46 protein-coding genes (1 of these 46 running past the window's edge) are annotated in these 57,671 nt (G+C 60.5%); 21 read left to right on the plus strand and 25 right to left on the minus strand.

Going from position 1 to position 57,671, the window contains the following annotated elements; all coding sequences use genetic code 11:
- The coding region (gene bioF / locus PMI29_RS25740; protein WP_007994373.1) for an 8-amino-7-oxononanoate synthase at window positions 1-1,067 on the minus strand (1,067 nt) is incomplete at its 3' end.
- Between the two features lie 173 nt (window positions 1,068-1,240).
- Window positions 1,241-2,296: a biotin synthase BioB gene (gene bioB, locus PMI29_RS25735; RefSeq protein WP_007981424.1), complete on the minus strand. Its 1,056-nt coding sequence runs from the start codon at window positions 2,294-2,296 to the stop codon at window positions 1,241-1,243.
- Between the two features lie 93 nt (window positions 2,297-2,389).
- Between bioB and PMI29_RS25730 the strand changes: the two genes are divergently transcribed.
- From PMI29_RS25730 to rarD, 5 genes are all read left to right on the plus strand, one after another.
- Complete coding sequence (locus PMI29_RS25730) at window positions 2,390-3,130, plus strand: ComF family protein (protein WP_007994375.1); 741 nt, start codon at window positions 2,390-2,392, stop codon at window positions 3,128-3,130.
- 63 nt (window positions 3,131-3,193) lie between these two features.
- On the plus strand, window positions 3,194-3,958 hold the full coding sequence (locus PMI29_RS25725; RefSeq protein ID WP_007994377.1) for a TOBE domain-containing protein: 765 nt from the start codon (window positions 3,194-3,196) through the stop codon (window positions 3,956-3,958).
- Between the two features lie 66 nt (window positions 3,959-4,024).
- The gene (locus PMI29_RS25720) at window positions 4,025-5,926 is read left to right on the plus strand and encodes a PhoX family protein (protein ID WP_007994382.1); all 1,902 of its coding nucleotides are present in this window, start codon (window positions 4,025-4,027) and stop codon (window positions 5,924-5,926) included.
- A gap of 196 nt (window positions 5,927-6,122) precedes the next feature.
- Window positions 6,123-7,097: a serine/threonine protein kinase gene (locus PMI29_RS25715; protein ID WP_007994384.1), complete on the plus strand. Its 975-nt coding sequence runs from the start codon at window positions 6,123-6,125 to the stop codon at window positions 7,095-7,097.
- 205 nt (window positions 7,098-7,302) lie between these two features.
- Entirely contained in the window at window positions 7,303-8,190 is an 888-nt protein-coding gene (gene rarD / locus PMI29_RS25710) for an EamA family transporter RarD (protein ID WP_007994387.1), read from the plus strand.
- Between the two features lie 216 nt (window positions 8,191-8,406).
- On the opposite strand, the gene PMI29_RS25705 is transcribed toward rarD, so the two are convergent.
- Window positions 8,407-8,925: a glycine cleavage system protein R gene (locus PMI29_RS25705; RefSeq protein ID WP_007994389.1), complete on the minus strand. Its 519-nt coding sequence runs from the start codon at window positions 8,923-8,925 to the stop codon at window positions 8,407-8,409.
- A gap of 568 nt (window positions 8,926-9,493) precedes the next feature.
- Between PMI29_RS25705 and PMI29_RS25700 the strand changes: the two genes are divergently transcribed.
- Complete coding sequence (locus PMI29_RS25700; RefSeq protein ID WP_007994391.1) at window positions 9,494-11,671, plus strand: malate synthase G; 2,178 nt, start codon at window positions 9,494-9,496, stop codon at window positions 11,669-11,671.
- Between the two features lie 74 nt (window positions 11,672-11,745).
- On the opposite strand, the gene PMI29_RS25695 is transcribed toward PMI29_RS25700, so the two are convergent.
- Entirely contained in the window at window positions 11,746-12,657 is a 912-nt protein-coding gene (locus PMI29_RS25695; protein WP_007994393.1) for an EamA family transporter, read from the minus strand.
- Window positions 12,658-13,018: 361 nt separating this feature from the next.
- Window positions 13,019-13,477, minus strand: a complete 459-nt coding sequence (locus PMI29_RS25690; RefSeq protein ID WP_007994395.1) for a response regulator — start codon at window positions 13,475-13,477, stop codon at window positions 13,019-13,021.
- A gap of 254 nt (window positions 13,478-13,731) precedes the next feature.
- Between PMI29_RS25690 and PMI29_RS25685 the strand changes: the two genes are divergently transcribed.
- From PMI29_RS25685 to PMI29_RS25650, 8 genes are all read left to right on the plus strand, one after another.
- The gene (locus tag PMI29_RS25685) at window positions 13,732-15,672 is read left to right on the plus strand and encodes a putative nucleotidyltransferase substrate binding domain-containing protein (protein WP_007994397.1); all 1,941 of its coding nucleotides are present in this window, start codon (window positions 13,732-13,734) and stop codon (window positions 15,670-15,672) included.
- Window positions 15,669-16,376 (plus strand): 3'-5' exonuclease, encoded by a 708-nt coding sequence (locus tag PMI29_RS25680; protein ID WP_007994399.1) that lies wholly within the window; start codon window positions 15,669-15,671, stop codon window positions 16,374-16,376. Before PMI29_RS25685 ends, PMI29_RS25680 begins: the two co-directional genes overlap by 4 nt.
- Window positions 16,377-16,601: 225 nt before the next feature.
- On the plus strand, window positions 16,602-17,120 hold the full coding sequence (locus tag PMI29_RS25675; RefSeq protein ID WP_007994402.1) for an RNA polymerase sigma factor: 519 nt from the start codon (window positions 16,602-16,604) through the stop codon (window positions 17,118-17,120).
- Window positions 17,117-18,091, plus strand: coding sequence for a FecR domain-containing protein (locus PMI29_RS25670; protein WP_007994404.1), 975 nt, complete (start codon window positions 17,117-17,119; stop codon window positions 18,089-18,091). Before PMI29_RS25675 ends, PMI29_RS25670 begins: the two co-directional genes overlap by 4 nt.
- Window positions 18,092-18,334: 243 nt before the next feature.
- A complete protein-coding gene (locus PMI29_RS25665; RefSeq protein ID WP_007994405.1) occupies window positions 18,335-20,779 on the plus strand; it encodes a TonB-dependent siderophore receptor in 2,445 nt (814 codons plus the stop codon).
- Between the two features lie 72 nt (window positions 20,780-20,851).
- Window positions 20,852-21,982, plus strand: a complete 1,131-nt coding sequence (locus tag PMI29_RS25660; protein WP_033051998.1) for a PepSY-associated TM helix domain-containing protein — start codon at window positions 20,852-20,854, stop codon at window positions 21,980-21,982.
- On the plus strand, window positions 21,979-22,158 hold the full coding sequence (locus PMI29_RS25655) for a hypothetical protein (protein ID WP_007994407.1): 180 nt from the start codon (window positions 21,979-21,981) through the stop codon (window positions 22,156-22,158). The genes PMI29_RS25660 and PMI29_RS25655 overlap by 4 nt, the downstream gene beginning before the upstream one ends.
- A 186-nt stretch (window positions 22,159-22,344) precedes the next feature.
- Window positions 22,345-22,974, plus strand: a complete 630-nt coding sequence (locus tag PMI29_RS25650; RefSeq protein ID WP_007994408.1) for a glutathione S-transferase family protein — start codon at window positions 22,345-22,347, stop codon at window positions 22,972-22,974.
- Window positions 22,975-23,022: 48 nt separating this feature from the next.
- Here the strand turns inward: PMI29_RS25650 and rloA2 are convergent, their stop codons facing one another.
- Window positions 23,023-23,529: a retropepsin-like aspartic peptidase RloA2 gene (gene rloA2 / locus PMI29_RS25645; protein WP_033051999.1), complete on the minus strand. Its 507-nt coding sequence runs from the start codon at window positions 23,527-23,529 to the stop codon at window positions 23,023-23,025.
- A gap of 164 nt (window positions 23,530-23,693) precedes the next feature.
- On the opposite strand from rloA2, the gene PMI29_RS25640 reads away from it, so the two are divergent.
- Entirely contained in the window at window positions 23,694-24,581 is an 888-nt protein-coding gene (locus PMI29_RS25640) for an acyltransferase (protein ID WP_007994410.1), read from the plus strand.
- Window position 24,582: 1 nt separating this feature from the next.
- Here PMI29_RS25640 and PMI29_RS25635 read toward each other — a convergent pair whose 3' ends face one another.
- Window positions 24,583-25,149, minus strand: coding sequence for a DUF2780 domain-containing protein (locus tag PMI29_RS25635; RefSeq protein ID WP_007994413.1), 567 nt, complete (start codon window positions 25,147-25,149; stop codon window positions 24,583-24,585).
- 287 nt (window positions 25,150-25,436) lie between these two features.
- On the opposite strand from PMI29_RS25635, the gene PMI29_RS25630 reads away from it, so the two are divergent.
- From PMI29_RS25630 to PMI29_RS25620, 3 genes are read left to right on the plus strand one after another with little or no spacing between them, the layout of a single operon-like run.
- On the plus strand, window positions 25,437-26,030 hold the full coding sequence (locus PMI29_RS25630) for a fasciclin domain-containing protein (protein WP_007994415.1): 594 nt from the start codon (window positions 25,437-25,439) through the stop codon (window positions 26,028-26,030).
- A gap of 54 nt (window positions 26,031-26,084) precedes the next feature.
- Window positions 26,085-26,711, plus strand: a complete 627-nt coding sequence (locus PMI29_RS25625; protein WP_033052001.1) for a sigma-70 family RNA polymerase sigma factor — start codon at window positions 26,085-26,087, stop codon at window positions 26,709-26,711.
- Complete coding sequence (locus PMI29_RS25620; protein ID WP_007994418.1) at window positions 26,708-27,382, plus strand: anti-sigma factor; 675 nt, start codon at window positions 26,708-26,710, stop codon at window positions 27,380-27,382. Before PMI29_RS25625 ends, PMI29_RS25620 begins: the two co-directional genes overlap by 4 nt.
- A 101-nt stretch (window positions 27,383-27,483) precedes the next feature.
- Here the strand turns inward: PMI29_RS25620 and fdhA are convergent, their stop codons facing one another.
- From fdhA to PMI29_RS25580, 8 genes are all read right to left on the minus strand, one after another.
- Entirely contained in the window at window positions 27,484-28,683 is a 1,200-nt protein-coding gene (gene fdhA / locus PMI29_RS25615) for a formaldehyde dehydrogenase, glutathione-independent (RefSeq protein ID WP_007981376.1), read from the minus strand.
- Between the two features lie 250 nt (window positions 28,684-28,933).
- Window positions 28,934-29,791, minus strand: a complete 858-nt coding sequence (purU, locus tag PMI29_RS25610) for a formyltetrahydrofolate deformylase (RefSeq protein ID WP_007981374.1) — start codon at window positions 29,789-29,791, stop codon at window positions 28,934-28,936.
- A gap of 150 nt (window positions 29,792-29,941) precedes the next feature.
- Entirely contained in the window at window positions 29,942-30,574 is a 633-nt protein-coding gene (locus PMI29_RS25605; RefSeq protein WP_007994422.1) for a sarcosine oxidase subunit gamma, read from the minus strand.
- A gap of 193 nt (window positions 30,575-30,767) precedes the next feature.
- Window positions 30,768-33,785 (minus strand): sarcosine oxidase subunit alpha, encoded by a 3,018-nt coding sequence (locus tag PMI29_RS25600; protein ID WP_007994425.1) that lies wholly within the window; start codon window positions 33,783-33,785, stop codon window positions 30,768-30,770.
- Window positions 33,782-34,111, minus strand: coding sequence for a sarcosine oxidase subunit delta (locus tag PMI29_RS25595; RefSeq protein WP_007980417.1), 330 nt, complete (start codon window positions 34,109-34,111; stop codon window positions 33,782-33,784). Before PMI29_RS25595 ends, PMI29_RS25600 begins: the two co-directional genes overlap by 4 nt.
- Window positions 34,112-34,125: 14 nt before the next feature.
- Entirely contained in the window at window positions 34,126-35,376 is a 1,251-nt protein-coding gene (locus PMI29_RS25590; RefSeq protein ID WP_007947735.1) for a sarcosine oxidase subunit beta, read from the minus strand.
- Window positions 35,377-35,399: 23 nt separating this feature from the next.
- Window positions 35,400-36,653: a serine hydroxymethyltransferase gene (gene glyA, locus PMI29_RS25585; protein ID WP_007994427.1), complete on the minus strand. Its 1,254-nt coding sequence runs from the start codon at window positions 36,651-36,653 to the stop codon at window positions 35,400-35,402.
- A gap of 283 nt (window positions 36,654-36,936) precedes the next feature.
- Entirely contained in the window at window positions 36,937-37,689 is a 753-nt protein-coding gene (locus tag PMI29_RS25580) for a TraX family protein (RefSeq protein ID WP_007994428.1), read from the minus strand.
- 132 nt (window positions 37,690-37,821) lie between these two features.
- Between PMI29_RS25580 and PMI29_RS25575 the strand changes: the two genes are divergently transcribed.
- Window positions 37,822-38,859, plus strand: coding sequence for a threonine aldolase family protein (locus PMI29_RS25575; RefSeq protein ID WP_007994430.1), 1,038 nt, complete (start codon window positions 37,822-37,824; stop codon window positions 38,857-38,859).
- A gap of 243 nt (window positions 38,860-39,102) precedes the next feature.
- Window positions 39,103-39,927 carry an SDR family oxidoreductase gene (locus tag PMI29_RS25570; RefSeq protein ID WP_007994431.1) on the plus strand — a complete coding sequence of 275 codons (825 nt, stop codon included), beginning with the start codon at window positions 39,103-39,105 and terminating at the stop codon, window positions 39,925-39,927.
- Between the two features lie 127 nt (window positions 39,928-40,054).
- Here the strand turns inward: PMI29_RS25570 and gbcB are convergent, their stop codons facing one another.
- Complete coding sequence (gbcB, locus tag PMI29_RS25565; protein WP_007994433.1) at window positions 40,055-41,155, minus strand: glycine-betaine demethylase subunit GbcB; 1,101 nt, start codon at window positions 41,153-41,155, stop codon at window positions 40,055-40,057.
- Window positions 41,156-41,451: 296 nt separating this feature from the next.
- Here gbcB and gbcA point away from each other — a divergent pair, with 296 nt between their 5' ends.
- The gene (gene gbcA / locus PMI29_RS25560) at window positions 41,452-42,747 is read left to right on the plus strand and encodes a glycine-betaine demethylase subunit GbcA (RefSeq protein ID WP_007994434.1); all 1,296 of its coding nucleotides are present in this window, start codon (window positions 41,452-41,454) and stop codon (window positions 42,745-42,747) included.
- Between the two features lie 128 nt (window positions 42,748-42,875).
- On the opposite strand, the gene PMI29_RS25555 is transcribed toward gbcA, so the two are convergent.
- From PMI29_RS25555 to dgcA, 9 genes are all read right to left on the minus strand, one after another.
- Window positions 42,876-44,120, minus strand: a complete 1,245-nt coding sequence (locus tag PMI29_RS25555) for a metallophosphoesterase (RefSeq protein WP_007994436.1) — start codon at window positions 44,118-44,120, stop codon at window positions 42,876-42,878.
- A gap of 27 nt (window positions 44,121-44,147) precedes the next feature.
- Window positions 44,148-46,016, minus strand: a complete 1,869-nt coding sequence (locus PMI29_RS25550) for a hypothetical protein (RefSeq protein WP_007994439.1) — start codon at window positions 46,014-46,016, stop codon at window positions 44,148-44,150.
- A 137-nt stretch (window positions 46,017-46,153) separates the two neighbouring features.
- Complete coding sequence (locus PMI29_RS25545) at window positions 46,154-49,606, minus strand: alpha/beta fold hydrolase (RefSeq protein ID WP_007994440.1); 3,453 nt, start codon at window positions 49,604-49,606, stop codon at window positions 46,154-46,156.
- A gap of 994 nt (window positions 49,607-50,600) precedes the next feature.
- Window positions 50,601-51,836 carry a retropepsin-like aspartic protease gene (locus PMI29_RS25540; RefSeq protein ID WP_007994443.1) on the minus strand — a complete coding sequence of 412 codons (1,236 nt, stop codon included), beginning with the start codon at window positions 51,834-51,836 and terminating at the stop codon, window positions 50,601-50,603.
- 170 nt (window positions 51,837-52,006) lie between these two features.
- Window positions 52,007-52,573, minus strand: a complete 567-nt coding sequence (locus PMI29_RS25535) for a GNAT family N-acetyltransferase (RefSeq protein ID WP_007994444.1) — start codon at window positions 52,571-52,573, stop codon at window positions 52,007-52,009.
- A 112-nt stretch (window positions 52,574-52,685) separates the two neighbouring features.
- Complete coding sequence (etfB, locus tag PMI29_RS25530; RefSeq protein ID WP_007985972.1) at window positions 52,686-53,456, minus strand: electron transfer flavoprotein subunit beta; 771 nt, start codon at window positions 53,454-53,456, stop codon at window positions 52,686-52,688.
- Between the two features lie 15 nt (window positions 53,457-53,471).
- The gene (etfA, locus tag PMI29_RS25525) at window positions 53,472-54,692 is read right to left on the minus strand and encodes an electron transfer flavoprotein subunit alpha (RefSeq protein WP_007994445.1); all 1,221 of its coding nucleotides are present in this window, start codon (window positions 54,690-54,692) and stop codon (window positions 53,472-53,474) included.
- Complete coding sequence (gene dgcB / locus PMI29_RS25520) at window positions 54,692-56,635, minus strand: dimethylglycine demethylation protein DgcB (RefSeq protein ID WP_007994446.1); 1,944 nt, start codon at window positions 56,633-56,635, stop codon at window positions 54,692-54,694. Before dgcB ends, etfA begins: the two co-directional genes overlap by 1 nt.
- Window positions 56,636-56,808: 173 nt before the next feature.
- Window positions 56,809-57,671: the end of a dimethylglycine demethylation protein DgcA gene (gene dgcA / locus PMI29_RS25515; protein WP_007994448.1), read on the minus strand. The gene runs 1,198 nt beyond the window's last position; only the last 863 of its 2,061 coding nucleotides appear in the window; its start codon lies off the right edge, out of view; it ends in the stop codon at window positions 56,809-56,811.

Genomic DNA, 57,671 nt, shown 5'->3' on the forward strand with positions numbered 1-57,671 from the left:
CCCCTGCCGGCGGGCACGGTGGGCGGGCGAATCGCGGTCACCATCAACCCGCGCTCGCGCAGCATTTGCGAAAGGCGTACCGCACGCCCGGCATCGCCGATCATGATCGGCTGGATCGGCGTGAAGCTGTCCATGAGTTCCAGGCCAATCTGTTCGGCACCGTGGCGGAACTGGCGGATCAGCGTCTGCAAATGCTCGCGGCGCCAGTGTTCGCTGCGCAGCAGTTCCAGGCTTTTCAACGTGGCGCAGGCCAGCGCCGGTGGCTGGCTGGTGGTGTAGATGTAGGGACGGGCAAACTGAATCAGACTTTCGATCAGCTCTTCGCTGCCAGCCACAAAGGCACCCGCCGTACCAAAGGCTTTGCCAAGCGTGCCGACCAACACCGGAACATCATCCTGGCTCAATCCGAAATGCTCGACGATGCCGCCACCGTTGGCACCCAGCGGTCCAAAACCATGGGCATCGTCGACCATCAACCAGGCGCCTTTGGCCTTGGCTTCTCGGGCCAGCGCTGGCAAGTCGGCAATATCACCGTCCATGCTGAACACGCCATCGGTGACCACCAGCGTATTGCCGGTGGCTTTTTCCAGGCGTTTGGCCAGGCTCACCGGGTCGTTGTGCAGATAACGATTGAACCGCGCGCCGGACAATAGCCCCGCGTCGAGCAGAGACGCATGATTGAGCCGGTCTTCGAGCACCGTATCACCCTGCCCCACCAGCGCCGTGACCGCACCGAGGTTGGCCATATAACCGGTGGTGAACAGCAGCGCGCGCGGGCGACCGGTCAGGTCGGCCAACGCTTCTTCCAGGGCATGGTGCGGGGCGCTATGGCCGATGACCAGATGTGATGCCCCTCCACCCACACCCCACTTCGACGCGCCAGCACGCCAGGCTTCGATCACTTGCGGATGATTGGCCAGGCCCAGGTAATCGTTGTTACAGAACGCCAGCAACGGCTGGCCATCGACCACCACTTGCGGCCCCTGCGGGCTTTCAAGCAGCGGGCGCTGGCGATAGAGATTTTCGGCACGACGGGCAGCAAGGCGTGCGGCGAGATCGAAAGACATGCAGGCCTCGAAGTTCAGATCACAGAAATCAAAATGAATGCGATCCCTGTGGGAGCGAGCTTGCTCGCGATGGCGGCTTCACATTCAACATTGATGTCGACGGACCTGACGCTATCGCGAGCAAGCTCGCTCCCACAGGGGTTTTGCATTCATTCAGTGGACGCAGTGGTTGCTCAAACCGCCGCGTTATAGAACTGCTCGCTGCTCTTCTGCTCCACCAGCGCCTGCTCGATCGCTGCCTGATGCACCTCGTCGGCGTGCTCTTCGCGGGCTTCCGGCAGGATGCCCAGACGCGAGAACAGTTGCATGTCCTTGTCGGCCTGCGGGTTGGCGGTGGTCAGCAGTTTTTCGCCGTAGAAAATCGAGTTGGCACCGGCAAAGAACGCCAGGGCCTGCATCTGTTCGTTCATGGCTTCGCGGCCGGCGGACAGGCGCACGTGGGATTGCGGCATCAGGATGCGCGCGACCGCGAGCATGCGGATGAAATCGAACGGGTCGACGTCGTCGGCATTTTCCAGCGGCGTACCGGCGACTTTCACCAGCATGTTGATCGGCACCGACTCCGGGTGCTCCGGCAGGTTGGCCAGCTGGATCAGCAGATTGGCGCGGTCGTCCAGCGACTCGCCCATGCCGAGAATGCCACCGGAGCAGATCTTCATCCCCGAGTCACGCACATAGGCCAGGGTTTGCAGGCGCTCGCTGTAGGTGCGGGTGGTGATGATACTGCCGTAGAACTCAGGCGAGGTATCGAGGTTGTGGTTGTAGTAGTCGAGGCCGGCCTTGGCCAGCGCTTCAGTCTGCTCCTGATCCAGGCGACCGAGGGTCATGCAGGTTTCCAGGCCCAGGGCTTTCACGCCTTCGACCATCTTCAGTACGTAGGGCATGTCCTTGGCCGACGGGTGTTTCCACGCCGCGCCCATGCAGAAGCGGGTCGAACCGATGGCCTTGGCGCGAGCGGCCTCTTCGAGAACCTTCTGCACTTCCATCAGTTTTTCTTTTTCCAGGCCGGTGTTGTAGTGACCGGACTGCGGACAATATTTGCAATCTTCCGGGCAGGCGCCGGTTTTGATCGACAGCAGGGTCGACACCTGGACGCGGTTGGCGTCGAAATGCGCACGGTGCACCGTCTGCGCCTGGAACAGCAGGTCATTGAATGGTTGAACGAAGAGTGCTTTGACTTCGGCCAAAGTCCAGTCATGACGCAGGGTTGCAGTGGTGCTGGCACTCATGGGCGTTTCCTTTGAATTATGCTTTGGCAGGCGGCCGGGTAATGGAATTTCACAGCCGCTTCACAGATGTTTCGGCATATTTAAGGAAGAGCGATGCGCTGTCAACCACGATACAAAGGACCGGTTTACATCTGGTTAAAAAACAAACAATCATGCTTGCTGTGCGATGAAACGGCCGACGGCATCCCTCCTGTCTGCACAGTCTGCGAAATCGAGTTGCCCTGGCTCGGCGATCACTGCCAGACCTGCGCCCTGCCGCTCCCGGCCGCAGGCCTGACCTGCGGCCAATGTCTGAAGCAGCCACCGGCCTTCGAACAAGTGATTGCACCCTGGACCTACAGCTTTCCCGTAGACAGCCTGATCACCCGCTTCAAACACAACGCAAAGTGGCCATTTGGCCGCCTGCTCGCCGAACTTCTTGCTCAATACCTGCAACATCGCTTCGAAGACGATCTGCTGCGACCTCATGCGCTGATCCCGGTGCCGCTGGCCAACCGACGCCTGCGCCAGCGCGGATTCAACCAGGCGGCGATGCTGGCTCACTGGTTGAGTACCAGTCTTGATATCCCTTGCGACGAACGATTGCTACTACGAACCCAGGACACCGACGCCCAACAGGCCTTGAACGCCGAAGCCCGCCGAAACAACCTGCGCAATGCTTTCTCCCTGGCGCCTGGCGCGGTCGTCAATGGCCAGCACCTGGCCCTGATCGACGACGTCCTGACCACCGGCGCCACGGCCCAGGCCCTGGCTCGCCTGCTGATAGAGGCTGGTGCGGCGAGGGTCGACGTCTATTGCCTGGCCCGCACACCAAAACCCGGCGAGACACCCTGACTTGACTCGCGCGGTCCAAGCGGCCAACGTCCTCACCACCGTCACCACCCAAAGCGACTAGCCATGTCTTTGCCAACCTTGCTGTCCCAGCACATTGTCCGCCGTCCGCAGCGCATCGCCCTGCTGCAGCACATCGCCGAACAAGGCTCGATCACCCGCGCGGCAAAAAGCGCGGGCCTGAGCTACAAGGCTGCCTGGGATGCGATCGATGAGCTGAACAACCTGGCGCAGAAGCCGCTGGTGGAGCGGATTGTCGGCGGCAAGGGCGGCGGCGGTGCGCGCCTGTCCAACGAAGGTGAGCGGGTGTTGCGCCTGTACCAGAAGCTGCAAGCCTTGCAGGCCCAGGTGCTGGAAGCTGCTGAAGACGCGAGCGACCTCGACCTGCTCGGGCGTCTGATGCTGCGCACCAGCGCGCGCAACCAGTTGCACGGCAAGGTGGTGGCGATCGAACCTCAGGGGCGCAACGACCTGATTCGCCTCGAAGTCGCCGAAGGCGTGATCGTCGACGCGCAGATCACCCACGACAGCACCGAGCGCCTGGAGCTGCAAATCGGCACCGAAGTCGTGGCATTGATCAAGGCCGGCTGGCTCGATGTGCTGGAAATCGATTCAGCCGAAACGCCGGGAAACAATTGCTTCAGCGGCACCATCGAGAAGATTCTCGACGCAGACGATGGCCCCAGCGAAGTGCGCATCACCCTGCCCAACGGCCTGACGCTCTGCGCCCTGGACGAACCGAGTCATTTGCAAGCATTGGGGCTGACGGGCGGCAAGCCGGTGCGCGTGGAGTTTTCGCCGTCCAGGGTACTGCTGGGCACGCCGCTTTAAGCAAAACTGCAACAAAAGGTTCATTACTCACCATTAAGGTGTCTGCAAAACCGCAGGGAGCCTGAAATGAGTCTATTAGAAGAAAACCAGTCCACCGACCTCGAAAACATGGTCGGCCTCAGCCGTCGCGGCTTCATCAGCGCGGGCGCCCTGTGCGGCGCCGCGATGTTCCTCGGCGGCAACCTGCTGAGCCGCAGCGTGATGGCAGCCAGCGTCAGCGCCGGTAACAGCCAGTTGTTGGGTTTCGACAGTATTGCCGCCGCCACAAGCGACACCATCACCCTGCCACCGGGCTACAAGTCCTCGGTGCTGATCAGCTGGGGCCAGCCTCTGCACAAGAACGGCCCGGCGTTCGACCCAAGCGGCAACGGCAGCGCCGAACATCAGGAAGCCCAGTTCGGCGACAACAACGACGGCATGAGCCTGTTCGAATTTCCCGGCGAAAAAGACCGGGCGCTGATGGCGATCAACAATGAATACACCAACTATCGCTACCTCTACGCCCACGGCGGCATGCCGCAATCGGCAGAGGAAGTGCGCAAGGCTCTGGCCTGCGAAGGTGTGTCGGTAATTGAAGTGCAGCGCAAGAACGGCCACTGGCAGTTCGTCCAGGGCTCGCGCTACAACCGCCGCATTCACGGCAATGCACCGATCAGCCTGAGCGGCCCGGCCGCCGGACATGCCCTGCTGAAAACCGCCGCCGATCCCCACGGCAAGAACGTTCTCGGCACCTTCCAGAATTGCGCCAACGGCAAGACACCGTGGGGCACCTATTTGACCTGTGAAGAGAACTTCACCGACTGCTTCGGCAGCAGCAACGCCGAGCAGAAATTCGACCCGGCACAAAAACGCTACGGCGCGGTGGTGACCAGCAAAGAAATCAACTGGCATCAACACGACGAGCGCTTCGACCTGGCCAAGAACCCCAACGAGCTCAACCGTCACGGCTGGGTGGTGGAAATCGATCCATTCGATCCGCAGTCGACGCCGGTCAAACGCACGGCCCTGGGCCGCTTCAAACACGAAAACGCGGCCCTGGCCGAAACCGGCGATGGCCATGCCGTGGTGTACATGGGCGACGACGAGCGCGGTGAGTTCATCTACAAATTCGTCAGCCGCGACAAGATCGACCACAAGAACCCCAAGGCCAACCGCGACATTCTCGACCACGGTACGCTGTACGTGGCGCGTTTCGATGCGGGCGACGGCAACGCCGATCACCCGAAAGGCCAGGGTGAATGGATCGAACTGACCCACGGCAAAAATGGCATCGATGCCAGCAGCGGTTTTGCCGATCAGGCCGAAGTACTGATCCACGCCCGTCTCGCCGCCAGTGTAGTAAAAGCCACGCGCATGGATCGCCCGGAATGGATCGTGGTCAGCCCCAAGGATGGCCAGGTTTACTGCACGCTGACCAACAACGCCAAACGTGGCGAAGACGGGCAACCGGTGGGCGGGCCGAACCCGCGGGAGAAGAACGTCTACGGGCAGATCCTACGTTGGCGCACCGAGCGCGACGATCACGCCTCGCACACCTTTGCCTGGGACCTGTTTGTAGTGGCCGGCAACCCGGGCGCACATGCCGGTACGCCAAAAGCCGGGTCCTCGAACATCACGCCGCAGAACATGTTCAACAGCCCGGACGGCCTGGGCTTCGACAAGGCTGGACGCCTGTGGATTCTGACCGACGGTGATGTGAGCAACGCCGGAGACTTTGCCGGCATGGGCAACAACCAGATGCTCTGTGCTGATCCGGCGACCGGCGAAATTCGCCGCTTCATGGTCGGGCCGGTGGGCTGCGAGGTGACCGGGATCAGCTTCTCGCCGGACCAGAAAACCCTGTTTGTCGGGATCCAGCACCCGGGTGAAAACGGCGGCTCCACCTTCCCCGAGCATCTGCCAAACGGCAAGCCGCGGTCTTCGGTGATGGCGATTACTCGCGAGGATGGCGGAGTCGTCGGCGCCTGACAGCCCTCTTCGCGAGCAAGCCCGCTCCCACATTTGACCGAGTTAATTCAGAAGACTGCGGTCGAATGTGGGAGCGGGCTTGCTCGCGAAGGCGTCATCCCGGACAACACTCATATCAAGCCCAAACACTATAGAAGCCCCGTCTGCGCTACCATGCCTGGCCGGACGCAGCAGCCTGCTGCGCGCAGGAGTCAGCATGGCCCACCCGTTTGAAACCCTCACACCAGACCTCGTGCTCGATGCCGTCGAAAGCATCGGCTTTCTCAGCGACGCGCGCATCCTGGCGCTCAACAGCTACGAAAACCGCGTCTATCAAGTTGGTATCGAAGACGCCGAGCCGCTGATCGCCAAGTTCTACCGGCCGCAACGCTGGACCAACGAAGCGATTCTGGAGGAGCACCAGTTCACCGCCGAACTCGCCGACTGCGAGGTGCCGGTCGTGGCGCCGTTGATCCACAACGGTGAAACCCTGCATGAACACAACGGTTTCCGCTTCACCCTGTTCCCCCGCCGTGGTGGCCGCGCACCGGAGCCAGGCAACCTCGATCAGCTGTATCGCCTGGGCCAGTTGCTCGGACGCCTGCATGCGGTCGGCTCGACCCGGCCGTTCGAGCACCGTGAAGCGCTGGCGGTAAAAAACTTCGGCCATGACTCGCTGGCCACGTTGCTCGACGGCAACTTCATCCCCCGCAGCCTGCTGCCGGCCTACGAATCGGTGGCCCGCGACCTGCTCAAGCGTGTGGAAGATGCCTACAGCAACACCCCGCACCAGAACATCCGCATGCACGGTGACTGCCACCCCGGCAACATGATGTGCCGCGACGAGATGTTCCATATCGTCGATCTCGACGATTGCCGCATGGGCCCGGCGGTTCAGGACATCTGGATGATGCTCGCCGGCGATCGTCAGGATTGCCTGAGCCAGCTGTCGGAACTGATGGACGGCTACAACGAATTCCACGACTTCGACCCGCGCGAACTGGCCTTGATCGAACCGCTGCGCGCCTTGCGCCTGATGCATTACAGCGCCTGGCTCGCCCGCCGCTGGGACGATCCGGCATTCCCCCGCAGTTTTCCGTGGTTCGGCACCGAGCGTTATTGGGGTGATCAGGTGTTGGCGTTGCGTGAGCAGTTGGCCGCACTCAATGAAGAGCCGCTGAAACTCTTCTGACAAACACAGACCCCATGTGGGAGCGGGCTTGCTCGCGAAGGCGGTCTATCAGTTGAAACATGAAGTGACTGACACCACGCCTTCGCGAGCAAGCCCGCTCCCACAGGTACTGTGTTCACAAATACCCAACCTATTCAGTCAGGACATTCGCCGACAAATCTCCTTACAATCCCCTCTTTGTTAGCTGCCTAAGCAAGGATTCTGCATGCAAGCCGCCAACCCGCGTCGCGGGTACATTCTGGGCCTGAGTGCCTACATCATCTGGGGACTTTTCCCACTTTATTTCAAAGCCATCGCCAGCGTGCCCGCCGTGGAAATCATCATCCACCGGGTACTGTGGTCGGCGCTGTTCGGCGCCTTGTTGCTGATGGTCTGGAAGCATCCCGGCTGGTGGCGCGAGCTGCGGGAAAACCCGCGACGGCTGGCGATCCTGGCCCTGAGCGGCGCACTGATCGCGGCCAACTGGCTGACTTACGTCTGGTCGGTGAATAACGGACGCATGCTGGAGGCCAGCCTCGGTTACTACATCAACCCGTTGGTGAACGTGTTGCTGGGCATGCTGATCCTCGGCGAACGGCTGCGGCGCATGCAATGGATTGCCGTCGGTCTGGCGGCTGTGGGTGTGGCGCAGCAGGTCTGGCAAGTCGGCAACCTGCCGTGGGTGTCGCTGGTGCTGGCATTGACCTTCGGTTTCTATGGCTTGATTCGCAAACAGGCGCCGGTCAAGGCGCTGCCGGGGCTGGTGGTGGAAACCTGGATGCTGGTGCCGATTGCCCTCGGCTGGTTGTTGCTCAATCCGACGGCCAGCAGCGCCCAGGCCGAATTCTGGACCACCTCCGAAGCCTGGTGGCTGGTGGCAGCAGGTCCGATCACACTGGTGCCGCTGGTCTGTTTCAACGCTGCCGCACGGCATTTGCCCTACACGACACTGGGCTTTCTTCAGTACCTGGCGCCCACCCTGGTATTGCTGCAAGCGGTACTGCTGTTTGGCGAGCACCTGTCGTCCAGCACCTTGGTAGCGTTCATGTTTATCTGGGCCGGTCTGGCGATTTACAGCGTCGATGCGTGGATAAGTTTGCGCCGCCGCAGCTGATCAAAAAACGTACAAACCGCTGCAGACCACGTTTCCCGTGGCCTGCAGCATTCCTTCCCAAGGTTATCCACAGCGTGATCCCCGCCGATTGTGCGCAAGTGGCTGAAACTGCTGGTTTTTTGATCAGTTTCTGGCAAGCCCCGGCCGGCGTGGCCTGGCGGGGGTGTCTCTACAGGTTATCCACAGGCCGGTGCACGTTTAACCTGGATAACCTGATCAGGGTTCACTGCGCAGCACCAACTCAACCATCAGATCGTCAGCCAGGGTCTCCAGGCGCGATTGCAGCACGTCCAGCGACAGCGTCAGCGGGACGGCAAGAATCGCTTCGGCATGGAACAACGGCTCGCTGCTCATTGGTGCCGGGCGCACTTCGGTGACCAGTCGCTCCAGGCTCACTCCCTGCTCACTCAACAAGCGTGTGATGTCACGCACGATCCCCGGACGATCATTGCCCACCAGTTCCATGGCGATCGGCTTCCAGGTGCAGGATTGTTCGATGCTGCTTTCGGCGACCAACACGCGAATACCCTGGGCGGACAAGCCCTGCAAGGCGTCGACCAACTCATCGTAAGCCTCGGCCGGTACGCCCACCCGCAGAATGCCGGCGAATTGACCGGCCATGCGCGACATGCGGCTTTCCAGCCAGTTGCCGCCGTGTTCGGCAATGCATTGGGCAATGCGCTCGACTTGCCCGGGCTTGTCCGGAGCAAAAACGGTGAGTACGAGATGGTCCATGGCGCAGCCCTCTGGTCATGTTTTTTGTTATGGAAAAACAAGTATAGGCAAGGGATGGGAGGTGTCTGGGCAGATCCGGAATCAAAGGTGAATCGACTGCCCTCTTCGCGAGCAAGCCCGCTCCCACAGGGTCATGCGCAGTCCTTGTGGAAGCGGGCTTGCTCGCGAATGCGGGCACCGCCGATCCGGCAGGCCCAACAAATCGTGTACAAGTTTTGATATTTAACTGGAACAATCTAATGGTTTTTTGAGAACATCACGCTCCCCGACGTGACCGCAATGCGTCATGGGGTCGCAGAACGACGTAATTAGTCTAATTTTCACAACCGCAATTCATCATGTAGTATGCCGCAGCGCGCACTACATAATGTTGGATCGATGTCTGCCGCAGGCACGTTCGCAACCCTGAAAGCCCTGTCAGCAAGGCCCCAAGCCGTTGATTGGTCCCAACCCAGCCGCCTGTCATGGGCATGTACTGGTAGAGGGGTTTGTGGTTTAAATGGCCAAAGGCTTCATTGTTAAATTGAAGAGCTGAAAAGCGAAATAGCTGAGCAGAGTGAGGCAAGCAATGACTGAACACGTTCAAGTCGGTGGCCTGCAGGTCGCCAAAGTCCTGTTCGACTTCGTGAACAACGAAGCCATTCCCGGTACCGGCCTCACCGCCGATAAGTTCTGGGCCGGTGCCGACAAGGTCATTCATGACCTGGCGCCGAAGAACAAAGCCCTACTCGCCAAACGCGATGATTTCCAGGCTCGTATCGATGGCTGGCACCAGGCGCGTGCCGGTCAGGCGCATGACGCCGTGGCTTATAAAGCCTTCCTGCAAGACATCGGTTATCTGCTGCCAGAAGCGGCCGATTTCCAGGCAACGACGCAAAACGTCGATGACGAAATCGCCCGCATGGCCGGCCCACAGCTCGTGGTGCCGGTGATGAACGCCCGCTTCGCCCTCAATGCCTCGAACGCCCGCTGGGGCTCGCTGTACGATGCGCTCTACGGCACCGACGCCATCAGCGAAGCCGACGGCGCGGAAAAAGGCAAAGGCTACAACAAGGTTCGCGGCGACAAGGTCATTGCCTTCGCCCGCGCCTTCCTCGACGAATCGGCGCCTTTGGCGGCCGGCTCCCACGTCGATTCCACCGGCTACAAGATCGTCGACGGCAAACTGGTGGTCGCCCTTAAAGGCGGCAGTAACACCGGCCTGCGCAACGACGCGCAACTGATCGGTTTCCAGGGCGATGCCGCTGCACCGACCGCGATCCTGCTGAAAAACAACGGCCTGCATTTCGAAATCCAGGTCGACGCCAGCACCCCGGTCGGCCAGACCGACGCAGCCGGCGTCAAAGACATCCTGATGGAAGCCGCACTGACCACCATCATGGACTGCGAAGACTCCGTCGCCGCCGTCGATGCCGATGACAAAGTGGTGATCTACCGCAACTGGCTCGGCCTGATGAAGGGCGATCTGTCGGAAAGCGTCGCCAAGGGCGGCCAGACTTTTACCCGTACCATGAACGCCGACCGCACCTACACCGCAGTCGATGGCAGTCAACTGAGCCTGCACGGTCGTTCGTTGCTGTTCGTACGTAACGTCGGTCACCTGATGACCATCGATGCCATCCTCGACAGTCAAGGCAACGAAGTGCCGGAAGGCATTCTCGACGGCCTGGTGACCTGCCTGTCGGCGATCCACAACCTCAACGGCAACAGCTCGCGCAAGAACAGCCGCACTGGCTCGGTCTATATCGTGAAGCCGAAGATGCACGGCCCTGAAGAAGCGGCGTTCACCAACGAGCTGTTCGGTCGCATCGAAGACGTGCTGGGCCTGCCACGCAACACCCTCAAAGTCGGGATCATGGACGAGGAGCGTCGTACCACAATCAACCTCAAGGCCTGTATCAAGGCGGCGAGCGAGCGTGTGGTGTTCATCAACACCGGTTTCCTCGACCGCACGGGCGATGAAATCCACACCTCCATGGAAGCCGGCCCGATGGTGCGCAAGGCGGACATGAAGGCAGAGAAATGGATCGGCGCCTACGAAAACTCCAACGTCGATATCGGTCTGAGCACCGGCCTGCAAGGTCGCGCGCAGATTGGTAAAGGCATGTGGGCCATGCCGGACCTGATGGCTGCGATGCTCGAACAGAAAATCGCTCACCCGCTGGCCGGTGCCAACACCGCCTGGGTACCGTCGCCGACCGCTGCTGCCCTGCACGCGCTGCACTACCACAAGGTTGACGTGTTCGCCCGTCAGGCCGAACTGGCCAAGCGTGCCCACGCTTCGGTGGACGACATCCTGACCATCCCGCTGGCGGTGAACCCGCAGTGGACCGCCGAACAGATCCAGAACGAACTGGACAACAACAGCCAGGGCATTCTCGGTTATGTGGTGCGCTGGATCGACCAGGGCGTTGGTTGCTCGAAAGTGCCGGACATCAACGACGTCGGCCTGATGGAAGACCGTGCAACGCTGCGTATTTCCAGCCAGCACATCGCCAACTGGCTGCGTCACGGCATCGTCACCGAAGATCAGGTCATGGAAAGCCTCAAGCGCATGGCGCCGGTGGTTGACCGCCAGAACGCCGGTGATGCGCTGTATCGTCCGCTGGCCCCGAACTTCGACAGTAACATTGCCTTCCAGGCAGCCGTCGAACTGGTGGTCGAAGGCACCAGGCAGCCAAACGGCTACACCGAGCCGGTTCTGCACCGTCGGCGTCGCGAGTTCAAGGCGAAGAACGGGTTGTAAACCAGCTCCCTCCACAGCAATCCCCCGATTGAAAAACCGGGGGATTTTTGTTTCTGCTTCCTGCAAATGCGGAACTAGCTCCTGAAACGCAACGCGTTTGCAGCGATGTGGCGGCCTATTCTCGATGCATTCATAAACAAGGCAATTCCAAGGACCGTGATTATGAGAGCAAACAGTTTTCCGCCACCAATGGGTTCGTCGAGTACATACCACGAGGTCAAAATACCCGATATCGGAACAATCACTGACAACGGTGCAACCTGGCTCGCCGGATACTTCTCAATCATTCGGTTCCAAACCCAATACCCGAATACCGTCGCCACATAGGCCTGGAACAGGACAGATGCCAGCACCGGAGCAGTTATGTCCGTTAGCAACGACTGGAAAGGTGCTGCACCCTTGACCCAGTAAGTCATCAGATATAGAGGCGGTGTTGCATACAGACTCGACCAAACGACAAAGGAAAATATATCAACCACCTTGCTTTTCTTGACCAGTACATTGCACAAACTCCAGAACAATGCACCGAGGAGTATCAGAAAAAGGCCTATGCTTTCGGCATAACCGTCCGTTACATGAATAATGAACATCAGCCCCAGCAACGCCATGAGAATACCAGCCAAGTGTATTCCCGTCATTCTCTCCCCAAACAGCAATACTCCCCAGATGACCGTGAAAAATGCACTGAATTGCAAGAGTAAAGATGTCACGCCGGCACTGACACCAAGAAACATGCCATAGTTCATCAGCCAGCACATTCCGATACCAAACAACAAACCGTAGACTATAGTTACAAAAGTACTGACACCCTTCGGTTTCGGGATGAAGAACACCAATGGCAATGCACAGAAAGTAAAGCGCAACGCTGTCAATATGAACGGATCGATACCGTCAAGACTGATATCAATTACCGTATAATTACTGCCCCACATGACTGTCACACCGATAATAAGTACAAGATCGCGAAATTCAATTTTCTTTATCATATCGTCCTCATTGCGACACACAACCACACAACCCAGGAAGAGTAATGACCTTTGTCGGTATTTTATTTGCAGGAACTAGCCGCAGACTGAATACACGACGACCATCGGCATACTCAATCCACTAAAAAGCGGAGTGCCAAACTGGTAACCTGGATAGTGCTACGACAGACTTTATTAAACCAGGCACAGCATCAATTAAATGCCTGCATTGGTTTTCAAGAAGCGAACGATAACGGAATAATCGAAAGAAGAAACAAGCTATTTGTGAGTAGGTTTTTCGCAGACCAACCAGATAAACTTAATTACAAGTTAAACTCACCAAAACAATTATAAGCCGTAACTAACAATTACAGGAGCCCCGTTATTTAATGCCCAATTCGCGTTTTACCAGTGTCAACAAGTGCCCGGCATCAATCGGCTTGAGCAGAAAATCCACCACGCTCAAATGCATTGCGGCGATCGCATCCTTTACGTCGGCGTCACCCGAGACAATGATGATTGGCAATGCCGCCCTTTCCGATTTGCGTACCTGACGGATCAGGTCCAAACCATCAACGTGGCCCATCCGCAGGTCGGTGATCAGTAAACCGATCGAGGGCTTTTTGATCTCTGCCTCGGTCACCAGGATCTTGAGTGCCGCTTCGCCACTGGCCGCCGTCATGCAGCGAATACCCTCCAACGCGAGGATCTCTGACAGTAGCGCCCGGGCGTCTTCATCGTCGTCGACGATCAGCACCCGTTGCTGCGGCAGGTCAGGTTCCAGCATGACGGCACTCAGCGCTTCGCGCTCGGCGTCGCTCAAAATATCGTGGTCGGACATGGCTTTCCCTATATGTTCAATACAAATCCCTGGCACAGCGGTGAGACATCGCTAAGCAGACCATCAATGTGCACCTCGTCGGATAATAGTCCAATAGGGGAGTAGAGAGGTTTTTCGCACACTTGCGTAGGGTTCTTCCGACATTTCAGCGCGCTAACCGCCTACCTAGACTTACGTCCAATGGGCACCCCGGCCACAGGGGTCGACCATGTCAGGGTCATCCGACAACAACAATTCAAAAAAAGACTGCGGTAATGGTTATGAGTAAAGCGGACGCCTTCACACAGGCAGGGAAAACCGCGGTGTTGCAGAACATCCAGGGCACGTTGCAATTCCTTCAGCGCTTCCCGCCCTTCAACCAGATGGAACACGCTCACCTGGCGTATCTGGTCGAGCAATGTCAGCTGCGTTTTTACGCCCCCGGCGAGAGCATCATCAAACCCGCCGACGGCCCGGTCGAGCACTTCTATATCGTCAAGCAAGGCCGGGTCGTGGGCGAGCGTCCGCATACGGCAAAAGGTGGCACCGAAACGGTCTTCGAAATTACCACTGGCGAGTGTTTTCCCCTCGCGGCGTTGTTGGGTGAACGGGCGACCCGTACCGAGCACCTCGCCGGCGAAGACACCTTTTGCCTGCAACTGAACAAGCCGGCGTTCATCCGTCTGTTTTCGCTATCGGACACCTTCCGCAACTTCGCCCTGCGCTGCGTCAGCAGCCTGCTGGATCAGGTCAACCAGCAAGTGCAGCAAAAAGCCGTGGAAACCCTTGGCACCCAATATTCGCTCAATACCCGACTGGGTGAATTGGCCATGCGTCACCCGGTAACGTGCAACCCGCAGACGCCGTTGCGCGAAGCCGTGACGTTGATGCACGAACAACAGGTCGGCAGCATCGTGGTGGTCGATGAACTCAAGTCGCCGCTGGGGATTTTCACCCTGCGCGACCTGCGTCAGGCCGTGGCCGACGGCAGCAGTGATTTCAATGAAGCCATCGAAAGGCACATGACCCGGGCGCCGTTTTTCCTGTCGCCGGATCACAGTGCCTTCGACGCGGCGATTGCCATGACCGAGCGGCACATCGCCCATGTCTGCCTGGTCAAGGAGCAACGCTTGTGCGGCGTAGTCTCGGAGCGCGATCTGTTTTCCCTGCAACGGATCGACCTGGTGCACCTGGCGCGCACGATCCGCAATGCCCAGAAGGTGGAAAACCTGGTGGCGCTGCGGGGCGAAATCGGTCAACTGGTCGAGCGCATGCTGGCCCACGGCGCGTCTTCGACGCAGATCACCCACATCATCACCTTGCTCAACGACCACACCGTGTGCCGGGTGATCGAACTGACCCTGGCCGAAAAAGGCGACCCCGGCGTGCCGTTCAGCTGGCTGTGTTTCGGCAGCGAAGGCCGTCGCGAGCAGACCCTGCATACCGATCAGGACAACGGCATTCTGTTCGAAGCCAAGGATGCCGCCCATGCCGCCGAGATTCGCGGCAAGTTGTTGCCCATTGCCCAGCAGATCAACCAAAGCCTGGCGCTGTGCGGCTTCACCTTGTGCAAGGGCAATATCATGGCCGGCAACCCCGAGCTGTGCCTGTCCCGGGTCGAATGGGCGCGGCGCTTTGCGGCGTTTATCCGCGAGGCAACCCCGGAGAACCTGCTGGGCTCGAGCATCTATTTCGATTTGCGCGTGGTCTGGGGCAGCGAGCAAGGCTGTGAGCAGTTGCGTCGGGGCATTCTCGATCAGGTCGGCGACAACCGTTTGTTCCAGCGCATGATGGCCGAAAATGCGCTGCGCAATCGCCCGCCCGTAGGGCGTTTCCGCGAATTCGTGCTGGCGCGCAAAAATGGCGAGAAGGCCACCCTGGATTTGAAAGTTCAGGGGCTGACCCCGTTTGTCGATGGTGCCCGGTTACTGGCCCTGGCCCATGGCATCGAGGCCAACAACACACTGGAGCGTTTTCGCCAGTTGGTCGCCAAAGAGGTCATCGAACCCCTGGACGGCGCCGCGTACGAGGAGGCCTATCACTTCATCCAGCAAACCCGCATGCAGCAACATCAACTACAGACCCGGGAGAACTTTCCCTATTCCAATCGGGTCGATCCCGACAGCCTCAATCATCTGGACCGGCGCATCCTGCGTGAGTCTCTGCGTCAGGCCCAACGCCTGCAGAGCAGCCTGACCTTGCGGTATCAGTTATGAGCCTGTTTTCATGGCTGCGCCCACCGAGCCCCACCCTGCCCGCCGACCTGCAACATCGCCTGGAACGCTTGCCAGCCGCTGCCGCCTTGGGCGAATGCAGCCTGCGTGAGCAGCGCTGGGTGGTGCTCGATCTGGAAACCACCGGGCTGAACCTGAACAAGGATCATGTGTTGTCCATCGGCGCGGTAGTGATCGAGGACGGGGCCATCGACTTTCGCCAGCAGTTCGAACGCACCCTGCAATATCCACAAGTGAAACTCGGCCCCAGCGTGCTGATCCACGGCATTGGCCCCAGCGCCATTGCAGCGGGCAGCGACCCGGCGCAAGCGCTGCTCGACTTGATGGAATACGTCGGTGAAAGTCCGGTGCTGGCCTTCCACGCGCCGTTTGACCAACACATGCTCGGACGTGCGCTGAAAGATCATCTGGGTTTCAAGTTGCAGCACCCGTTTCTGGATGTGGCGGACATTGCACCGCTGCTATGCCCGCAAGCACACATTCGCGAGGCCGGGCTGGACGATTGGATCGACTGGTTCAAGCTCGAAGTCTTCGAACGCCATCACGCCAGCGCCGACGCCCTGGCCACCGCTGAACTGGCGCTGATCCTGTTCAGCCGCGCGCGGCAGCAGCAGATACATAGCCCGTTGAATCTGCAACAGCGGTTGAGTCAGTGGAAGCGTCGGCAACAAGCCCCGTCCTTCTGACCCATACGCCATCCCTGTAGGAGCGAGCTTGCTCGCGAAAAATCGTCAGGCACCTCGGTCTTGCCAGAAAAACGCGTCATCGTTGGCGATTTTCGCGAGCAAGCTCGCTCCTACAGGGGCCTCGCCAAATTCCCACCCGACCAACGCCAATTGCTTACCTCCCTCGCCTCTGCGACAATCGCGAACAATTCTCGTTAGTTAATATTTCCCAATCGGTGATGCGGCGTGTCGTCAGTTCCAAGCCCTCAAAGTGAGCTCGTCGGTGCGTTATATCGCGACCATCGCGGTTGGCTATTGGCCTGGCTTCGACGCAACGTCGCCTGCCCACAGCGGGCCGAAGACCTGAGCCAGGACACTTTCGTACGTTTGCTGGGCCGCGAGGAACTGAAGGTCCCGCGCGAGCCGCGGGCGTTTCTGGTGGCGATCGCCAAGGGCCTGCTGTTCGATTATTTCCGCCGCGCCGCACTGGAACAGGCCTACCTCACCGAATTGATGCTGATTCCCGAAGCCGAACAACCGTCGGTGGAAGAACAACAATTGATCCTCGAAGACCTGAAAAACATCGACCGCTTGCTCGGCAAGCTTTCCAGCAAGGCCCGGGCGGCATTCCTCTACAACCGTCTCGACGGCCTAGGCCATGCGGAAATCGCCGAGCGCCTGGGGGTGTCGGTGCCGCGGGTGCGCCAGTACCTGGCCCAAGGCATTCGCCAGTGCTACATCGCGCTGTACGGTGAGCCGACATGAACCCGGTCAGTTCCAAACCAGTATCGGCCAACGTGCTGGACGCGGCGATTGCCTGGCAGCTGTCCATGGACGGCGCCAACCCGGTAGAGCGCGAAGAATTCGCCAAGTGGCACGCGGCCCACGAAGAGCATGCCCGCGCATGGCGCCAGTTGAGCATGCTCGACCAACGTTTCAGCGTGGCCAGCGGCCCGGCCCGCACTGCCCTGCTGCAATCGCGCGAAGGCATTCGTCGGCGGGTGCGCAAGCTCGGCAATGGCGTGGCGAGCGTGGTGGCCGTGATCGGCCTGGCGCTATTTGCCGGGCCACGTTACCTGCCGATCGATTACTGGCTGGCCGACCAGCGCACCGCCGTTGGCGAGCAGCGCACCCTGCGCCTGGCGGATGGCACGCTGGTCAATCTCAACACCCACAGTGCCCTGGATGTGCGCTTCGATGAAAAGCAGCGGCGCATCGTGCTGCAGGAAGGCGAAATCCTCGTTGAAACCGGCCATGGCGATCCCCGGCCATTCATCGTCGAAACCCGTGACGGCAGCATGCGCGCGCTGGGTACGCGATTTCTGGTCAAGCGCGAGGAACAAGGCACGCGCCTGAGTGTGTTGCAGTCAGCGGTGGCGGTTCACCCTGAGTCCAGCCCTGACGAACAGGTTCTGCGCGAAGGCCAGCAGGTGCTGATCCGCAACAACGGCCTGGGTCCGGTTGGGGCCATCAACCTCGGCGCGGATGCCTGGACCCGCGGCATGCTGGTGGTGGACAACACGCGGCTGGAAGATCTGGTGCATGAAATCGGCCGCTATCGACCCGGTTACGTCGGGGTCGCACCGGAAGTGGCCGACCTGCGCATCACTGGCAGCTTCCCGCTGCGCGACACCGACCTGGCACTCAATGCCCTGCTACCAACCCTGCCGGTGCAGATTGAACAGCACACGCAATGGTGGGTGAAGGTGGTGGCCAAGGCCGACAACAAACCCTGAAAAGCATTGTGCCTGATCAGCCGCTATCGCGAGCAAGCTCGCTCCCACATTTTGAAATGCATTCCAATGTGGGAGCGAGCTTGCTCGCGATGACGGCCTACGACGCCCCACAAAAACCGGTTTGACCCAATACCAGCCGCAACCGACTTCTGAATCGAAATAATTTTCATCCCGCCCTATCACTTTTTGATTTTCGTTCGGCACACAGGCAATTGAGAAATATTTCCATTCAGGAGCCGCTGTATGCCCCGTTCGCTAGACTCCCTGATACGCCGCAGTTTGCTGGCGGTCGCCATTGCCCTTTTTACCCCTTTGGCCAGCAGCCAACTGGTCGCCGCTGAACAGGCGGCCAGCGTCCGCGCCTACAACCTGCCGGCCGCACCTCTGGCCAGCACCCTGAACCAGATTGCCAGCCAGGCCGGTTTGGCTCTGTCGTTGAATCCATCCCTGGCGGCAGGCAAGACCTCGGCCCCGGTCAAAGGCCAGTTCGACGCGGCCGGCGCCCTGCGCGAAGCCCTGCGTGGCACCGGCTTGCAACTGGAGCAGAGCAATGCGGGCACCTACAGCCTGGTGGCCGTGCCCGAGGGCGTGATGGACCTGCCGGCAACCAGCGTGATCGGCGTGGAAGATACTGAAAGTGCCTGGGGCCCGGTACAAGGCTACACGGCCAAGCGCACCGCCGCCGGCACCAAGACCGACACCGCGCTGGTCGAAGCACCGCGTTCGATTTCGGTCGTCACTCGCGAGCAAATGGACGACCGCAACGTACACACCCTCGATGATGCCGTGCGCTACCTGCCGGGCATCACCGCCAGCAGCTTCGGCAGCGACACCCGCACTGACTGGTTGCGCGTGCGGGGTTTCGAACCGACTCAATTCCTCGACGGCCTGCCACTACCAAAAGGTGTGTACGCCAACCCGAAACAGGAAACCTGGAACCTCGACCGCCTGGCGCTGTTGCGCGGCCCGGCCTCATCCGTGTATGGCCAGACCCCGCCCGGCGGCCTGCTGGACATGGTCAGCCGTCGCCCAAGCGCCGAAGCCAGCAGCGAGATCCAGTTGCAATACGGCAGCGACAATCATCGCCAGATCAACTTCGCCAGCACCGGCAAGATCGACGACGAAGGCCAGTTCCTCTACAGCCTCAGCGGCGTCCTGCGCGACGGCGGCACGCCGATCGACCACATCGATGACAAGCGCTACAACATTGCGCCGAGCCTGACCTGGAACATCGACGAAGACACCAGGTTCACCCTGCTCACGCAGTTCACCCGTGACGATACCGGTATCACCAGTCAGTTCTATCCGATCCAGGGCACCAAGATCGACATGCCGTTCGGCGAAATCTCCCACCACAAGAACCTGGGTGATCCGAACTACGACTTCTACGACCGTACCTACTACGCGCTGGGTTATACCTTCGAACATCGCCTGAACGATGTCTGGCAGTTCCGGCAGAACCTGCGCTACACCAAGTCGGAGCTGTCGTTCCAGGCCGTGACCGTCAACAGCTACGACCCTGACTTTGCCGACCTCGGGTTTGTCGTCGACGATCAAGGCAACACCGGCCGTGGCACCACCAATGTCGACGAAGACATCGCCCAATTCGCCGTGGACAACAACTTCCAGGGCGACTTCGTCACCGGCGACGTCACTCACACCTTGCTGATCGGCCTGGACCACCAACGCAACACCACCAACTTCCTGTCGATCTTCGGTACCGCGCCGGGCATCAACGTCAACAACCCGATCTATGGTTTGCCGATCGAGCGTCCGGCACGCTCCACGGCCTTCTACGACTACGAACAGAAGACCCAGCAGACCGGCCTGTACATCCAGGACCAGATGGCCTTCGACCAATGGCGCCTGACCCTGGGTGGTCGTGAAGACTGGGTCCACACTGGAACCACGTTCTTCAACAAGGGCGATGCCACCAACACCGAACGCGACAAGAACTTCAGCGGCAATGCGGCGATCAGCTACGTGTTCGACTCGGGCTTCGTGCCTTACCTGTCCTACGCCGAATCGTTCCAGCCGACCAGCAATGCCGTCGCCTCGCCGACCGAGTCGTTCAAGCCGACCGAAGGCAAGCAATGGGAACTGGGTATCAAGTACCAGCCACCGGGCAGCAACACGCTGCTGACGGCGGCCGTGTATGACCTGACCCAGAAAAACGTTTCCGTCACCAACAACGTGGGCAACGTGACAGTCACCAGCCAGACCGGCGAAGTGAAAGTCAAAGGCCTGGAGCTGGAAGCCGTTTCCGACGTGACCGAAAACCTCAAGGTCACCGCCGCGTACACCCTGGCCAAATCCGAAGTGCAAGATGGCATTTACAAGGGCAATCGCCTGCAGCTGATGCCTAACCAGCAAGCGTCGGTGTGGGGCGACTACACCTGGCACAACGGCGTGCTGGACGGCTTCGGCATCGGCGCCGGCGCGCGCTACACCGGCAACACCTACGGCGACCAGGCCAACACCTGGCTGGGCAAGGCCGGCGCCTACACAGTGTTCGACGCGGTGGTTCACTACGACCTCGGTCGCCTGGACAGCAGCCTCAAAGGCGCTTCGCTGGCCGTTAACGCGACCAACCTGTTCGACAAGGACTACATCTCGACTTGCGACAGCTTCTACTGCTACTACGGCGACCAGCGCAGTGTCGTCGCAAGTGCAACCTACAAGTGGTAACGCTCTGAGCTGACACGCCCAATGACCAGGCCGCCCTTTGTGGACGGCTTTGGTTTTTCTGAAGGCTATGAAATGAAAAGTAAAACAATTCGCCGCTGGTCCGCAGTTCATACCTGGACCAGCCTGATTTGCACGGTGTTCCTGTTGCTGCTGGCACTGACCGGCCTGCCGTTGATCTTTCACCACGAGATCGACCATTTGCTGGGCGATGCACCTGATGTGAAGGAAATGCCGGCGGACACTCCGCACCTGAATTTGCAGCAGTTGGTAGAAGCGGCCGGGAAATACCGTCCCGGTGAAGTCATGCAGTATTTCGGCTTCGAGGACGATGAGCCCAACGCCGTGCTGACCATCATGGCCGCGACCGCAGGCACCGAGCCGAACTCGTCCCACACCTTCATGCTCGATGCCCGTACCGGCGAAGCGCTGGAAACGCCATCGGCCAACGGCGGCTTCATGATGACCATGCTACGCCTGCACGTGGACATGTTCGCCGGCTTGCCGGGCAAATTGCTGCTGGCGTTCATGGGAATTCTGTTCGTGGTGGCGATCGTTTCCGGCGCGGTGCTGTACCTGCCGTTCATGCGCCGCTTGAAGTTCGCCACCGTGCGCCAGGACAAATCCACGCGCCTGCGCTGGCTCGATCTGCATAACCTGATCGGTGTGGTGACGTTGACCTGGGCCCTGGTGGTCGGCGTGACTGGCGTGATCAGTGCCTGCGCCGACCTGATCATTGCCGCCTGGCGCAACGACAGCCTGAGCGCCATGGTCGCGCCGTACCGCGATGCGCCGCCGCTGACGCAACTGGCGCCGGCCACTCGGTTGCTCGACATTGCCAAGGATGTCGCGCCGGGCATGCAGCCAGACTTCATCGCCTTCCCCGGCACGCGGTTTTCCAGTGAGCACCATTATGCGGTGTTCATGAAAGGCAGCACGCACCTGACCTCGCACCTGCTGACGCCGGTACTGATCGACGCCAGCACCCTGCAAGTCACTGCCGTAGCCGAACGACCGTGGTACATGGACGCCATGGGCATGTCGCAGCCGCTGCACTTCGGTGACTACGGCGGCATGCCGATGAAGATCCTCTGGGCGACCCTGGATGTGCTGACCATCATTGTGCTCGGCAGCGGTGTCTATTTGTGGGTGGTGCGGCGCAAGGCCGCCAGGCCTGTGCTGGAAAAAGTGGAGAGCGTGGCATGAAACCCCGGCAGTCGAACTTCTGGAGGGTCTTCTCGACGCCCACGGTAATCGCTCTGTTCAGCGCAGCCGGGCTGTTTTCCGCGCTGCTGGGGGATGGCGTTTGGGACGCCCTGAGCTGGGTTGGCCTGGGCATCCCGGCTGTCCTTGCCTTGCGCGGTCTGCTGCAACGCCGCTAAACCCTGTGGGAGCGAGCTTGCTCGCGATGGTCGTCAACGATGATGTTGGAAGACTGACACCCCGAGGTGTTCTCGGGTGCATCGCGAGCAAGCTCGCTCCTGCATGAGGTCTGCGTTTTTTGGGATATTGAGCTCCCGCTACAACACGCTATGCTGCCCGACACTGCCACTGACCGAGACGTTGCCATGTCCGCCCCGAGCATGACCCTGTACCACAACCCGCTTTCCCCATTCGTTCGCAAAGTCATGGTGCTGTTGCACGAAACCGGTCAGCAGAACCGCGTGGCGTTGCAAACCAGCGTACTCACCCCGGTCAACCCGGACCTGACCCTGATCGACGACAACCCCCTGAGCAAAATCCCGGCCCTGCGCCTGGCCGACGGCAACATCATCCACGACAGCCGGGTGATCCTCGACTACCTCGATCACCAGCACGTCGGCAACCCGCTGATCCCCCGCGAAGGCTCGGCGCGCTGGCGGCGCCTGACCCTCGCTTCGCTGGCCGACGGGATCATGGACGCGGCCGTGTTGGTGCGCTACGAAGTCGCCCTGCGCGCCCCGGAGAAACACTGGGACGAATGGCTCGACGGCCAGCGCGACAAAATTCGCCGCAGCTTGGCGCTGCTGGAGAAAGACGCCATTGCCGAGCTGACCTGCCACTTCGACATCGCTGCGATCAGCGTGGCCTGTGCACTGGGTTACCTGGACCTGCGCCATCCGGATCTGGATTGGCGCGAAGCCAATCCACAACTCGCGGCGTGGTATTTCGAGGTGAGTCAGCGGCCTTCGATGATTGCGACGATGCCCAAGCTCTAGGCACTCACACACTGAGATCGCCGCGCAAAGCTGTTTGCGTTTAAAAAATCAGCAATCCGGCTTGGCCGCCGTAAAGCGTCGGGCCGGGTTCACCGCCGCCCCGAACTCGCGCAACGCCTTGGCGCCGATCAGCAGCGGGTAGTTGAAGCTGCTGCGGTCGGTGAGGTTGACCTCCACGGTGCGCTTGACGCTGCCCAGGCACAGCTCCAGATCGACCACTGGACGCTTCGTCGGCGCGACGACTTCGCTGTCATCTTCCTCCTCTTCGGAGCGAGTCTTGATCTTGCTAATCCGCGCAACTTTGTGTTCGTAGACTTTGTTGCTCGCATCCTTGGTGCCGAGGCGGAAACGCACCCAGTCTTCGCCGTCACGCTTGAAGGTTTCGATGTCCTTGGCCGACAGCGACGCGGTCAGTGCACCGGTGTCCATTTTCGCCTTGAGGACCTGCCCGCCGATTTCCGGCAGGGCGATGTATTCGTAACGCCCATAGAGGGTCGGCTCGGCGGCCATGACCGGCAGGGCGATGAGGGAGAGCGCTGCAAGTAGGGATTTCACGTAATGGGCTTCCATGAGAGTGAACAGCGGGATTTTAGACCGTCGTTCGCTTGATCGTTCCCACAAGGTTACCGGCCCAGAGGTGAAACATTCGTCACCCCCGATTTGGCCTGTCGCCCCAAGCTGCTTATCATGGCGCGCCCAACCGCTTCCACGAGTAACTTATGCGCCGTCTGCTCACCGGCTGTTTCGTGACCCTGCTGCTTCTGCTCAACACCCTGGTCCTGATCGGGCCGTTGATGGTGTTTGCCCTGCTCAAACTGGTCCTGCCAGGCCGTTTTCGCGATTACGCCTCATGGTCTGTGATGTGGATTGCCGAGACCTGGTCCGAGATCGACAAGCTGATCTTCCGCCTGTGCATCCCCACCCAATGGGACATTCGTGGCGGTGACGATCTGCGCCGTGACACCTCGTATCTGGTGATCAGCAACCATCAATCCTGGGTCGACATCCCGGCGCTGATTCAGACACTGAACCGACGGACGCCATTCTTCAAATTCTTCCTCAAGAAAGAGCTGATCTGGGTGCCCTTCCTGGGCCTGGCGTGGTGGGCGCTGGATTACCCGTTCATGAAGCGCTACAGCAAGGCATTCCTGGCCAGGCACCCGGAACTCGCGGGCAAGGATCTTGAAATCACCAGACAAGCCTGCGAACTGTTCAAGCGCCAGCCGGTGACGGTGGTCAATTACCTCGAAGGCACCCGATTTACGGCGGCTAAACGTGCCCAGCAGCAGTCACCGTTCAATCACCTGCTCAAGCCCAAGGCCGGCGGAGTGGCGTTTGTGCTGGCGGCAATGGGTGAACAGCTGGACGCGATTCTCGATGTGACGGTGGTTTATCCGCAACAGAAGATTCCGGGGTTCTGGGACTTGATCAGCGGCAATGTGCCAAGCGTCATCATCGATATCCGGACCCGCGAACTCGACCCGGAGCTGTGGCAGGGCGATTACGAAAACGATCCGCTGTTTCGCGAGAAGGTCCAGAACTGGGTCAACCAGCTCTGGATCGAGAAGGATCAGCGCATCGCTGAACTGAAAAGCGAGCGCCGCTGAATCAGCTACCGGTGCCGGTGCCGGTGCCGGTGCCCCAGATGCTGCCCAGGCTGCTCAGCAGCGTACCGCCGACACCCTGCTGACCGAGGTATTGCAGGAGCACCGGGGTAAACAGGCCGATCATGCCGCTGTCCATGCCCAGGGCGCTGAAGGCGTTGTTCAGGTCGTTGGTGTTCTTGACGTTGCCCAGGGCATTATCCAGCCCTGCAGCTTTGCCGCTGGAGCCGAGCAGACCGGCCAGTGCACCCAACTCACCGCCGCCCGAGAGCATGTCGATGCCCGGCACGCTTTTGGCCAGTTCCGAATAGTCGGTCGAACTCAACTGGTTCTTCGCCAGACCCAGCATCGCCCCCGCACCACCGAGGGCTTGCTGTGGGGTGATGTTCAATTGACTGAGGGTGCTCAGCAGGTCGGCTGTCTCCGAGGTCGGCGCGGCATCGGTCGCCGCATTGCCGCCCTTCATGCCGGAAATGGCATTGGCCGCATCGCTCAGGTTGAACTGTGCAAAGGCCGGGCTGACCGCCAGGGTCAAGAGCGATGCCAGGGCGAAACCGCGTGAAATCTTCATTCAGACATCCTCTATGAACACCGCCCGGCAATGGGCGGCGAAAAACTGTGCATTGGACTGATATCCCCGAGGATTGTTCCCAGCCCCCTGTAGGAGCGAGCTCGCTCGCGATGAACGTTAACGATAACGCGTACTTCCTGGGTCAACGCGTTGGCCTGGAGTCCTTCGCGAGCGAGCTCGCTCCTACATGAAAAAATTTCCCGACGCTGCATCCAGTCGAGTCCTGGCCACGTATATCAAGCACGGACAGACACTCCTGGCCGATTCTCATCACAAGGATCATCACCATGAAACGCACTTCGATCAAAACGCCATTGATTGCCAGCCTGCTGACCCTGGCCCTTGGTGGCGGACTCGCCTTGAACACCGTGCAAGCGGCGGACATGGGCCACGACACCGTCACGGTCGGCGGTCAGACCATGCTGCCGAGCAAGGACATCATCGATAACGCAGTGAACTCCGCCGATCACACCACCCTGGTCGCCGCGGTAAAAGCCGCCGGCCTGGTCGACACCCTCAAGGGCAAAGGTCCGTTCACCGTGTTCGCCCCGGTCAATTCGGCCTTCACCGCGCTGCCCGCGGGCACCGTCGACACCCTGCTCAAACCGGCCAACAAAGCCACGCTGACCCACATCCTCACCTACCACGTGGTCGCCGGGAAACTCGACATGATGACCCTGGCCGAGAAGATCAGGGCCGGTGGCGGCAAGGCCGAACTGACCACGGTTGCCGGCGGCAAACTGTGGGCAATGATGAACGGCCCGCACAACATCACCATCAAGGATGAAAAGGGCGACGTCGCTGACATCACCACCTACGACGTGTACCAGTCCAATGGGGTGATTCAGGTCATCGACAAGGTGTTGATGCCGAAAAGCTGAGCCATGCCGCCGTCCCCGCGCATCGGGGGCGGCGGTCCGCCCGAGGTGTTCGCCGTGAATGGAACAACTGCGCGCCGTGAACTAACCTCTGCCTGCAACCGGCCCCCTGCTCCGCTTTCCGGGAGAACCGCCATTCCCATCGCCGACGCCGATCAGCTCAGGCAACTGCTGGCCCAGTGTTCACTGGGCGACCGCCGCGCCTTCGAGACGCTGTACCGCAGTGTCGGCCCGCGCCTGCACGGGGTAGCGTTGCGCTTCATGGGCCGGCCGGACCTGGCCGAAGAGGTACTGCAAGAGAGTTTCGTGCGCATCTGGAACAATGCATCGCGCTACGAAGCGCATTTGTCGGCGCCTTTGACCTGGATGATCAACATCACCCGTCATCAGGCCATCGACCAGTTGCGCAAACACCGCGATCGGCCATTGAGCGATCTCGAAGAACAGATGCTCGTGGATGAAAGCCCATCGGTCCACGAGCAACTGGCCAGCGCCCGCGAGGCCAACGCCCTGAACCGGTGCCTGGACAGCCTCGAAGGCATGCAGCGCCAGTCGATCACCGTCGCCTATTTCCAGGGACTGTCGTGCTCCGAACTGGCCGAACACCTGGCCGCGCCGCTGGGCTCGGTGAAGTCCTGGATCCGCCGCGGCATGGAGCGTCTGCGCAGGTGCCTTGAATCATGAACTATCGAACCCCGACCCTGCGCCGCGCCCTCGCCGCCGACTATGCCATTGGCCTGATGCCCGCCACCGCGCGCCGACGTTTCGAACAGCTATTGCTGGAAGACGCGGCCTTGCGCGCGGAACTGGCACAGTGGCAGGAAAGCCTGCTCAGCCTGACCGAAGCCCTGCCGGAGCAGCCGGTGCCGGATCGCGTCTGGCAAGGCATTACCGCGCGGATCGAACCGCAAGTGCTGCACGTGCCAGAGAAGCGTCCGTTCTGGAATTGGCTGCGAGTGACGGCGGCGGTTTTCTCGCTGCTGGTCGCAGTGACTCTCGGTGTGCTCTACCTCCCCGACGACGCCCGCTACAGCGCCACGTTGGTCAACGCCGATGCGCAACCCGCGATGCGCGTACAGGCCCACGAGAATTACCTGCAAGTCGAGCCGCTGACGCTCGCGGCTGTCGAACCCGGGCAAAGTCTGGAGTTGTGGGCGATTCCGGCGGACGGCAAGCCGATCTCCCTCGGCGTGATTCCGGCTGGAGGCAAAGGCAAGGTCGAATTGAGCGAGACGCAGAAAGCGCTGATCGGCAAGCCGATTGCGCTGGCGGTCAGTCTTGAACCGAAGGGCGGCTCGCCGACCGGGCAGCCGACGGGGCCGGTGCTGTACCAAGGGGCATTGGCGGCGTTGTGATTCCTTTGTGGCGATCCGACAAGCCCCCTCGCCACAAGGTATGGTTTACGCCCAAAACAAAACGGCGACCCGAAGGTCGCCGTTTTTTATTGCGTGAAGACTTACGCCGCACTGAACATCTTGTGCGGATCGATCACAAACTTCTTCGGCACGCCGGCATCGAACTCGCCATAACCCTGCGGAGCCTGATCCAGGCTGATCACCTGAACGCCTACCACTTCGGCGATGTTGATACGGTCCCACATGATCGCCTGCATCAGCTGGCGGTTGTACTTCATCACCGGGGTCTGGCCGGTGTGGAAGCTGTGGGATTTCGCCCAGCCCAGACCGAAGCGAATGCTCAGGCTACCCATTTTCGCGGCAGCGTCGACAGCGCCCGGGTCTTCGGTCACGTAGAGGCCGGGGATGCCGATCTTGCCTGCCACACGCACCACGCCCATCAGCGAGTTGAGCACGGTGGCCGGGGCTTCGTGTTTCACGCCATCATGACCATGGCCACGGGCTTCGAAGCCTACGGCGTCGATGGCGCAATCCACTTCCGGCTCGCCCAGCAGTGCAGCGATTTGCTCGTGCAGCGGCGTGTCCAGGGACAGGTCGGCGATTTCGAAACCCTGGGCCTTGGCGTGAGCCAGGCGGATGGTGTTGACGTCACCGACGATCACCACGGCAGCACCCAGCAGGCGAGCCGAAGCGGCAGCGGCCAGACCAACCGGGCCGGCGCCAGCGATATACACGGTGCTGCCCGGGCCAACGCCGGCAGTCACTGCGCCGTGGTAACCGGTTGGCAGGATGTCGGAGAGGCAGGTCAGGTCGCGGATTTTTTCCATCGCCCGATCGCGATCCGGCAGTTTCAACAGGTTGAAGTCGGCGTACGGCACCATGGCGTATTCCGCCTGGCCACCGGTCCAGTCGCCCATGTCGACGTAACCGTAGGCACCGCCCGGACGCGCCGGGTTGACGCTCAGGCACACGCCGGTGTGCATTTCCTTGCAGGAACGGCAGCGCCCGCAAGCTACGTTGAACGGTACCGAGACCAGGTCGCCGATTTGAAGGTTTTCGACGTCACTGCCCTTCTCGATCACTTCACCGGTGATCTCGTGGCCCAGCACCAGGCCGGTTTGCGCCGTGGTACGACCGCGCACCATGTGCTGGTCGGAACCACAGATGTTGGTGGACACCACACGCAGGATGACAGCGTGTTCAATCTTCCTGCCACGCGGGTCCTGCATTTTCGGATAGTCAATCTTCTGCACTTCGACCTTGCCAGCGCCGAGATACACCACACCACGATTGCCAGACATGCTTTCACCTCGCTGTTGTTTTTATGGAACCACGTTGCCCAGGCAGGCAGCGCGTTAAGTGCTCGGGTTATTGCCTGTGTGTCTTGTGTTGCTTGTCAGGGCCCCATCGTCGGAACGCCGCCCGGAGCAAGCTCGCTCCCACAGTGGATCGGGGGTGGACACAAGATCTGTGAACAACACAAAACCTGTGGGAGCGGCGGTGCGACGATTCGCCTTGCTCGCGAATGGGCTGTGAAGCGGCCCCAAAAATCTAGAGAACGACCGTTCTGTTGGCGTTCAAAAACACTCTTCTTTCGATGTGATACCCAACGGCCCGCGCCAGCGTCAGCCCTTCGATATCCCGCCCCTTGGCGATCAGGTCTTCCGGATAATGGCTGTGATCCACTGCCTCCACACCCTGGGCAATGATCGGACCTTCATCCAGGTCGTTGTTGATGTAATGCGCAGTGGCACCGACCAGTTTCACACCCTTGTTGTAGGCCTGGTGATAGGGCTTGGCGCCCTTGAACCCAGGCAGCAGGGAGTGGTGGATGTTGATCGCCTTGCCATCGAGCTTGCGACACAACTCCGGTGACAGCACTTGCATGTAGCGCGCAAGAATCACCAGCTCCGCACCGGACTCTTCAATGACCTGCCATACCTGACGTTCCTGGGACGGCTTGTCGTTCGGATCCAGCGGGAAGTGGTAGTAGGGAATCTGGTGCCAGTCGGCCAGTGGCTTGAGGTCCGGGTGGTTGGAGACCACGGCGGCGACGTCCATCGACAACTGGCCGATGCGTTGGCGATAAAGCAAGTCGTTGAGGCAGTGATCGGCCTTGGAGACCATGATCACCACTTTTGGTCGATAGTTCGGCGCAGTCAGTTCGAAGATCATGCCGAAGGCTTCGCCACGCTCGGCCAGACCCGCGCGGAACGACTGTTCGTCGAAACCATCAGGCTGGCGGAATTCCACACGAATGAAAAAACGACCCGAGAGCCGGTCATCGAATGAATGGTGTTCAGTGACGTAGCAGCCCTGCTCGAACAGAAAGCGGGTCACCGCGTCCACGGTGCCGAGCACACTGGGGCAGTCGGCGGTCAGAATCCATGTGTCTGGGGCGCGGCTCATGGTGCGGTGACTCCTGAGAAATCGGTGGATGCCTACTGTAGGAGCGAGCCCTGCTCGCGATGGAGGCCAACGATGACGCGTACTTTCTGATTCAACGCGTTGCCTTGACGTCCATCGCGAGCAGGCTCGCTCCTACAGCGACGGTGGTGATCAGGCCTGGACGCTGAGGCCGTATTCAGCGGACGCATCCTGCAACCACAGCCACCAGTAATCCGAGAAGCTGCGACGAATCAGCAGTTCCCAGGTGTCTTCGGCGGTGTGACGGATCATCAGTTGCGACTTGGCGAACACCGTGCCGACGGCTTTGCCCACCGGGAAGTTGTTCGGGTGCACGTCATAGCTGGTGGACTTCATCAGCACCTGGCGCACGTTCGGGCCGCTCAGTTCGAGGAGTTGCTGGCCGCCGCTGACGTTGACGATTGCAATGTGCAGATCGCCCAGTGCCGCGCGCAGTTTTTGCTCGGCGGCAAGCTCTTCACCGGTCGGCACGATCAGCAGCCACTCATCCGGTCCCATCCACTGCAGACTGGTCTCGCCTTTGACGATGACGCTCAGCGCGCCTGGCAATTCAATGCCCAGGGCCTTGTGCACGCCCGCGGCAAACGCGGCATCGTGGCCATCGCCACGGATGGTCAGGTGACCGAGGAGTTTTTTCTCACGCACGGTCACGCCGGCGTTCTTGCGACCCTTGCCCACCAGGCTGGCGAGGTCGGCATGATGCAACGACGACTCGGCCTTGGCCCCGGAGGTTGGGCGTTGTTGGTAAACATTGGCTGCGGTCATAAAGCACCTGTTCTGAATTCTGTTGGTTCCGGCCCTTGTGGTGGCTGCTCTATCGCCATCGCGAGCAAGCTCGCTCCCACAGTGGACTGATGCCTGGCACAAATTTTTCTGGCGACTTCAATCCTGTGGGAGCGAGCTTGCTCGCGATGCAGACGACGCGGTTTCACGGCGCGCCCACAGGACCCGAGGCCATTTAAACGTTCTGGCGTTCACCCTTCGGATCGAAGAACACCGAAGAAACGATTTCCGCCTCGATCACGCTGCCATCGGCCAGCGGTGCGAACACTCGCTCACCCATCCGCTGCAACCCGCCCTTGACCACGCCCATGGCGAACGAATAGCCCAGGGAGTTGTGCAGGTAACTGGAAGTCACGTGACCCACCATGGTCATCGGAATCGCTTGCTTGGTGTTGAACACCAGTTGCGCACCTTCCGGCAGCCATTTGGTCGGATCGATCGGCTTCAGGCCAACCAGCTGTTTGCGCTGATCACGCACGCAGTCTTCGCGGTTCATGCCACGCCAGCCGATCCACGAGAACGGTTTGGTGCGACCGACACACCAGCCCATATTCAGGTCATCCGGGGTCATCGAGCTGTCAGTGTCCTGACCGACGATGATGAAGCCCTTCTCGGCCCGCAGCACGTGCATGGTTTCGGTGCCATATGGCGTCAGGTTGTACTTCTTGCCGGCGTCGACGATTTTTTCCAGTACGCCCATGGCGTAGTCGGCTTGCACGTTGACTTCGTACGACAGTTCACCGGTAAACGAAATCCGGAACACCCGCGCCGGCACACCGCCGACCAGGCCTTCTTTCCAGGTCATGAACGGGAAGGCTTCGCTGCTCAAGTCGATGTCGGTGACTTCGCTGAGCAGCTTGCGGCTGTTCGGCCCGGACAGGGTCATGGTCGCCCAGTGGTCGGTGACGGAGGTGAAGTACACCTTCATGTCCGGCCATTCGGTCTGGTGGTACAGCTCCAGCCACTGCAGCACGCGTGCCGCGCCGCCGGTGGTGGTGGTCATGACGAAATGGTTGTCGGCCAGGCAAGCCGTCACGCCGTCGTCGAACACCATGCCGTCTTCTTTGCACATCAGGCCGTAGCGCGCCTTGCCCACGTCGAGCTTGGTCCAGGCGTTGGTGTAGACGCGGTTGAGGAACTCGCGCGCATCCGGGCCCTGGATGTCGATCTTGCCCAGGGTCGAAGCATCGAGCAGGCCGACGCTGTCGCGCACGGCTTTGCATTCGCGCTTCACCGCGGCATGCAGGTCTTCACCGGACTTCGGGAAGTACCAAGGACGTTTCCACTGGCCGACGTCTTCGAATTCGGCGCCGTTTTTCAGGTGCCATTGATGCAGCGCGGTGTAACGCACCGGCTCGAAAATGTGCCCACAGTGACGACCGGCCACGGCGCCGAAGGTCACCGGCGTGTAGTTCGGACGGAACATGGTGGTGCCCATCTGCGGGATGGTCACGTTCAGCGAGCGGGCAGCGATGGCCAGGCCGTTGACGTTGCCGAGCTTACCCTGATCGGTGCCGAAGCCCAGCGCGGTGTAGCGCTTGACGTGCTCGACCGACTCGAAGCCTTCACGGGTCGCCAGTTCGATGGCGGCGGCGGTGACGTCGTTCTGCAGGTCGACGAATTGCTTCGGCGCCCGTGCGGTGTTCTTTTCGTGCGGTACCTGGAACAGCGCCAAGGTCGGCTCTTCGAGACGGCTCAGGGCTTTCGGCAACAAGCCTTCGACAGTCTGGAACCCGGCTTCGGCAGCGGCGCGGGCGCCACCTTCAAAACCATCGGCCAGGGAATCGCCAAGACCATAGGCGCCGTTGATGCCACCGACGCACACGCGTTTCTGCGGTGCTTCGCCCGGTACGAAACCGAGGATGTCTTCGCGCCAGATCGGCTTGCCACCCAGGTGCGAAGCCAGGTGAACCACCGGGCTGTAGCCACCGGAGCTGGCCACCACGTCGCATTCAAGCCATTCGCCTGGGCTGGTCACGGTGTGAGCTTTGACATCAATGGCAGCCACACGGGCAGCGGTCACGCGCTTGCTGCCACGGGCCTCGATCACGGCGCTGCCGGTGAGGATACGGATGCCTTTGGCGCGAGCCTCTTCCACCAGCGCACCACGCGGGTTGCTGCGGGCGTCAGCGATGGCCACCACTTGCAGGCTGGCATCGAGCCAGTCCAGGGCAACGCGGTAGGCGTGGTCGTTGTTGGTGCTCAAGACCAGCTTCTTGCCCGGTGCCACGCCGTAACGACGCACGTAGGTCGAGATGGCGCCAGCGAGCATGTTGCCCGGTACGTCGTTGTTGCCGTAGACCAGTGGACGCTCGTGAGCGCCGGTCGCCAGCACCACACGCTTGGCACGAACCCGGTGGATGCGCTGACGCACCTGGCCAATCGGTGCGCGGTCGCCGAGGTGATCGGTCAGGCGCTCGTGAATGGTCAGGAAGTTATGGTCGTGGTAGCCGTTGACCGTGGCGCGCGGCAACAGCAGCACGTCCGGGGTGTTCTTCAGTTCGTCGATGACACTGGCCACCCACTCCATCGCCGGCTTGCCGTCGAGGCTTTCGCGGGAATCGAGCAAGCTGCCACCGAACTCTTCCTGTTCGTCAGCCAGAATTACACGGGCACCGCTGCGCGCAGCCGCCAGTGCAGCAGCCAGGCCAGCAGGGCCAGCGCCGACGATCAGCACGTCGCAGTGCTGGTTCATGTAGTCGTAGGTGTCCGGATCGTTCTCGGTCGGCGAGCGGCCAAGACCGGCGGCCTTGCGGATGTACTTCTCGTAAGTCATCCAGAACGATTGCGGGTACATGAAGGTTTTGTAGTAGAAGCCCGGCGGCATCAGCTTGCCGCCGACCTTGCCGAGAATCCCCATCATGTCATTGTTCACGCTCGGCCAGCCGTTGGTGCTGGTGGCGACCAGGCCTTGATACAGCGCCTGTTGCGTAGCACGCACGTTCGGGATCTGCGTGGCTTCGGTGGCGCCGATCTGCAGCACCGCGTTTGGCTCTTCAGCACCGGCGGCGAAGATGCCGCGCGGACGGGAATACTTGAAGCTGCGACCGATGATGTCGACGCCGTTGGCCAACAGTGCAGCGGCCAGGGAATCGCCTTCGAAGCCTTTGTAGTTCTGGCCGTTGAAGGTGAAGGTCAAGACTTTGTTGCGGTCGATCCGTCCGCCGTTGGACAGGCGATTGATCTGGCTCATACCTTCTCTCCCAGAGCCGTGCTGGCCGCTTTCGGGCTATCGGTCTTGTCGGTGAATTGTGGCTTGGTGCCGATCTTGTAGGTTTCGAGAATCTCGTAGGTCACGGTGTCGCGGGTGACGTTGAAGTACTGACGGCAACCGGCGACGTGATCCCACAGCTCGTGGTGCAGACCGCGCGGGTTATCGCGGAAGAACATGTAGTCGCCCCACTCCTCGTCGGTGCAGCTGTTCGGATCCAGTGGACGCGGGATGTGCGCCTGGCCGGATGCATGGAATTCCTCTTCGGAGCGCAGTTCGCCGCAGTGAGGACAGAAGATATGCAACATGGGGATTTCTCCTGTTAGTGGGCGACCGCAGCAGCGCCGTGTTCATCGATCAACGCACCGTTGTGGAAACGGTCGATGGAGAAAGGTGCGGCCAACGGGTGCATTTCACCCTTGGCCAGGCTTGCGGCAAACACGTTGCCCGAGCCAGGTGTAGCCTTGAAGCCGCCGGTGCCCCAACCGCAGTTGAAGAACATGTTCGGTACCGGGGTTTTCGAAATGATCGGGCAGGCATCCGGTGTGGTGTCGACGATGCCGCCCCACTGACGGTTCATGCGTACGCGCGACAGCACCGGGAACATCTCGACGATGGCCTGGATGGTGTGCTCGATCACCGGGTACGAGCCACGCTGGCCGTAGCCGTTGTAACCGTCGATACCGGCGCCGATCACCAGGTCGCCCTTGTCGGACTGGCTGATGTAGCCGTGCACGGCGTTGGACATGATCACGCTGTCGATAATCGGCTTGATCGGCTCGGACACCAGCGCTTGCAGCGGATGGGATTCGATCGGCAGGCGGAAACCGGCGAGCTTGGCCATGTGCCCGGAGTTACCGGCAGTCACTACACCGACGCGCTTGGCGCCGATGAAGCCCTTGTTGGTTTCAACGCCGATGCACACGCCGTTTTCCTTGCGGAAACCGATCACTTCGGTCTGCTGGATCAGGTCCACACCGAGGGCATCGGCGGCACGGGCAAAGCCCCAGGCCACGGCATCGTGACGGGCCACGCCGCCGCGACGCTGGACGGTTGCGCCCATCACCGGGTAGCGAGTGTTCTTGGAGCAGTCGAGGTACGGAATCTCGTCGGCAACCTGTTTGGCATCGAGCAGTTCACCATCCACGCCGTTGAGGCGGTTGGCGCTGACCCGACGCTCGGAATCACGGATGTCCTGCAGGGTGTGGCACAGGTTGTAGACGCCGCGCTGGGAGAACATCACGTTGTAGTTCAGGTCCTGGGACAGGCCTTCCCACAGTTTCATCGCGTGTTCGTACAGGTGCGCCGACTCGTCCCACAGGTAGTTGGAACGCACGATGGTGGTGTTGCGCGCGGTGTTACCGCCGCCCAGCCAGCCTTTCTCGACCACGGCCACGTTGGTGATGCCGTGTTCCTTGGCCAGGTAGTAAGCCGTGGCCAGACCATGCCCGCCACCGCCGACGATGACCACGTCGTAGACCTTTTTAGGGGTCGGCGTGCGCCACATTTTCTGCCAGTTTTCATGATGGCTGAGAGAGTGTTTGAAGAGGCCGAAGCCCGAGTAGCGTTGCATAGTCATTTACTCCAAAACCGCACTCAGCGATAAACCGGGAAGTCCGCGCACAGGGCCGATACCTGCTGGGCGACATTGGCCTCGACATCGGCATCGCCGAGGTTGTCGAGGATGTCGCAGATCCAGCCGGCCAGCGTGACGCACTGGGTCACCTTGAAGCCGCGCGTGGTCACCGCCGGGGTGCCGATACGCAGGCCGGAGGTGACGAATGGCGACTGTGGATCGTTCGGGACAGCGTTCTTGTTCACAGTGATGTGGGCGCGACCGAGGGCTGCATCCGCCTCTTTGCCGGTCAGACCCTGACGGATCAGGCTGACCAGGAACAGGTGGTTATCGGTACCGCCGGACACTACATCGTAGCCGCGTTTGATAAACACGCCGGCCATGGCCTGGGCGTTGTCGATCACTTGTTGCTGATAAGCCTTGAAGCCTGGCTCCAGCGCTTCCTTGAAGCACACCGCCTTACCGGCGATCACGTGCATCAACGGGCCGCCCTGGGCGCCGGGGAATACCGCAGCGTTGAGCTTCTTCTCGATTTCTTCGTTGGCCTTGGCCAGGATCAGGCCGCCACGCGGACCGCGCAGGGTCTTGTGGGTAGTGGTGGTGACCACGTCGGCGTAAGGTAGCGGGTTCGGGTACAGGCCGGCAGCGACCAGACCGGCAACGTGGGCCATGTCGACGAACAGCAGTGCACCGACCTTGTCGGCGATCTGGCGGAAGCGCGGAAAGTCGAGGGTCTTGGAGTAGGCCGAGAAGCCGGCAACGATCATCTTCGGCTTGCACTCGACAGCCAGGCGCTCGACTTCGTCGTAATCGATCAGACCGGTTTTGGTGTCGATGCCGTACTGCACGGCGTTGTACAGCTTGCCCGAGGACGACACTTTGGCGCCGTGGGTCAGGTGACCGCCATGGGCCAGGCTCATACCGAGGATAGTGTCGCCGGCTTGCAGCAGGGCCAGGTATACGGCGCTGTTGGCCGAGGAACCGGAGTGCGGCTGGACGTTGGCGTAATCGGCGCCGAACAGTTGCTTGGCGCGTTCGATGGCCAGGGCTTCAACCTTGTCCACGTGTTCGCAACCGCCGTAGTAGCGCTTGCCCGGATAGCCTTCGGCGTATTTGTTGGTCAGGCCGCTGCCTTGCGCTTCCATGACGCGCTTGCTGGTGTAGTTCTCCGACGCGATCAGCTCGATGTGATCTTCCTGACGTTGCTCCTCGGCGTTCATCGCCGCCAGCAGTGCATCGTCGTAACCCTGGATCTGGTCTTGCTTGCTGAACATCGCGTCTCTCCCAGCGGCGGCGGTGCGCCATTCGTCTCGGTGAGGCACTGGCTTTTCGGCAGTGCCCTTTGATAGCGATGGTATGACCGGCTTCGAGTGGTCAAATGCCTATGGACGCCACGCAAAGGTGCGTTTACGACATGGCGGGAAATGGCAGGCCAAACACGACCGTCGATCCAGCGCAGATCCCCTGTGGGAGCGAGCTTGCTCGCGATAGCGGCATCACATTCAACATTGATGTCGGCTGACCCGCCGCCATCGCGAGCAAGCTCGCTCCCACAGGTCAGGCGATGGCCTGTCGCACTGCGAGCAACACCAGGAAATGCAGGGGATAGAGCGCATACGCCCAACGCCGCATCGGCGGTGGTTTTACGCCCTTTGCATGTCGCAACAAGAACAGCCCGAGCCATGGCGCGATCAGACAAGTGGCGACTGCCGCCATCGCCACCGGATTGCCCAATCGAACGGAGTAATACAGCACCTGCCACTGATTGGCCGCCAGACAGACCAGCCCCGTCAATAGTGCGAAATACCAGGGCCGTTGCAGTACCAGCAGCATCGCCAAAGGCAACAGGACGCCAAAGAAACCGAACATCAATCGCTGGGAGAACAACGCCGCCAGCAGCAACGCAACCGCCGCCAGCAGTCGCGATGCAAGCACCGGCTGCTGCCAGCCACGAACCACCAACAAGCCCAGGGCAAGGGTGGGCAGCACGTTCAAGGTGTCGGGATTGGGAATGTACATTCGATAAGGAATTTCACTCACCGCGCTAAACAGCAACAACCAACCCAGATAGCGCCACTGGCCGCCGGTCGTCGGAGCCCGCACGCGCGCCAGGTTGGCCGCCATCGCCAGACAGAACCACGGAAACGCCAGGCGCCCCGGAACATACAACAGATCGGCGGAATAACCGACATATCGCAGGTGATCGAGCACCATGCTCAAAAGCGCCAGCCACTTGAGCAGATCCAGTGCCCCGTCGCGCTGCTTTAAGTGCATGGCCTTGTGCATGGTTTTGTGCATTGTCACGTGCATAATTGCCCTTCGACACTGTATTTTCCCGACAGCGACATTCTGTGCGCTCCACCTGACGATCTTGGGTACAGCGCGCACCCTCATTGACCACGGGACGCTTCACCATAGGCATCTCGACCACGGAAGCAGGCCATGACCGACAAGAGCCAACAATTCGCCAGCGACAACTATTCCGGCATCTGCCCTGAAGCCTGGGCCGCCATGGAACAGGCCAACCACGGCCACCAGCGCGCCTACGGCGACGACGAGTGGACCGCCCGCGCCTCCGACGATTTCCGCAAACTGTTTGAAACCGACTGTGAAGTGTTTTTCGCCTTCAACGGCACCGCCGCCAACTCGCTGGCGCTGTCGTCGCTGTGCCAGAGTTACCACAGCGTGATCTGCTCGGAAACCGCCCACGTCGAAACCGACGAATGCGGCGCCCCGGAATTCTTCTCCAACGGCTCCAAACTGCTGATCGCCCGCACTGAAAACGGCAAGTTGACCCCGGATTCGATCCGCGAGGTCGCGCTCAAGCGCCAGGACATCCATTACCCGAAACCCCGCGTCGTCACCCTGACCCAGGCCACCGAAGTCGGCAGCGTCTACACCCCAGACGAAATCCGCGCCATCAGTGCCACCTGCAAGGAACTGGGCCTGAACCTGCACATGGACGGCGCACGATTCTCCAACGCCTGCGCATTCCTCGGCTGCACCCCGGCCGACCTGACCTGGAAGGCCGGCGTCGACGTGTTGTGCTTCGGCGGCACCAAGAACGGCATGGCGGTGGGCGAGGCAATCCTGTTCTTCAACCACAAACTGGCCGAAGACTTCGATTACCGCTGCAAGCAGGCCGGGCAACTGGCTTCGAAGATGCGCTTTCTGTCGGCACCCTGGGTCGGAATCCTGGAAAACGACGCCTGGCTCAAATACGCCCGCCACGCCAACCACTGCGCACAATTGCTGGCCGAACTGGTCAGCGACATTCCTGGCGTGGAACTGATGTTCCCGGTACAGGCCAACGGCGTGTTCCTGCAACTGTCGGAACCGGCCATCGCCGCGCTGACCGCCAGGGGCTGGCGTTTCTACACCTTCATCGGCAATGGTGGCGCACGCTTCATGTGCTCGTGGGATACCGAGGAAGAGCGTGTGCGGGAATTGGCGCGGGATATCCGAAAAGTCATGGCATAACCGCGCCCCCTGTGGCGAGGGGGCTTGCCCCCGTTCGGCGGCGCAGCCGTCGTAAAACCGACTCATGCGATCTGCCTGTCAGGTCGCGTGCTCAGACTTTAGGCCTGCTGCGCAGGCCAGCGGGGGCAAGCCCCTCACCACAAGTTCGCGTTCGTCCGTTCCCCCGCCACTGCTCCTGAAAGACTTCGTCTACATTGTTTGTCGAGCCGACCCGCTCACATAACAACAATCAGGAGCGTCAGCATGTCATTGCAAGGCAAAACCCTGTTCATCACCGGCGCCAGCCGTGGGATCGGCCGTGAGATCGCACTGCGGGCCGCGCGCGATGGCGCCAACATTGTGATCGCCGCCAAAAGTGCCGCCCCCCACCCCAAGCTGCCGGGGACGATTTTCAGCGTGGCGCAGGAAGTGGAAGCGGCAGGCGGCAAGGCACTGGCCTTGCAGGTGGATGTACGTGAAGAGGAAGCCGTACGTCAGGCGCTGGCCCAGGCCAACGAACACTTCGGCAGTATCGATGCACTGATCAACAACGCCGGGGCGATCAAGCTGACCGGGGTTCAGCACATTGAACTCAAGCGCTTTGACCTGATGCACCAGATCAACACCCGCGCCGTATTGCTGTGCAGCCAGGCTGCCCTGCCATATTTGAAGAAGTCCGGCGGACATATCCTCAATCTGTCCCCGCCGCTGAACCTGGCCAGCAAATGGTTCGCCCAGTACAGTCCGTACACCGTCACCAAGTACGGCATGAGCATGCTGACCCTGGGCATGAGTGAGGAATTCAGGAATTACGGGATCAGCGTCAACTCGCTGTGGCCACAGACGATGATCGCCACCGCCGCCATCGAGTTTCAGCTGGGGTCGAGGGAATCGTTCAAGCATGCACGCACGCCTGCGATCATGGCCGATGCTGCGCATGTGATTCTGAGCTGCGCAAACCGCAGCCTGACCGGGCGCTTGTTGATTGATGAGGAAATACTGCGAGAAAGCGGTGTGACTGAGTTCGAACACTATCGGTTCGCGCCCGACAGCAGCGACAAGCTGATGCCGGATCTGTTTATCGACTGAAAAAAACTCTCTGTAGGAGCGAGCTTGCTCGCGAAAAACGTCTGGACAACGCGATCATTCAGACAGCACGCGTTATCGTTAGCGTCCATCGCGAGCAAGCTCGCTCCTACAGGTTGCGCGGTGTGGATCAGTACTCGATGCGCACGTCACCCTTCGGCACGCTGCAGCACGACAGGATGTACCCTTCGGCTTCGTCTTCCTCGGTGATCCCGCCGTTGTGCTCCATCTCCACTTCGCCGCCCAGCTTCAATACCTTGCAGGTGCCGCAGATGCCCATGCCGCAGGCTTTCGGAATCATCAGGCCGACCTTGGCCGCCGCCGCATGCACGGTCTCGCCCGGGGCCACGCGGATGCTCTTGCCTGAGGCGGTGAACTCCACTTCATGCAGGTCCGCGGCGTCCACTTCCGGTGCTTCAGCCGCTTGTTCGGCATGTTCCTCGGCGTCGGCGCGGGCCTCGGGCGGAGTCGCACCAAAGGATTCTTCATGGTAGCGCTTCATATTGAAGCCGGCGTTTTCCAGCAGGCGCTTGACCGCGTTCATATACGGCGTCGGGCCGCAGCAGAACACTTCGCGCTCAAGGAAGTCCGGAACCATCAGTTCGAGCATCTTGTGGTTCAGATAACCACGGTAACCGGCCCACGGCTCACCGAACCCGTGCTTCTCGCAAATCAGGTGCAGGCTGAAGTTTTCGATCCGCGCCGCCATATGTTCCAGCTCGCGGTGATAAATGATGTCCTTGGGCGAGCGGGCACTGTGGATGAATGCCATGTCGACGTTGCCGTTGGTATCGAAGAACCAACGTGCCATGGACATGCACGGTGTGATCCCCACGCCGCCGCTGAGATACAGTACTTTCGGGTTTGGGAAATCAATGGCGTTGAACAGCCCCACCGGGCCGTGCACCGCCAGCTCATAACCTTCGCGCAAGGTGTCGTGCAGCCAGTTCGAGACCTTGCCGCCCGGAACCCGCTTGATCGTCACCGAAAAGCTGTAAGGCACCGAAGGCGAGCTGGAGATGGTGTAAGAACGCATGATCGGCTGACCTTCAATCTCCAGCTCCAGGGTGACAAACTGCCCCGGCTTGAAGAAGAACATGATCGGTTGATCGGCCATGAAGCAAAAGGTGCGCACATCCCAGGTTTCCTGGATGACTTTGACGCAACGGACGATGTGTCGACCATTGGCCCAGGTCTGGGTGGTTACCGGGTTCAGGAAGTTATTGGACATGCTGATCTCCACGGCCGACTGTCGGCCTTCATGTTGGCGATTCTGCGTATAGCGCGAACCACCCATTTACCTATCTGCGACATTGACATGCTTATCGCGACCAGCCCCCAACTGCCGGGGCTTGCGCGTCGGGAACAGATTGCACCATGTCGCCCATGGATAAGGTTCTGGCCTGCGCCGGCCCCACACTCGCCCCATACCAAGACACATTCTTTACACCTTGCGTAGCAACCCTGAACAGCACACCTGATTAGCCACTTTCGCCGGCCACACAGAATGGCCTTGAGGATTAAACGATGGACGTCACTACTACCCTGAGCCTGGGCGATCCGCTGGAACCCGCACGCAAGGCCACCGCCCAGATGCTGCAAGAGCGCGAGCGCACGTTCTCGCTGCCGCAGCCGTTTTACTCTGACGAGCGCCTGTTTGATATCGACATGCAGGAAATCTTTCAGAAAGAGTGGCTGATCGCCGGCATGACCTGCGAGATCCCCACCAAGGGCAACTACCTGACCCTGCAGGTCGGCAAGAACCCGATCATCGTCATCCGTGGCGCCGACGGCGTGGTGCATGCGTTCCATAACGTCTGCCGCCACCGTGGCTCGCGCCTGTGCACCAGCGACAAGGGCAAGGTCGCCAAGCTGGTTTGCCACTATCACCAGTGGACCTACGAACTCGACGGTCGCCTGCTGTTCGCCGGCACCGAAATGGGCGCCGACTTCGACATGAATCAGTACGGCCTCAAACCGGTGAACGTGAAGACCGCCGGTGGCTACATCTTCATCAGCCTGGCGGAGAACCCGCCGGCCATCGATGACTTCCTGTCGACGCTCAACCATTACATGGAACCGTACGACATGGAGAACACCAAGGTGGCGGTGCAAACCACCTTGATGGAAAAGGCCAACTGGAAGCTTGTGCTGGAAAACAACCGCGAGTGCTACCACTGCAACGCGTCGCACCCGGAACTGCTGAAAACCCTGCTGGAATGGGACGACGTCACCGACCCGCGCGCCGACCAGGCGTTCAAGGACCACGTGGCAGCCTCCGCCGCTGCCTGGGAAGCGGAGAAGATCCCTTACGCCCACGCCAGCTTCGGCCTGCGTAACCGCATCGTGCGCATGCCGCTGCTCAAGGGCACGGTATCGATGACCATGGACGGCAAACAGGGCTGCGCCAAGCTGATGGGCCGCATCCAGAACCCGGACCTGGGCTCGATGCGCATCCTGCACCTGCCGCACTCGTGGAACCACTGCATGGGCGACCACATCATTGTGTTCACTGTGTGGCCGATCAGCGCCCAGGAAACCATGGTCACCACCAAGTGGATCGTGCACAAGGACGCGGTCGAAGGCGTGGACTACGACGTGGAGCGCATGCGCCAGGTCTGGGACGCCACCAACGACCAGGACCGTCGCCTGGCCGAAGAGAACCAGCGCGGCATCAACTCCACCGCCTACCAGCCTGGTCCGTACTCCAAGACCTATGAGTTCGGCGTGGTCAACTTTGTGGACTGGTACAGCGAGCGTCTGCTGAGCAATCTTGGGGCCGAGCCTGCGCCGTACCTCAAAGGGGTTCCGGTTCAGGGCTGATCAAGATCAAAAGCTTCGCGAGCAAGCCCGCTCCCACAGTGGATCGGTGGCGTACACAAGTTTTGTGAACGACACAGACCAAAGGTGGGAGCGGGCTTGCTCGCGAAAGCGGCCTCACATTCACCCCATCAGCTTGAAGACCACCGCACCGTCCCATTCTCGCCAATAAACGTCTCTTCGATGTTCTCCCCCACCAGCCGCACCTTCACATACCCGTTCAATACCCGATCCGGATAGGCCGGATCCCGCGCATTCTGCGTTTCTGACCACAACACCCGCGAATGCCCGTCCAGTTCACTGGCATTGCCGTAGGGAATCGCCCCATGCCCGGCGCAACGTGCGTGCAACCCGCCCTGGGCCGCGTAGCAGATGCCATTATGCAAATGCCCCCAATACCAGTAGTCCGGCTCGCGCCCCAGGGCGTCGCACACCGGTTGATACAGCGCGGTCTTGTTGTGCCCTGAGATGTCAAAGCCCTGATGATGACTGAGCACCATCAGTTTCTTGCGCTTCGGCAGGCTTTTCATCCAGTCGATCTGCGGTTGGTTCAGGGTGCCATCCATGTACAGGTTCATGGCGTCCGAGGCATACGCCGAGTCGAGGCCGATCACCAGCCAGTCGTCGTTGTACAGCGCGAAGTAACTGGTACCCTGCTGCACCGGAAAACGCTTGGCCAGCTCCTTGAAATAGCCGTGGGCGCCGCTGTACATCTCGTGGTTGGAATTGAGCGTGAACGAACCCTGCGTGCCCATCGGCCAACCGGCCATGTCCGCGTCCTCCTGCGAACGGGTGCCGGCGTAATACACATCCCCCAGGTGAATGGTGAAATTGGCCCGGGCCAGTTGCATCTGATTGGCCACTGCCACCGCCGGGGCATGGCTGTCGAATGGCCCGGTCCCCCAGTCGCCGGCGATCGCCAGGGTCACGTCGCGTTCCATTTTCACCAGTGCCGGGTCAGTGGCGAACGGTGCGTGATGGTGCAGGTTTTCGATCCACTTCAGCAGCGCCTCGCTCCATAAAAGATCGAGCAGTTCCCATTTGCGGCAACCGAGCAGACTGCCATCCTTCAGCACCCGGGTTTGCAGCTCATCCACCGATTGTGGCAACGGGCTGGCGTTACCGATGCGCAGGATCGACAAGCCGTGGGCCAACTCCCACGGCACGCTCGGCTGATCGTCCGGCAACTCACCGTGCTTGAGCACGTACTGCGCCTGATCGTGACCACGTTTGAGCAGCGCGATGATGGCTTTGAACTCCTCGGGTTCGAGCTCGCTGACGAGCTTCATCCAGGCCATTTCCACACGTGTGAGCAAACCGTGCAGGCGCACCTTGACCTTGTCGTATTCATGTTCCCAATGAGCAGCTAATGACATGTTGGCACTCCTCCATCCGTAGTGGATTCACAGGGTTTTCATGAACTCAATGAGCGCCCGCTTATCGAGTTCCGACAGTTGCGTGCCGTACAGATGGCCACCGTTGTGGTTGCCCTCCAGACGAGTGTCGTATTTGAAGTCCGCCGAGGCTTTCACTTGCTCGCCACTGGTGACGAAACCAACCTTGTCCTGGTCGTAAATGTCGGAGCCGGTGAAGAACACCTGCGGCCGTAGTTGCGGTGGTTGCAGCAAATCCCACAGTGTCGGCACCGAACCGTTGTGCAAGTACGGCGCGCGTAACCAGATGCCGTCGGTGGGCGTGTTGCTGTAGCTCTGGGTCTTGCGGTAGGCGCCAAAATCGAACGGCGATTTCTTGAAGCCATGGAAGGCCGTCACCAGACCAGTGGTGAACGAGTTCAGCCGATGGGGATCGGTACCCAGTTCATCAATGTTGGTGGTGACCTGACCGGTGTCGGTGCGGCCGAAATCATGGCAACCGGCGCAGTTGTTTTCCCAGACCGGCTTGCCCCGGGCGACCTTGGCCTGATCCAGCGCGAACGGCCAGGCCGGTGCCTTGTGGCCCAGCAGCCAGTTGGTCACCCGGTTGAAACTGGCCGGCAGCACCGACTCCGGCGTCGCGCCCACGGCCATGGCCGCCGCATAGTTGCGCTCGTGAATGTCGTTGTTATTGCCGTCCCAGTGCAGGTACAGCGACTCCCGGGGTTTCTGGTTCCAGACTTGTGGCAAGTCGACGGTGCCGATGGTCGAATCATCCGGGAAGCCGAATACCACCATTTTCGTCGGGTTGAAGGTGTCGGTGCGACCCGGCCCTTGCGGTGCGCGCAATTGTTGCCAGGCATAGGCCTGTTTCTGCTTGATCAGCGCGCTCGTGGCCATCGGGATGATCAAGTAGCGGTTGTACAACCGCTCGAAGAATCCGAGCTGGAACTTGCTGTTGATCGCCGCCATCACCGCATCGGTGGTGAATTTCGGGTCGCTGGCGCAATCGTAGGCGAACCACTGGAAGGCTTGCAGTTGCAGGGTGTTGGCCGGCGCACTGGCCACCGCAGTGGCGACGTCGCTGGCATTGGCGCGGTAGGAGCCGGTGTGGCACAGCGCGCAGTTGGGCTCCACGGTCGGGTAGCCGATTTGTCGTTTGGCCATGCCGATCGGCAGATCCTTGCCGTTTTCGTAGAGGAAACCGAACACTTCGTAGCCACCAGGCTTCGGCAATTTTTCCGGGCACATTTGCGGCAGCACGGCGAACAGGTAATACGGGATCCGCGCCTCAACACCGAGACCAATGGCGGCGTACTTGTAGTGGTCTTCGTCAGAGGCGTATTGCTCGGCCGGCACCACCCGCAGCATCTGATACCAGGTCTGGTAACCGATGAACCCCAGCGCCAGCACCACGATCAGCGTGGCGACCTTGAAGCTGTGCTGCTGCCAGCGTCGCGCCCAGGCTGCACACCACTCACGCCAGCCGTCGCGAAGCAACGCCCAAGGCCGATTGGCCGGAGCGCTGCCCAGGTACAGCAGAATCCCGAGGATCAGAAACATGCTCAGATCGCCCAACAGCATCGGCACGAATACCTGGGCCTGGTTGCTGGTGTTGATCAGATAGATCCAGAACGCCACGGCGACCAATCGCGACAACACGCACAGCCACGAATGCACGACATATCGCGGTGCGTTGAAGCCTGACGGCATGTAGAACAGGCTGATCCCCACCAGCAGCATGCCGGCATTTTCCAGCCACGGATCGGAGAGTTGCGGCGGCATACCGAGCATCGAGGTCAGCAATGCCGGCGCAAACAGCGCCGGGATTGCGAACACCATGTTCATTAAAATGCCTAGCCAGATGAAGCGTTGAAACCAGCGGATGCAGGTGTCCATATCATCCTTTTCCTTGTGCAAGACTCACATCGTGCGGTGCCTGGTACTCAGCTTTGGCGAGCAAGCCGCTCCCACACAGGAATGCAGTCACCTTGTGGGAGCGGGCTTGCCCGCGAAGCAGTCGACTCGGCCTCGAGTCAGCCGAGAGCTGTTTTCTCCAGGTGTCCAAGGATGATCGGGTACACATCCACCACCGCGTTCTTGCCGAACATGCAGTCGATGTGGCCGTAGCCCGGCACCACGTGCCGGCTGTAGCGCTCCGGTCCGTGGACCTTGCATACCCGCTCGTAGGTCTTGAGCGTGCTTTCCGGCAGGTAGCATTGGTTGTCGGCGCCGCTGATGAAGCAAATCGGCATGCTCAAGCGCTCGAAGTGCGGCATGTACACGTCATGACCCTTGAAGTCCACCAGATGCCCCTTGCGCACGATCAGCGCCAGATGCTCGAAGGTGTGCATGTTCGACTCACCAAACAGCTCGTGCAGGTTGTCGTGCAGGGTTTCATTGAGGGTGTCGTGGCGGTACAGCGAGGCGTACATGAAGGTGATGCGGTGGCACACCGGGTTGGTGCAGTAACCCTGGGCTTCGATCCGCGCATAGCCGTTGAGAGCTTTGTCGTAGAGTTTGTTGAACCAGTTCTCCTTGCTGTCGGCATAGGCAGTGAGTGATTTGATGCCGAGCGCGTCGAGCATCCCCGGCAGGTGCAGCCCGGCCTTCAAGCCTGTCGCCGTGGCGACCACGGTGTCGGCGGCAATCTGCGAGCAGACCACCGAACGCACGCCCTGCAACCCGGCCAGCAGCGACATGAAGAAAGTCGTCGCGCCGTAGCAATGCACCACGCACTGCACATCGTCAGCCTTGGTTTCCTGCTGGATCCGAGCGATGGCCGCCTTGAAATCGTATTGGGCAATCTGGTCGCCGTTCCATTCCCGCTTGCTCGCCGGTAGCAGAATGCTCACCCGCAAATCCAGCAACCAGACGTCGTAGTCATGCTTGCACAGGTATTCCAGCAGGTTGGTCTGGATGGTATCGGTGGAGAAAATGTTCGAACCCACCCCCAAGCCATGTACCAGCATCACCGGGCCTTTTGTGCCGCCCTGGTAACGGGTCAGCCTTAGTTCGACGCCATCCTCGGTGGAAAAGAAATGCACGCTCGGTGGCGGCGCATCCAGCGGTCGTTTTTGCCGTGGCGGTGCATCGGGGTTGAAGTAGATGTCACCGGCGAACACCCCGCCGTAGCTTTCCCAGAGGATGCCGGCGAAGAACTTGCCGAAGCGCGCCAGACCGTCGATGCGCTCGCGCTCGTTGCGGGCGTTGAGCACCTTCATGGTGGTCATCTGTTTGGCGAAATCGGTCGGGTGGATGTGCATCACCCCGCAGCCAATCACCTCGCCACTCTTGTCCGGCCCGCGATACAGCGTGATGTAGAGGGTGCTGGTGTCGTGCCAGATGTTCAGCACACCATTGTCTTCCGGCACGGTTTTGAAGGCGCTGAAGAAGTAATCGCTGCCGTTCTCGGCGGTCAGCTTCATTTCGTAGTTCATGTGGCGCACGCCGACCTGTTGCTGATACTGCTCGAACAGGTTGAACACACCATTGCTGGCGGTCAGCGGCTCAGGTGACAACGCCGGAGCGTTAACCGTGCCGACCAGGGTTGCGGCATGCTCCGGCTCCTTGATCATACGATTGAGGTCGGCGGCAGTGATGGTCAGGGTGAAGTCGATCGGTGAATTGTCCGCTTCGCCACGCTTGGCCGCGGCTTCATAGACTTTCAGGTCGGTGCTTTGCGCAGCGGTGAAGGCCCGGGAGAAATAGCCCTTCATGGTTTCGGTGAACTGCACACCGAGAGTCTGCGGCACCGACGGCTTACGCGGCGCCGACGGCAGTGTGTAGTCGATGTGCCAGCCGCGATCAGCCGCCAGCAGTCCCATATTGCGCTCGCTCACCGCCGAGATGGTCAGCAGTGGGTTGACCGCCAGCGACGTCGGGATAACCGCACCGTCGGTCACATACAACGAGGCGTACACATCGCTGCCGCTGGCACCACTGAACACCTGCCCCTTGTGGTTGACCACGCCTTGCGCCGCGTCCTCGCCCATCACGCAACCGCCCAACGGGTGTACCGAGACGATGCTGTGCTTGAGCAACTTGGTCCAGATCGGATTTTCCACCCAGATCCCGCCCAGCGCCTTGGTGCTCTGGTGCAGCCGTTCGTTGCCGAGTTTGACGTTTTCCTGCTCGCCGACACCCGGCCAGTCGATACGCAGTTGGTCCTTGCTGTCGAGCAGCATGCGTCCGTTGCCGCTGTCGTGACTCATGATCAGGTAGGTCTGCATGTTGTGCAGCGCGCCGTAGTACGGGCCACGCAGGAAGCTCTCGACTTCGCGTTCCTTGTACTTCACCTTGGCGCTGAATGTGTCGTCGCTCGGCACGCCAAGCAACTCGGCGAACCCGGCCATGCTCGGCACCATCGGCCGGCCGAGGGCGCCGGGGATCGAACCTTCTTCGATGACCATGCGGCTGCGCCAATCGCCTTCGGTACGCATGTCGATGATCGAGGTAATGCACGGACCGACCGGGTGCATTTCCTTGGCCGGATGCGCGCCGAAACCGATACCGTTGATGCTCTGTTCGCAGTTGTGGCCGAAGCCGAGGATGTCGCCGTTGCCGCTCATGTTCTCGCCGAGCTGGCCGGACATTGCCAGGCCTTTGTCGCGAGAGCGCAGGAGGATTTCGGTGGAGCCGAGAGTGCCGGCAGAGACCACGACGATGTCGGCCTTGACGAACAGGGTCGGCGCGGAAAACTTTTCGCGACCGCTGTCCAGGTACTGGAAGTGCACGATCCAGCCATCGCCGTCGCGCTCCAGATACCGCACCTCGGCCTGACAGAAAATCTCCGCGCCATGGTTCCAGGCGTCCGGCAGGTAATTCATCAGTGTGGTGTTCTTGGCCTTGTTGTTACAGCCCGAAACGCAGTCACCGCAGTGATTGCACGGCAGCTGCTCGACGCCGACGTGGTTGGTGTTGTTTGGCAGTTTGTCGAAGGTCACGTTGATCGGCGGCTTGTAGAAATGTGCGCCCTGCTTGAGGTAATCCGCGGACTTTTTGTTGGCGTCGAGTTTGGGCAGGTTCGGCGCAGTGTTCGGATAGGGATTGGGCTTGAGCATTTCCCGGGCGCGGGCGTAACCGTCCCTGAGCAGGGTGTCACGGTGTTCGCGCACTTGCGGCGGCCAGCGCGGGTCGTCAAACACCCCGGGCTCCGGTTCCAGGGAGACGTTGGCGTTGATCAACGACGTTCCACCGAGGCCGCAGCCCACCACCACGTTCTGTTGGGCATTGACGTGCAAGTCGAACAGCCCGGTGCGTGAACCGATGTGGCCGTCCGGATCATGCACCTGCAGCTCTTCAGTGGCGGCGAGCATGGTGTTGGGGTACTCGCCGGGGCGGATTTCCCGACCTCGCTCCAGCAGGCACACCCGTTTACCGGCCCGGGACAGGCGCGACGCGGCAATGCCGCCGCCGTAACCGGAACCGATGACGATCACGTCGTAGTGTTCCTTGATCTCGCTGATGGGCGTTGCAATCCGTGTCATGAGTAGGTTCCTCTCAGGCAAATTGGGCAACTCTGAGGTTGCCTGCAATCAATGGGCGAACGGGCACCTGGCCTCCGGGCGCACCCGGCGGCAGCACAACGGTTTGGGCAGGATTCAGGCGCTATAGGCGAGCGCGCTGGTTGGCGGTACGACGCAGCGTGCGTTTGCGCGGCAACGGCGTCGCCAGCAAAGCGCGGAACGTACAGGGATTAGGGGACGAGCGATGGGGCTGGCTATCCATCATGTGTTCTCCCTGAACCTGATGTGGATAAGTGACGGCTGTCCTTGTGCCATTGGAGTGAAGACAGGCGACAGATTGAAGTCAAGGTTTTGACCTAGAACTGTACGAAATCTGAGCTATCGCGTTGCGCACTATAGCCGGCGGGGTTTGTGGGGTTTGGCGAACAAGTTATCCACATAGCCACCCACAGCAAATGGGGACAACTATGCAAATGCTGGAAACTTTCTCCACAGAAACTGAAGAAAATCCGTGACTTATTCAAAACCAGAGTTCTCGGCGGGCATAGATCATTTTTTGATCAACACCATGAACACCACGTTCTACATGGCCTGTGGCGGATGACAAACACCTTATCCACAGAAGCGCCAACAGACTTTGGGGGCAACTTCGAGGGGGCTGTGGAAAACCGCTGATAACCTCGGACTTTCTGAGTTTTCGGACGGTATAACCGTAAAAACCGGTGAATTGATCGATTTTTAACCAAACACCTGAAGAGCACGTTTTATAAGGTCTGTAGCGGTAAGCGAACATCTTATCCACAGAAACGCCAACAGAGATTGGGGGCAAGTCCTTGCTCCCGCATGCACTCATTCAGTGGAAAAGTCGTTCAAAAACCGCAGGTTAAGCTGGGTGTTTTTTGATCTAAGGGCTGTAGCCCCCGATTTGCATGGGCTGTAGCGAGGGGTGAACATGTTATCCACAGAAGCGCTAACAGGGATTGTGGGTAAACACATTGGGGGCGAACTGAAATGGTCAGATCTTGTTAAAACACGACCGCCCCGACTCGATATCCAGATTCAATTCAAAGTCCTTGAATGCGCGCCACCCGAGCAGAATCGAGGGCACGTATCGCCCAAGCACCAACGACGGCGGGATGGTGAAGCCTGGATAGTATTTGTAGTGAATTGCCATGGTATTGCCCGGCAAGGTCAATACGCCTTTGAAGGTCTGGTAGCGCTCTTGAGAGGCGGCGCTGATGGGCGAGCTGCCAGGGGTCAGGGACGCGACGACGTTCATCGGACTGCCCGGCGAAGCCGACGTCAGGTAATCGATATTCCCGGTATCCACAATCGCCAACGTCACCCGGTTGTCCAGCCTCGCGGTGATGGCCAGTCGTTGGTTGATATCCATACGGGTGTAGATAATCGGCGAGTCACAGCGCTCGGAAGGCGCGGCATTGAGCTCCAGCGTTTTCCTGGTGATTTTCAGCCGCCCCAGCTTGCTGATCAAATCCAGCCCCAACAAGTTGTCCCTATCGCTGACAAAGACCAGGACGTTCCTGAATTCGCTTGCTCCTACTTTTATGGATTCAAGAATCCCGAGCCTGGCAGACACGTCACGTTCACCATAAAAAGTGCTGTAGGCATAGTGCGAGTCGGTTAGCAGCTTGACCCCCATCAGTTTCGCAGTTTCGTTGTTGACTCGGGTTTGCGGCGCGCCCGTATCGAGAATGAAACGTGAGGAATGACCATTTGCCGCGCTGACATCAATGAATGGCAGCACCTCTTTGGCGATGAGAAACTCACTGGAATAAGGATGAATCGCAAGCACTTCTCGCTGCCTGGTTCTTTTCACAGAGAAATCGTCGATGGCTCTCAGGGTCGAGAGAGATTCGTTGCCGAACATTGAAAACAATGCTTTCAGCTCCGGATCCCTTTCGATCGCCAGAGCGTGTTTACGCTTGATTGCCAGATAATATTCGGGGAGCTGATTTGCGGCTTTGACCTCGAATATTCTGGCTAGAACCGACACAGAGCAACTGAGGTTTTCAGCAGCATCCAGCACTTTCTCGCACTGCTGCCTCAGCTGCACCAGAGACGCTTTCTGCCCCTGCTCAGACTCCATCCACTGATAGAAATCCGCAACGCCATCGGCACGTGCCGCGGGAGCTTTTGTCTGGATGGCAGACATCAATCCCGAAGACAGACACATGGCCGATGCAAAGAGCATCAAGGCCCGACCGCAAGCGTTCATATACAACCCATTCATAAAAGCCAGGTTTTATGAGTAAGCGCTGAACGTCAGATAGCTCCCGAAATCGTGCTGCACCCTTAAACAGCGCATAGAAAACTGTAGTTCAACGGGCTGGGGTACGCAGGGTGACAAAGGTTATCCATGGAGTTGTGGATAACCGTCGTTTGCACTTTCACGCGGCAGGATCAGGGCCTGTGCATAAGATAGGCTTCACCGGTGACGCGGATCATTGGATGAGGGGTGACCTGGCAGGTTTTGATGATCCCGAAACCGTGCCGCTCGTAAAAGCGCCGGGCGCCAGTGTTGGCGGCATAGTCGATCAGGCTCAGGCCATTGAGCCCCAGTCGGTCGGCACGTTCTTGAGCATGGGCGAGAAACTGCACGCCCAGCCCCCGATTGCGCCAGCCTTCATGCAGGGCCAGGCTGGAGATGTACAGAGTATCGGGCACCTCCATGTCGGCGTAAGGCGCCAGTACCGGATCGGTCGTCGGCTCCGCCAGTGGATCGTGACGCATCACGTAGCTGTGCATCATGCCAATGACCTGGCCACCGGCCTCGGCAATCAGGCAGTTCTGGTAGGAAAAATCCACGTCGTCGCGGGCATACCGAATGGCACCGACATCCAGTAATGCCTGGCCGGGTTCGGCCAGTTGGCTCCAGATGTAATCCGAAGCGCCTTCCGACGAAATTTGAAACAGGCGAGCAATCTCACGCACATCGCCGCGCGTGGCCAAACGAAACAGCACTTCCATTTAATTGAACTCCACAGGGCTTTGAGCGCCCGATTTAACGCGAGCGCTTGAGACGCGACAACGCAGCGACGGCACGGTTGTTTGTCCGGTTGTTGCGGCTTGCAGCGCAGCCCTAGCGAACCACACCTTCCTCAATCAGCAACTTCAGAATCGCCTCGGCCCCGGCCTGGGCCGTCACGCCCTTGAGCACCTGCCCGCCTCCGCCACTGGCCTTGGCCGTCGCGGCTTTCATGCGGTCGGCACCGCTCTTGGCCTTGATCACCTTCAGGCGCTTGGGTCGTGGCTTGGCCGGTTGCAGACTGGCGACCGCGAGCAGTTCATCGTCGATGACTTCAACTTCCTGCGCTTGCAGCACGCCGCGTCGGGCCGGGCCATAGGCACTCTGCCGAGGCTTGGGTGCAGCATTATCCACCGTCGCCAGAAACGGCAGGCGCACCTTCAGCCGACGACGTTGACCGCGCGGCAAGGCTTGCAACACCAGCGCCGAACTGCCATCGATGGACTCGACCTGCGCCAGCCCCACCACCAACGGCCAGCCCAGGCTTTCCGCCAGCAGAAACGGCAACATGCCAGAGCCTTCACCGGTTTCCGCCTGGCTGCCAGTCAACACCACCTGAGCACCGGCATCGCGCAGATACTCGGTCAGTGCCGGTAGCGCGTCGGCGCCTTGCGGTTGCTCCAGCACATGCAGTTGCTCAAGTCCCATGCCCAGGTAAGCGCGCAATGCAGGCTCGGCAATGTCGCCGGCATGCAGCACTTGCAGGTTATCCCCAGCCAGTTGCAGGCCCAGTTCTACTGCCCGTGCATCCTGTTCCGCGCGACGCGGCCGACCGGACGTCGGGTGGGCGCCGATGGACACCAGGCTGATGATTTTCGTGCTCATAACCCTTTCCTTCCCTTAAGCCGCATCGCGCTTGGCGTCGTTGCGGTAAGCCTCTACCGCCTCGATCAAGGCTTGAAGAATCTCCGCACTCTCGCCGATCACCGAGAGGTCCGCGCGCTTGATCATGTCGCAGCCAGGGTCGAGGTTGATCGCCACCACCTTGTCGCAGGCACCAATGCCTTGCAGGTGCTGGATCGCTCCGGAAATCCCCACCGCCACATAGACCCGTGCGGTAACCCAGGTGCCGGATGCCCCGACCTGACGGTCGCGAGCCATGAAGCCATCGTCCACTGCCACCCGCGATGCGCCTTCGGTCGCGCCGAGGGCTTCTGCTGTCCTGTGGAAAAGTCCCCAATCCTTGACCCCGTTGCCGCCGGAGAAAATGAACTCGGCTTCGGCCATGGGAATTGCTGCCGGATCGACGGCCACCGCGCCCAGATCTTCGATCCGCGACAGGCTGCGCGCCACGGTTGTGGATAACTCCACAGGCAGCGCTTCGTGACGGGTTTCGCTGACAGGTTCAGCGCACTCGGCAGCCGCCAGAATCAATCGCGCCAGCGGACGGGCAAGGTCTTGCAGACCCGCGCCGGCGCGGCCGATGCACTCCTGATCCTTGACTTGCCAGACCCGCGTGGCCGGGCGTTCGCCCAGTGCCGCGGCAAAACGCCGGCCGAGTTCGCCACCGCCACTGCGGCTGTCCGGCAGCAACCAGTGACGCGGGCTGAACTGGTTATCCACAGCCCGCAGGCCCTGGACCCGTTGTTCCGGTGCATAACCGTTGAATTCTTCGCCATCCAGCACCAGCAGGCGGTCGACGCCCGCCGTGGCAAACGCGTTTTCCTTGTGCTCACCGAACACCACCGCCAGCACCGCGCCGTCCTTGCCGGCCAGTTGATGGGCAAGGCCCAGCAAGTCGCGATCGTGACTGCTCAAGCGACCACCGACCATGTCCGGCACCACGCTGATGTAAAACGCCGGCGCGGCCACCTGATGCAATGGCAATTGCACTTCGACAGCGGCTGAACGCTTAGTCGCCCCGCCCTGCTGTGCGCCGCTGCGGTCGATGCGCTTGATGCCGTTGGGGCCGATAAAGCCAATGCCATGGGGATTCTTGCGGATGACGCCGTTCGGCCCCATCCAGCTGTGTTGCGCCGGCTGCATGGCCGCGTGCAGCGGATGCAGACGGTTGCGGGCGATCCATTCGGCCCGGGGGTCGCGGCGGATAATGTCGCTCATCAGTGGGCCTCCGCAGGTTCGCGCTTGGCGGGTGTCTTGGCGGGCGCGGCGTCGTCGAGCAGCGCGTCTGCCACCAGTTCGGCAATGTCCTTGATCAGCGGCCGGGGTTCGACCACGCCTTCGAGCATCGCCGTGCATTGTGGACAACCCACGGCCACCAGTTCGGCACCGGTCTCGCGGATGTCTTCCATGCGCATGTCGGGAATGCGTTGCTTGCCGGGAATGTCGGTGATCGGTGCGCCGCCACCACCGCCGCAGCAGCGCGAGCGGAAGCCGGAACGTTGCATCTCTTTCACTTCGATCCCGAGGGCGCGCAGTACCTCACGCGGTGCCTCGTATTCGCCGTTGTAGCGACCGAGGTAGCACGGGTCGTGGTAGGTCACGCTGTCGCCTTTGTGCTGACCGAGGTTCAGCGCGCCGGCCTGGATGATTTCCGCCATGTAGGTGCTGTGGTGCTGCACCAGGTAGTTGCCATCAAACGCGCCGTACTCGTTTTTCAGCACGTGGAAGCTGTGCGGATCGCAGGTGACGATGCGGTTGAAGCTGTACTTGGCCAGGGTCTGGATGTTGCGCTTGGCCAACAGCTGGAAGGTTGCTTCGTCGCCCAGGCGCCGCGCCACGTCACCGCTGTCGCGTTCTTCGAGGCCGAGCACGGCGAAGTCGATTTTCGCCGCCTTGAGCACTTTGACGAAGGCGCGCAGGGTGCGCTGGTTGCGCATGTCGAAGGCGCCGTCGCCAACCCAGAACAGCACGTCAGTGGATTTCTTTTCGCTGAGCAGGTTGAGGTTCAAGTCTGCCGCCCAGTTCATCCGCCCGCCTGGCGCGAAGCCGCCCGGGTTGTCAGTGGCGATCAGGTTTTCCAGGACTTCCGCGCCTTTGTTCGGCGTGGCGCCCTTTTCCAGGGTCAGATGACGGCGCATGTCGACGATGGCATCGACGTGCTCGATCATCATCGGGCATTCCTCGACGCAGGCGCGGCAGGTGGTGCACGACCACAGGGTTTCAGCGTCCACCAGACCGTTGACGATCGGTTGATGCGGATTACCGGCGTGCTCACCGATGGCCTTGCCCGGATACGGACTGCCGGCGAACTTCGCATCGGTGCCACCGGCCAGGCCGACGACCATGTCCTGAATCAGTTTTTTCGGGTTCAGCGGCTGGCCGGCGGCAAACGCCGGGCACGCTGCTTCGCATTTACCGCACTGCACGCAGGCATCGAAACCGAGCAACTGGTTCCAGGTGAAATCCTTGGGTTTTTCCACACCCAGTGGCGCAGCCAGGTCGCTAAGATCCAGCGGCTTCAAGCCAGTGGAACGGCCGCCACCGAAGCGCTCGGCGCGACGGTGCCAGGCCAGGTGCAAGGCACCGGCAAAGGCGTGCTTCATCGGCCCACCCCAGGTCATGCCGAGGAACAGTTCCGACACGCCCCACAACACACCAACCCCGAGAATCGCCGCCAACAGCCAGCCACCGAAGTTTTCCGGGAGGATGCCCGCCACCGGCAGGGTCACCAGGAAGAACGAGGCCGAGAACGCCAGCAGGCTTTTCGGCAGGCGCATCCACGGGCCTTTCGACAGGCGCGCCGGCGGATTGCGCCGACGCAGGTAAACAAAGATCGCGCCGACGAACATGACCGCCGTCATCAGCAGCAGCGCATAGCCGAGGAAACGGTTATGCAGGCCGAAACCATGTACCAGAATCGCCAGCACGATGGACGCCACCGCACCGCCAGCCGTGGCGACGTGGGTATTGGCAATGTATTTGTCCCGCGCCACCACATGGTGCAAGTCGACCATGTAGCGCTTGGGCATGGCGAACAGGCCACCGATCAGGTCGACTTTCGAAGCCCGGCCTCGGCGCCACATGGCCACCCGCCGCAACGCGCCCAGGACACCAAGGCCCAGAGCAGCGAACAACAGGATTGGAAGAAGGGTGTTCAACATGGTGGAGCTCCCAAAGACCTCGGGCTTAACTACCTGGATGCCTTGCTCGATCCTCTGTAGGAGCGAGCTTGCTCGCGATGGGCGTTAACGATGACGCGTGCGGTCTGGAGAAACGCGGCGCCTTCAAATCCATCGCGAGCGAGCTCGCTCCTACAGGGGTTGTCCACAAGCTCTTAGAAATCCTTGCACAACCGCAGCGCGTCGTAGATCGCCGCGTGTACGTTACGCTGGGCCACGCAGTCGCCGATGCGGAAAAGCAGGTAGCCGTCGCCGCTCTGTTCCAGGCATGGCTGCGGCTTGATCGCGAACAAGGCTTCGACGTCGATCTGGCCTTTGTTACGCGAGCCTTCCTTCAGCGCGTAGTAGATTTCTTCGTCCGGGCGCACGCCGTTTTCAACGACCACCTGGTCCACCACCCGCTCCTCTTTGGCGCCGGTGTATTCGTTTTCCAGCACCGCCACCAGCTTGTCGCCTTCGCGGTAGACCTTCTCCAGCATCATGTCGCCGGTCATGATCACTTCTTTCGGATACATGCTGCGGTAGTAAGTCGGGAACGACGTACCGCCAATCGCCACGCCAGGCTTGATGTCGTCGGTGACGATCTCGACCTGACTGCCCTTGTCGGCAATGAAGTCGGCGGTCGACATGCCGGTGAATTCGCAAATGGTGTCGTAGACCAGTACGTTCTTGCCCGGCGCTACCTTGCCATCGAGAATGTCCCAGCTGCTGACCACCAGACCTTCAGCCGCGCCCCAATGCTCGTTCTGCTCGATGAACGGATGACCGCCGACCGCCAGCACCACCACATCCGGACGCAGGTCCATGATGGTCGGCGCATCCGCCGCGGTGCCCAGGCGCAGGTCGACTTTCAACCGTGCCAGTTCCAGCTGATACCAGCGGGTGATACCGGCGATCTGGTCACGCTGCGGCGCTTTCGACGCCGTGGTGATCTGCCCACCGATGAATTCCTTCTTCTCGAACAGGGTCACGTCGTGACCACGCTCGGCGGCCACACGAGCGGCTTCCATCCCCGCCG

The organism is Pseudomonas sp. GM49, assembly GCF_000282355.1.
GTDB lineage: Bacteria > Pseudomonadota > Gammaproteobacteria > Pseudomonadales > Pseudomonadaceae > Aquipseudomonas.

Bases quoted from the DNA above. Each gene is read 5' to 3' on its own strand.
- bioB (WP_007981424.1), bottom strand. From the start codon at position 2,296: ATGAGTGCCAGCACCACTGCAACCCTGCGTCATGACTGGACTTTGGCC.
- PMI29_RS25730 (WP_007994375.1), top strand. From the start codon at position 2,390: ATGCGCTGTCAACCACGATACAAAGGACCGGTTTACATCTGGTTAAAA.
- PMI29_RS25725 (WP_007994377.1), top strand. From the start codon at position 3,194: ATGTCTTTGCCAACCTTGCTGTCCCAGCACATTGTCCGCCGTCCGCAG.
- PMI29_RS25720 (WP_007994382.1), top strand. From the start codon at position 4,025: ATGAGTCTATTAGAAGAAAACCAGTCCACCGACCTCGAAAACATGGTC.
- PMI29_RS25715 (WP_007994384.1), top strand. From the start codon at position 6,123: ATGGCCCACCCGTTTGAAACCCTCACACCAGACCTCGTGCTCGATGCC.
- rarD (WP_007994387.1), top strand. From the start codon at position 7,303: ATGCAAGCCGCCAACCCGCGTCGCGGGTACATTCTGGGCCTGAGTGCC.
- PMI29_RS25705 (WP_007994389.1), bottom strand. From the start codon at position 8,925: ATGGACCATCTCGTACTCACCGTTTTTGCTCCGGACAAGCCCGGGCAA.
- PMI29_RS25700 (WP_007994391.1), top strand. From the start codon at position 9,494: ATGACTGAACACGTTCAAGTCGGTGGCCTGCAGGTCGCCAAAGTCCTG.
- PMI29_RS25695 (WP_007994393.1), bottom strand. From the start codon at position 12,657: ATGATAAAGAAAATTGAATTTCGCGATCTTGTACTTATTATCGGTGTG.
- PMI29_RS25690 (WP_007994395.1), bottom strand. From the start codon at position 13,477: ATGTCCGACCACGATATTTTGAGCGACGCCGAGCGCGAAGCGCTGAGT.
- PMI29_RS25685 (WP_007994397.1), top strand. From the start codon at position 13,732: ATGGTTATGAGTAAAGCGGACGCCTTCACACAGGCAGGGAAAACCGCG.
- PMI29_RS25680 (WP_007994399.1), top strand. From the start codon at position 15,669: ATGAGCCTGTTTTCATGGCTGCGCCCACCGAGCCCCACCCTGCCCGCC.
- PMI29_RS25670 (WP_007994404.1), top strand. From the start codon at position 17,117: ATGAACCCGGTCAGTTCCAAACCAGTATCGGCCAACGTGCTGGACGCG.
- PMI29_RS25665 (WP_007994405.1), top strand. From the start codon at position 18,335: ATGCCCCGTTCGCTAGACTCCCTGATACGCCGCAGTTTGCTGGCGGTC.
- PMI29_RS25660 (WP_033051998.1), top strand. From the start codon at position 20,852: ATGAAAAGTAAAACAATTCGCCGCTGGTCCGCAGTTCATACCTGGACC.
- PMI29_RS25655 (WP_007994407.1), top strand. From the start codon at position 21,979: ATGAAACCCCGGCAGTCGAACTTCTGGAGGGTCTTCTCGACGCCCACG.
- PMI29_RS25650 (WP_007994408.1), top strand. From the start codon at position 22,345: ATGTCCGCCCCGAGCATGACCCTGTACCACAACCCGCTTTCCCCATTC.
- PMI29_RS25640 (WP_007994410.1), top strand. From the start codon at position 23,694: ATGCGCCGTCTGCTCACCGGCTGTTTCGTGACCCTGCTGCTTCTGCTC.
- PMI29_RS25635 (WP_007994413.1), bottom strand. From the start codon at position 25,149: ATGAAGATTTCACGCGGTTTCGCCCTGGCATCGCTCTTGACCCTGGCG.
- PMI29_RS25630 (WP_007994415.1), top strand. From the start codon at position 25,437: ATGAAACGCACTTCGATCAAAACGCCATTGATTGCCAGCCTGCTGACC.
- PMI29_RS25620 (WP_007994418.1), top strand. From the start codon at position 26,708: ATGAACTATCGAACCCCGACCCTGCGCCGCGCCCTCGCCGCCGACTAT.
- fdhA (WP_007981376.1), bottom strand. From the start codon at position 28,683: ATGTCTGGCAATCGTGGTGTGGTGTATCTCGGCGCTGGCAAGGTCGAA.
- purU (WP_007981374.1), bottom strand. From the start codon at position 29,791: ATGAGCCGCGCCCCAGACACATGGATTCTGACCGCCGACTGCCCCAGT.
- PMI29_RS25605 (WP_007994422.1), bottom strand. From the start codon at position 30,574: ATGACCGCAGCCAATGTTTACCAACAACGCCCAACCTCCGGGGCCAAG.
- PMI29_RS25600 (WP_007994425.1), bottom strand. From the start codon at position 33,785: ATGAGCCAGATCAATCGCCTGTCCAACGGCGGACGGATCGACCGCAAC.
- PMI29_RS25595 (WP_007980417.1), bottom strand. From the start codon at position 34,111: ATGTTGCATATCTTCTGTCCTCACTGCGGCGAACTGCGCTCCGAAGAG.
- PMI29_RS25590 (WP_007947735.1), bottom strand. From the start codon at position 35,376: ATGCAACGCTACTCGGGCTTCGGCCTCTTCAAACACTCTCTCAGCCAT.
- glyA (WP_007994427.1), bottom strand. From the start codon at position 36,653: ATGTTCAGCAAGCAAGACCAGATCCAGGGTTACGACGATGCACTGCTG.
- PMI29_RS25580 (WP_007994428.1), bottom strand. From the start codon at position 37,689: ATGCACGTGACAATGCACAAAACCATGCACAAGGCCATGCACTTAAAG.
- PMI29_RS25575 (WP_007994430.1), top strand. From the start codon at position 37,822: ATGACCGACAAGAGCCAACAATTCGCCAGCGACAACTATTCCGGCATC.
- PMI29_RS25570 (WP_007994431.1), top strand. From the start codon at position 39,103: ATGTCATTGCAAGGCAAAACCCTGTTCATCACCGGCGCCAGCCGTGGG.
- gbcB (WP_007994433.1), bottom strand. From the start codon at position 41,155: ATGTCCAATAACTTCCTGAACCCGGTAACCACCCAGACCTGGGCCAAT.
- gbcA (WP_007994434.1), top strand. From the start codon at position 41,452: ATGGACGTCACTACTACCCTGAGCCTGGGCGATCCGCTGGAACCCGCA.
- PMI29_RS25555 (WP_007994436.1), bottom strand. From the start codon at position 44,120: ATGTCATTAGCTGCTCATTGGGAACATGAATACGACAAGGTCAAGGTG.
- PMI29_RS25550 (WP_007994439.1), bottom strand. From the start codon at position 46,016: ATGGACACCTGCATCCGCTGGTTTCAACGCTTCATCTGGCTAGGCATT.
- PMI29_RS25545 (WP_007994440.1), bottom strand. From the start codon at position 49,606: ATGACACGGATTGCAACGCCCATCAGCGAGATCAAGGAACACTACGAC.
- PMI29_RS25540 (WP_007994443.1), bottom strand. From the start codon at position 51,836: ATGAATGGGTTGTATATGAACGCTTGCGGTCGGGCCTTGATGCTCTTT.
- PMI29_RS25535 (WP_007994444.1), bottom strand. From the start codon at position 52,573: ATGGAAGTGCTGTTTCGTTTGGCCACGCGCGGCGATGTGCGTGAGATT.
- etfB (WP_007985972.1), bottom strand. From the start codon at position 53,456: ATGAGCACGAAAATCATCAGCCTGGTGTCCATCGGCGCCCACCCGACG.
- etfA (WP_007994445.1), bottom strand. From the start codon at position 54,692: ATGAGCGACATTATCCGCCGCGACCCCCGGGCCGAATGGATCGCCCGC.
- dgcB (WP_007994446.1), bottom strand. From the start codon at position 56,635: ATGTTGAACACCCTTCTTCCAATCCTGTTGTTCGCTGCTCTGGGCCTT.